Source organism: Phocaeicola massiliensis B84634 = Timone 84634 = DSM 17679 = JCM 13223 (genome assembly GCF_000382445.1).
Taxonomy (GTDB): domain Bacteria; phylum Bacteroidota; class Bacteroidia; order Bacteroidales; family Bacteroidaceae; genus Phocaeicola; species Phocaeicola massiliensis.
Window position 1 is genome coordinate 2,218,602 of sequence record NZ_KB905472.1, and the last position, 57,671, is coordinate 2,276,272.

Here is a 57,671-nt window from a genome sequence, read left to right on the forward strand (position 1 = left end):
AAGAGGGCGGGGAGTATGACGTTGACTTTGACCACCAGTTCATTGAGACGGAGAAGTACGATGCAAAGCCCACGTACAAGAAATTTCTTGGTTACAGGCCCGGTGTGGCCGTTATCGGCGACATGATTGTCGGCATAGAGAACAGCGACGGCAACACCAATGTACGCTTTCACCAGGGTGACACGCTAAAGAGGATTTTGGGGAGACTTGAAGAAAAGAAAATGGCAGTCAACCGCTTCAGGGCCGACTGCGGCTCATGCTCTGAAGACATTGTGGATGAGGTCAGGAAGCATTGCAGGACATTCTACATACGTGCCAACCGCTGCTGCTCGCTCTATGATGACATCTTCGCGCTCAGGGGGTGGAAGAGGGAAGAAATAAACGGCATTGTGTTTGAGTTGAACTCCATTCTCGTTGAGAAGTGGAAAGGCAAACCGTATCGCCTGATAATCCAGAGACAGAGACGCATGGGCAGTGGACTTGACCTGTGGGAGGGGGAATATACATACCGCTGCATCCTGACCAACGATTACGAATCATCCATGAGCGACATCGTGGAGTTCTATAACATGCGTGGAGGCAAGGAACGCATCTTTGATGACATGAACAATGGGTTTGGATGGGGCAGACTGCCTAAATCCTTCATGGCGGAAAATACCGTGTTCCTGCTCCTGACGGCACTGATACGCAATTTTTACAAGGCCATCATGCAAAGGATTGAAGTGAAGAAGTTCGGGCTCAAGGAAACCAGCCGTATCAAGACGTTTGTCTTCAAATTCATTTCAGTACCTGCCAAGTGGATTAAGACCGCAAGGCAATGTGTGCTGAACATCTACACCGACAACCATGCATATGCAGAAGCCTTCAAAACTTCTTCCGGATGATTTACGTCACTTGATGGCCACTGATTGCGTATTGCCTCAAGTCGCTTTATGGGGTAAGGGGATAGTATGCGCATTGAAACGGACGCGAGGACTTAATGGCTGTCTTACGAATCAAAAGTCCATTTCTCTTGTAGGTAGCACTTCGGGAATGGAGTTGCGGATTTAAGGTCTACCTCTTTTAGTTTTTGGTTTAAAGCTTCAAACTGTGCTTGCAATTTTTCATACTCTTGATGTTGTTCTTTTTCATTTTGCTCTTTTTCTTTTGTCAGTTTATCTATTGTGTTTTGTATTGCCGCATATTCTTCAGGTGACATAAGGACGTCTTTTTCTTGCTTACTTTTTAATGCGTTTATCTGGTCTTGAAGCTCTTTCTGAGTCTTATTGCAAGAAGTGCTCATTTTATCTAAGACCTCGACCAACTCGGCTATTTCTGCTCGCAATTTTTCATTTTCTTCTTTTCTTTTCTTCTTGTATTGAATAAATAGAAACCAAAGTATCCCACTAACAATGAATATTATGATTATAGAGGAATATATTATATTCGTTTGTCGGGATTTTTGGTATAACAATTGCATGTGGTCATATTTTCTCTGCACTTTCAAGACTTCTTGATGCAGGTGGCTATTGTAGATGGAATCCGAGGTGTCTATATACAGACGGGCATATTGGGCGATTTTCTTGTAATTTTCTGCTTTCCAAGCTTCATCATATAATTGATTATAAATATATGCGCGTAGTGATAAGTCTTTGGAAAGCAAAGCATTTTGAAACAGACTGTCTGCGCGTTCTTTTTGCCCTCTCTTTATATATAGTTGGGCTAGTCCTGACATTGTTTTGTAAGGGGGAGAAGCAGGTGATATATGCAAGGCGCATGAGAAAAAGCTTTCGGCTTCCTCATATTTTTCCTGATACATTTTACTGACCGCAATGTTATGGTAAATTTTAGACTGAAGAATACTGTCCTTTAGACTACTGCTAAATTGTAATAGCTTGGTTATACATTGGTTAACACTGTCAGTATCATGGAAAATATGATATAGTTGCAATAAGTTGAGCAAATTACTGGTCTGTGCAGCCGTGTCTTTTCCATCTATATTTGCTTGCACAGCTTTTTGGTAATATTCTTTGGCCAGCTCGAAATTGAAAGAACATTGATTGATATATCCCAAACTGCTATAAATGCGGGCAACATAGTGTTTGTCATTCATGCTGGGAATACATTTTTCTGCTTCTTTATAAGCTAGCAGAGCATTGGGAATGTCTTTGGAATATTCTTCCAATATGCATCCCTTCACATAAAAGGCTGCCCCTTTTTTATCTGCATCATTCTTATCTTTATAATATTCTACTGCAAGGTCAATCATTGACGAATCCGAAGATACAGGGATGTAGCAACGATATTGGGCTAACGAAAGCAGCAAAACATAATCCGCCTGCTCTTTTCCGATTAAGTGCCGGGAGGTAGGGATGGATTCCAGTATATGCAATGCCGAATCGGGGGCAGTCCATATAAGTTCCTCCGCTTGCGACAAGTTCTCTGTGACGTGACGAGTGGAACGGTCGCAAGCTGTACATGCCAATAATAATATAATGGTCAAGTTGAATAGGATGTTCTTTCTGCTTCTCATAGTCCGCTGTCTTTACTTTGCCTATTGATTGGTGCAAAGTAAATACAAAGATTCACAATATCAAAGCCTTGTTTCAAAAAAACTGCTACCTTGCTAAAAGGTCTCATGGGAATATTTGATTCCCCCTTCCTCCTTTCATTAGCCGTTGAAACGTCCTGTTGATGGGGGTTCCGGTTGTGAATGAACATCCTACATTGTCTGCACGTTTAGACTAAAATACAAGGATAAACGGAGAACAGGAATGACTGACTTGGTGAGGGGGGTGATGCAATCTGCCCTTACATGAAAACATGCCGAGCTTTTAAAAAAAGATACCGAGCTTTAAGATAAACATGCCGAGCTTTTTTTAAAACCTCACGGCCTTTTGGCAACGCAAATATACGCGTTAATTTTTTTATTTCTTAATCAGCTGGAAGGCTTTAGCCAAAGCACCTTCCTGTGGCACTGCATAATCAGGCAATGTACCATGTATCTCCTTTTCGTCCGCGCCATATTGCCAAAAACGTTTGAACGAAATAGTGCAACTCAATCCCGACACCGGCAACTTATAATAGATGATATCGCCGAAACTCACATTCATGCCACCGGATTCCTCGCCGATAACCGTCCCCATGCCAAACTCCTTGAAAGCCCAGGCAAACGAACCGGCAGAAGAGAATGTATGATGACTTATCAACAGATATACACTGCCTTCGTAATGACCTTCTTCTTTGGTGAGCGGAGGAATAAAATTTCCTTTTGATTCATCATTATAAAAAGACCATCCGGGAACCATTTGGGTTCTTCCCGTCAAGCGTATGGTGGTGGGCGTGACGCGTACCAGGGCCTTGCCCATTTGCTTAAAAGGCTTGGGAGAAATGTAGCGGAAAAGAACATCTCCTACCATCGAATTACCTCCGCCGTTGTTGCGCAAGTCAATGATTAAATTCTTAATGCCCTTTTCGCGCAGGGTTACAAACATGGAGTCGGCAAACATCTTCATCCGTTGCGGATTATTAAAGCTTCTAAAATCCATAACGGCTACCTTCTTCTTTTCATCCACTTTGAAAGAATAATCCAGCACCCGCGCCTGCTCTTTTTTCTTCGGCATACGGGGAAGAAGTTCCGCCCACGTAGTAGGATGCAAGGTGACTTCAAGTTTCTTTTTGCTATCTTTCATACGATAAACGACATCGTATTTATCTGCGGCATACATCATTTCAAACAATGCCGAAAAATCAGAATTAATACGTTCTATACGGAAGAAATCGCGTTCTCCGCTTGCATAGTCCATCATCGATTCTATCAGTTCCCTACTCTCCTTTCCGTTGATGGAAAGAACTTCCGCATCTTGGGGTATCAGGTTATCAATGCACCCTCTTACACGCAGTGTGTAGTCGGACTTTACATTGAGAAACAAGGGGAGCCGAATAGTAGATGAAGTAAAATAATCATTAAAAGGAAAACGAAGCATGGTGTGCCCGTCGCCTAACTTCGTGACCAACGGAGCCGCATACTTAAACAGCTCTACCGTGGTAACAGAATCGGGCAACTGCTGCTTCACCCTATTTACCGATTTAAACCATTCGCTTTGTCTGCACACGGAAAACATATCGGGATGGACTTCGCTGAGAGTATAGACCAAGGCGTCGATATCGAACTGCGCCTGCTTCTTTGAAAGCAATCCGCCGGCAGAGCGTTTCAACATATCCCGCGAGGGTTCTTCCAAAGGATTTGCCGATACCCATTTTATCCGGGTCATGGCGGAATCACCTTGATGAGTGACCACCACAAAATCATAACATCCTTCTTTGGCTACATTGAACCGGATGGTATCTATCTTGCTTCGGAATACAACTTCCTCTCCCGATGTCTCAAATACATCGGGACGAAGAGAGGGATTAATCACCCATGGAATTTGTTGTTCTTTACCATCGACCGTAATGCGCAGCACTTTACCATCGGTTTTAAGTACTTGCATTTGTTCTACTTTCTTTGCTTTTTCTCCAACACCCTGTGCAGCCAATGGGCTTGTCGCGCCGGAAAGACATAGCAGTAATGTCCATCTGAAAAATTTTGTTTGTGTCATGTTGTTTGTTAATTATTTAATAATCCCATACTCAATCCGTGAGTATAGTCTGTGCCAAAGTTATCTTTTTAAATCAATAAAACAAACGGATTGGCGTTTAAATATGGACATTCTGCAATCTTAATAGCGTTCGTGCATCAGTTATCTCCATCCGCAGCAGGAGCAGCATCTTCTTTTCGCATGCTAAACTCACAACCGCAATATCTTTGGTTGTAAAAATCATATTCCTTAATAATGGCAATACGACGCTCGCTCAAACCGCCTTTACGCCAGTTCTGTTCCCAATAAGTAACATCGGGATAGCGGGCAGTGGCATAACGTCCCGCCTCTTCTATCTGCTCCAGGCTTTTCCATCGGCTGGATGCCAGTGTGGTGGTTATCACGGAGAATCCATGCTCGTGGGCATAGCGCGCCGTTTCCAACAGACGCATCTTGAAACAGCGGAGGCAACGCCCTCCACGCTCAGGCTCCTGCTCCATCCCCGACATTTGGCAACGCCAAGCCTCATGGTCATAATCGGCATCTACAATCTCCAACCCCAAGGAACGGGCATAGCGGGTACATTCATCTTTCCTTATGTTATACTCTTCAAGCGGATAGATATTCGGATTACAATAATAGATGACAGGGGTAATGCTGTGTTGCATCAGACACTCAATGATGGCTGACGAACAGGGGGCGCAACAAGTATGGAGCAACACCTTGTCGGCTCCTCCCGGAACTTCAAGTTGGAATTTCTTTTTCATACGGCAAATTTAATAGATATTTGCCATACTGACCAGCGGTTCGTACAATTTTTCAATATCCTTGGCGTCCATTTCTATCTCCACTTGGTCGCCGGGAACAAGTGTCTCACCCGCAGCAGGCAGGGTTTTGTGGTCACGGCGGATGCTGAGAATGATACAGTTGTTGGGTAAAGTCAGTTTATCCACTTCTTTTCCATCCAAATAAGAGCCATCCATTATTTCCACATACAGATGATAACGTGCACCCTCGACTTCAGGAAACTCCGGGTTGTGGCTGCGAAACATCCTGTCATAAAGCAATACATTATAAGGTTTGATTTGAAGAAGTTCCGTAAAATAATAAGTCAGTCCGCCCACTACGATAGAAGGATAAAACACCTCAAAGTGACCTGTTATTTCTGTTATCAGCACAATGGCGGTCAGCGGAGTGCGCACCACTGCTACCAAGAAAGCTACCATCCCGACAAGCATCATATAACTGACATTTTCATACCCTATCACTCCGCGCTGTACCAATACGAGCCCGAATAATTGTCCCAACAAACCTCCTGTCACCAGAGTCGGAATAAAGCTTCCTCCCGGTAATCCTGAAGACAATGAAAGCAAAGTGAATACAAAATGAATCAAAATCATGACGCCGAGCCACCGGATGTCGTGCGTGCCGTCCATTCCCTGCATCATCAAAAACTGTTCTCCGCCTCCCGTCAAGTTGGTCTCGGTCAGAGAAATAGCGTATGCCGCAATCAGCAAATACAACATTTTAGTATAGACAGAGAGTTTCAACGTCGGCAACCATCGTTGAAAAAAGGGAACTATAAGCGAATAAAACTTTGCTATGGCGGCAATCACGGCAGCAAAAAGGATATAAAGCTCCGCCTGCCGCCAAAAAGACAAACCGGGAGAGACGGCATTTATCAGATGATAAGGAGTAGTGGGAAACATCCAACTCGCCACACCGCCCGCCACCACGCCTGCCAATAAAGTAGTAATGGCTGTTTTGGGAGCATCAAACCGTTCAATGGATTCGATGACCAACAGAGAAGAAGACAAGGGAGCTGCAAAAGCTGCTGAAAGTCCGGCACCGGCTCCTGCCGCCAGCAACTGTTTTCGTTCACCTTTCAGAATATGTCCCCATCGGGATACCAATGTTCCGATATATGAACCAATCTGAACGGAGGGCCCTTCACGACCCAACGACAGCCCTGTACTCAAAGCTAATATTCCCCCCAAAAACTTTGCTATCAGTTCCTTGAAAGGATGGTCGTAATGAATACGTCCGTTGATAGCCGCCCTTGTCTGGGGAATACCGCCTCCGGCTATCAAAGGCATCTTCTTTACCATCAGGGCAACCCCGATAAGGATGGCCCACAGAGAAAAGAACAAGACAACATGATAGTACCACGGATAATGGGCAGTGAAGAAGGCTTTTCGGATATCAAAGAATTCCCATAACAAATAATGATAGGGCACGGCAATCAGCCCCGTAAGCAAACCAACAAATATACTTACGAAGTAAAGGCGGGCATCAATCAGTTTTAATCTCCAGATACGCCATTTCCGCAGATTGCTCAACTGTTTCCATTTCTGTTTCCACTTGTTCGGTTCCATTGTGAGGAATAAACAAATGAAAAAGAAGAAGGTTTTGGTTTAAATTAATAAGTAAGATAGTTGATTTTCTATTTAAATAATGGTTTCAACATCTTAGGAACTTCTATTTCGTTCTCCTTCAACTGATTCAAACAAATCTTTCCCTTATCCGATAAAGTAAAATACATCTGCCGCTTGTCTTTATCGCCCAAACTGCGAACTATCAACTCTTTATCTTCTATCGAACGAATCACTTTCGATGTGTGTGAAGCCGATAAACCCGTATGCTCTGATATAGCGCTCGCCGTCAATCTGTCACCTCCGATACAGCAAAGTGCCATTGCTTCATTCAATGATACCCCATGTTGCTCTATCAAGTTTGCTTCCAGTTCAGAGAGAGCTTTAAAAAGCTCTCTCATGACACATATTGATTTTATTTTCTCCATACATTATTTTAAATAAACAAATTCACGTTTGCCTGCTCCGCACGATTCATATAAGTAGCTACACCGCCAATAGTCACATTATCCAACAGTTCCTCGCGCTTTACGCCCATCACGTCCATCGACATCTGACAAGCGATGAACTCGACACCGTTTTGAATGGCCTGTTCTCGCAACGATTCCAGTGAGTCAATGTTCTTCTTATTCATGATATACCGCATCATCCTACTACCCATCCCTCCCATATTCATCTTTGAAAGTTTCAGTTTTAATGAATTGGAAGGAAGCATCATGCCGAACATTTTACCAAAGAAATCTTTCTTCACAGCAGGCTTGTTCAGTTTCTTGATGGCATTCAGTCCCCAGAATGTGAAAAAGATAGTCACCTTCTCCCCGGTTGCCACCGCACCGTTTGCGAGTACAAAAGTAGCCAAAACTTTATCCAAATCATCGCTGAACAGAATAAAAGTTTTCCCTTTGTCCGCTTTACAAGTCTCTGTTGCACATACTTGAGGAATATTCTTTTCTACTACCACCCGGTATTTTCCGCCTTCCGAACGGGCAGAAACAAAACGGTTTCCTGTAGTCTGACACCATGCCTCGGCATCACGGGGGAAACCGGCATCCGTCGCCACAATTTCCAGACGCTCCCCATCTGCCAGTTCTTCCATACTTTTCTTCAGCTTCATGATAGGACCGGGACAAGATATGCCACAAGCATCCACTTTTATTGCTCTCATAGAAGGAATAACAGAAGAAGCAATAGTATAAGCTTCAGCAGAATCTTTACTATGTTCAGAATGATCAACTTTAGAAGAATCAGAACTTGAAGAGCCGTAATTTGAGAACTCCTTCGGTTCGGGCAAAGGAGTCGTTGCCGCTTTATACAATTTCAAACCACCTATCAGATTCTTTACTTCCTTATATCCGTTCTGCAACAATATATTGGAAGCCAGATAACCTCTCAACCCCACTCCGCAATACAGATAGACCGGCTTATCCCGGGGGATTTCTTTCATCCGATCGCGCATATCATCCAAAGGAATATTGACAGCCCCCTTCAAAGCACCGAGCGCAAACTCATCGGGAGTACGGACATCCACCAACGTGACCTTGCTCCAATCGGCAACCTGCAACTCACGCCAATAAAGAGGCTGCATCTTTCCGTTCAATATATTTCCGGCTACATATCCCGTCACTGCCACCGGGTCTTTGGCCGAAGAAAAAGGAGGAGCGTATGCCTGCTCCAAGGCCATCAAATCATATACAGTTCCGTTATGCTTTATCACTTGCGAAAATTCGTCAATGCGCTTGTCTACTCCGCTATAGCCCACAATCTGCGCTCCGAGCAGTTTGCCATCGGCAGGAGAGAATGTTATTTTAATGGACATCTGTAAAGCATCGGGATAATATCCTGCATGCGAACCGGAATGGATGGTTGCCGACAGGTAATCAATGCCTGCCTGTTTCAACCGTTTTGCCGGAAGACCCGAAGTAGCAACAGTCATATCAAAAACCTTGGCAATGGAAGTACCGATAGCTCCTTCGTAGGGTATCTTATTTCCAAAGACCATGTTATCCGCCACAATACGTGCCTGACGATTGGCCGGCCCCGCCAAGTAATTCAACCACGGCTTCCCGGTCAGCGGATGGCGGAATTCGATAGCATCGCCCACCGCATAAATATGTTCATCGGAAGTCTGCAAGTAATCGTTCACCTTGATGCCGCGCATCTCCCCTATCTCCAGTCCGGCATCTGTTGCCAACGAAGTGTTGGGACGCACACCGATAGATAATAACACCATATCGGCAGGCAGTCTTTCACCCGATTTGAAAATTACTTCCAATCCGCTGGCTGTGCGCTCAAAAGAAGCCACCGCTTTTTCCAGATAAAGGCGCACCCCTTTCTGCAACAAGTGCTCGTGCACCAACGATGCCATAGAGAAATCAATCGGTGCCATGACTTGATTTGCCATCTCTACAACCGCCACTTCCGCACCGGCTTCCTGCAAATTCTCCGCCATCTCCAGCCCGATGAAGCCTGCACCGATGATTACCGCGCGCTTCACCTCATGCCTCTGCAAATAGTTCTTGATGGCATCCGTGTCATTCACATTGCGAAGCGTGAAGATTCCTTCATTGTCAATGCCCGGCAAGGGAGGACGAACAGGCGACGCACCCGGAGAAAGCAATAGTTTATCATAACTCTCCGTATAGGTTTTCCCGTCTGAAGTACGAATATCCACTGTCTTCTTTGCAGGATGGATGGCCACGACCTCGGACCGGATACGCACATCGATATTGAACCGCTTACCGAAAGCCTCCGGGGTCTGCACAAACAGTTTTTCACGCTCAGCAATCACGCCACCTATATAATAAGGTAAGCCGCAATTGGCATACGAGATATATTCCCCTTTCTCAAACAAGATGATTTCGGCATCTTCTGTATTTCTCCTGATACGTGCAGCAGCGGTTGCACCTCCGGCTACACCTCCTACTATTATATACTTCATAAGTTCAACTATTTTAATTCAATTAATATTTTCCTTTGGAAACTTTATGCAAACATACATGATATTTCTTACAAACAAAAATTTCCAATGGAAAACATTATCAGGTTAACTCTTTTTAAGAAGAGGTGACTTACTTCCAAGGTCATGACAACCGGTTCGGGCAGGCAAACCCTGCCCCTACAGTTGACAATGTGATAGGTCGGTTTAGTTTTAACACATCCCTACACGATTCAAACCATGAATTCCTTTACTGCTTTTTCCAATCTGTCCAATCCCAATTCTCCGGTCTGCCGCCACAACTGCTCTCCTTTTCTTAAGAATATATAAGTAGGAATATGCACGATGGTATAAAATTCGGCAAGTGTTTTTTCTTCATCCACATTCACCTGCACTACTTCCACCTTCCCTCCCATCAGTTTCTTAAACTCGTCAATAACAGCATGCATACGACTGCTCTTCAATGAATGAATGGAATAAAATTCGGCCATCACCCAATCACCTGAAGTCAATTTCTCTTTATTCCGCTCTTCACGGACTACTTTCTTTTCTTTCATATTGATTCGTTTTAAAAGTTATGTTTGTCTATCAACAAGATTATCGGAAGAAAGTTTGCCACGACAGAAATCGCCAGCAAAGGCTTATACTCTAATTCTTCTACAAAGAAGCAGACATTCAAAAAAGTGTTTATTACCTTTGGGGCAAAATTTAAATAAAACAAGCACATATCATGTTATCCAAAGCAGACTTAACACAGGGAAGCATCACAGGTACCCTGCTACGTTTTACCTTACCTATGATTATAGGCTCACTGCTACAACAGTGTTACAATATAGCCGATACACTGATTGTGGGACAATGTATCGGTTCCGGCGCATTGGCTGCCGTCGGGTCTGCTTACACACTGATGGTTTTTCTTATTTCCATCCTGCTGGGATTGTCCATGGGAAGCGGTACAGTTTTTTCCCTGCAATATGGCGCAGGACGGATGAAGGCTTTACGACGAAGCATTTACGTATCGGCCGTACTCATCGGAACAGTGACAATCGTACTGAACATAGCAGCTCTGTCTTTCATTCATCCCATTCTCAAACTATTACAGATTCCCGATGATATTTATCAGATGATGTATGATTACCTGTGGATTATCTTTTGGGGAATCGGGTTTACTTTTATTTATAATTTCTATGCTGCACTGTTGCGTGCCATCGGCAATGCAGTCACTCCTCTTTATTTTTTAGCGATTTCCGTCGTGCTGAATATCGGACTGGATTTGTTCTTTATCCTGCTACTGGATTGGGGAATCAAGGGAGCTGCCATTGCTACAATTATCGCACAGGGAGTATCTGCACTGGGAATTATGGGATATACCTACGCAAAATGTCCCGAATTGAGACTGCATCGCAACGACCTGCATTTCGACCGCCACTGCCTGAAAGAAATCACTTCGTTCTCCACCCTGACCTGTATACAACAATCGGTAATGAATTTGGGAATTCTAATGGTACAAGGACTGGTCAATAGTTTTGGCTCTATGGTGATGGCGGCTTTTGCGGCAGCAATAAAAATTGACTCTTTTGCTTATATGCCGGTACAGGAGTTCGGAAATGCTTTTTCCACCTTTATCGCTCAAAACTTCGGAGCAAAAAAGTATGAACGAATCCGCAAAGGAGTAAAAAGTGCACTGATTACAACAATTGTCTTCTCCCTGTTCATTTCTGTTTTGGTCTTCTTATTCGCCAAACCATTCATGCTGATTTTTGTAGCTCCGCATGAAACGGAGATTCTGAATGTAGGTATCGGTTATCTGCGCATTGAAGGAGTATTTTATTGTGGTATTGGGATTTTATTCCTGCTATACGGATACTACCGGGCCATCCGTATGCCGGAAATGTCTGTAATACTGACCATTGCATCGCTAGGAACACGAGTTGCTCTTTCCTATTGGCTCGCTGCCATCCCCTCTATTGGAGTAACCGGCATTTGGTGGTCTATCCCCATCGGATGGTTTATAGCTGATATGATTGGTATTATTTATTATAAATATAGGAAAAAGCTGAGGAGTAACGACATACATTATTCGGATACAGCTTACACAGAAAGAACCTGAATCTATCCGTGTAAACCGTATAATCCCTAACCGGAAATCACGAGAAAAAACTTCGACAGTACTCCAAAGAATAAATATATAGCTTAAAAGAAAACAGCAATGAAAGTACCTGTCACATAAAGAATATCCTCTTTTCGGGGCACGATACTCGGTGCTGCCAATTTCTGCATTATCGTTTCCCAAAAACGATGTTATGATATATCATTTGCAAAATTAAAAATATATCTCAAAACAAAAGATGAAACGTTTTTGTTACTAAAAGACGTCCTTTCCAAGCTGTTTCATCCAAATTTTATGTATTTTTGTAGTCCTATAGAAAGAACAGACTTACAAATGAGAGAAGAAACAACCTGTAAACCTGATTATTCGAACTCAATGGCAGAACACTTGGGTATCCGATTCATGCCGTCTGCCACCGATGAGGTACGTGCCGAAATGCCTGTCGACCACCGTACTTCACAACCCTTTGGCATGCTGAATGGAGGTGCATCATTGGCACTTGCCGAAATTGCAGCCGGACACGGGTCTATGTCTTTATGTCGCGAAGGAGAATATGCATGCGGCATACAAGTAAGTGGAAATCATATATCATCGGTTCCTGTGGGCGGAAAAGTGATTGCCAACGGTCAATTAATTCATCGCGGCAATTCCTCACATATATGGAACATAGATATCACCACTCCCGAGGGGAAACTTGTTTCTACCATTCGTGTCGTTAACTTCATACTTAAAAAGAAATGAATCTACCTAACAGACATATACAGAATTTATTGGATTGCCTGACACGCAGCCGACTCAGTTTTGCTCTCTATCGGCTGCCCTGGACAGACGAATGCTACTTTGTGCTACAACAATCAGGCGATGTGGAACAGTTAGCGGATATTCGGGAATTAAATAAGAAGAAAGGGTTTGTCATGGCTCCCTTCCTTCAGTCCGACCATCATCCGCTGATAGTGATTCGTCCTGATATCACAGCATACGACTGGGATGAAATCAGCGAAGCCATTTCTTCTTTGGAATGTGCCGATGCCTTGTTGACTTGCAAGAACCAGACCGAAAAACTGTCTCCTTTCGTTTCGGAAGAAACGGACAAAGAGCGATATACCCAAGCTTTCGAGCGTTTCATCACTCCCCTTCAAAAGAAACATTTCCAAAAGCTTGTCTTGTCACGTTCTTCCACCAAGCATATCAATGACGATTTTTCGCCATTGGCTGCATTTGTCCGTGCCTGCAACAATTATCCACGCATGATGATTTATTTGTGTCATACTCCTGTTTCCGGTACGTGGGTGGGCAGTACACCTGAAATCTTATTGAGCGGACACGGCAAAGAATGGCACACCGTAGCCTTGGCAGGCACCATGCCGATGCAAAACGAAGTCATGCCAATGGACTGGGACAAGAAGAACCAAGACGAGCAAGGTTATGTGGCAGATTACATTCGTCGGATTATCAAGAAATTTGGCAATAAGATGGATGAGAAAGGCCCCTATACGGCCCGTGCCGGACAATTGGTGCACCTCAAAACCGACTTTTATTTTTTATTAAAGAACACAGATAATATAGGGAATCTACTTCAGGAACTTCATCCTACTCCCGCTGTCTGCGGATTGCCGAAAGAAGATGCTTTCCGATTTATCCTGGAAAATGAAGGATATGACCGTAGCTATTATTCCGGTTTTATAGGCTGGCTGGACACCGAAGGACATACAGATTTATATGTCAACCTACGTTGCATGGAAATAAAACCGGGTGAAACCACTTTATACGCAGGTGGAGGAATCCTTGCTTCCTCTGAAATAGAATCGGAATGGACAGAAACAGGAGACAAGATGAATACGATGAAAAGCATTCTTTATCCTGAGTTTATAAACAGATAGCCTGTCACCGTAGGGGCACATGATTGCGCCCGTCCAATAGCATAGCAACATGCATTCGGAAGAATTCAATTCCCTACGGAGCAAAGACGATAAAAGAGAAATATATTTATATTAAAGTAAAAGAATTATGTATTCAGACAAAAAGAACATACTTCAGTTGGCGGCACTTCTCAAGGCACACGGTGTGCGGAAAATAGTGCTTTGTCCCGGCAGTCGTAATGCTGCCATCGTGCATACACTGGCCAATATAGAGGACTTCACCTGTTACTCTGTAACCGACGAACGCAGTGCAGGATTCTTTGCTATCGGGTTATCGTTACAGGGGGGAGGTCCTGCTGCTGTATGTTGCACTTCCGGTTCGGCACTGCTGAATCTGCATCCTGCCGTAGCCGAAGCCTTTTACCAACAAGTTCCCTTAATTGTCATTTCTGCCGACCGCCCTGCTGCCTGGATAGGACAAATGGATGGACAAACTTTACCTCAGCCGGGGGTATTCGGTCCGTTGGTCAAGATGTCGGTCAACTTACCCGAAGTGCAAACCGACGAAGACGAATGGTTCTGCAACCGTCTGATTAACGAAGCCATACTGGAAACAACTCACCACGGTAAAGGTCCGGTTCATATCAACGTACCTATCTCCGAACCCATCTACCGTTTCACAGTCAAAGCGCTTCCTGAAGTACGCGTCATCACCCGCTACCAAGGATTGAGTGTATACGACCGCGACTATAAAATACTGATTGAACGTCTGAATAAATATAACAAACGCATGATAGTGGTCGGACAGATGAATCTGATTTATCTGTTCGAAAAGAAATATGTGAAACCCCTGTATAAACATTTCCTTTGGCTGACGGAACATTTGGGTAACCAGACCATTCCCGGCATTCCTATCAGGAACTTCGATGCAGCCATCTATTCCATGAGTTCCGAACGTCAGAACGATATGACTCCTGAGCTATTGATTACTTACGGCGGACATATTGTATCCAAGGAATTAAAGAAATACCTGCGGAAACATCCTCCGCGTGAGCACTGGCATATTTCCACCGATGGAAAGATAGCCGACTTATACGGTTGCCTGACGACCATCATTGAAATGGACCCATTTGAATTTCTAGAGAAAATTGCTTTTCTTTTGGACAACAAACCGACAAACTATCCATTGATGTGGGAGAATTACTGTAAGACCGTGCCGATGCCGGAACTGCCCTACTCGGAAATCTCAGCCATAGGAAAACTCATTCAGTCATTGCCGGAACCCTGTGCGTTGCATCTGGCAAACAGTTCTACGATACGTTATGCCCAATTATTTACAATACCGCCAAGAGTAGAAATTTGCTGTAACCGAGGTGTGAACGGGATAGAAGGTTCACTTTCCACCGCCATCGGATATGCCGTAGCATCCACTAAACTAAACTTCATCATCATAGGCGATTTGAGTTTCTTTTATGACATGAATGCACTGTGGAATCAGAATTATGGTGCAAATATCCGTATTCTGCTATTGAATAATGAAGGTGGAGAGATCTTCCACACTCTGCCGGGCATGGACAAATCAAGTCGCTCACGGGAGTTCATCACAGCCGAACATTACACCACTGCCAAAGGTTGGGCAGAAGAACGCGGCTTTATCTATATAAAAGTAACCGATGAAGAAGAACTGGAAGATGCCATGAAGCAATTCACCACCCCGGAAACGCTGATGCAACCCATGTTAATGGAAGTCTTTACAGACAAGGAAAAAGATACCACCCTGTTGAGAGAATATTACCACGGACTTAAAAATAAGCCAAATGAATAATTCTATCATGAGAGTGCGTCAAAATTGATTCATACGGGCATACCGCCCGTACGGTAAACTCACAAAAAAAATACATAAACAAACAAGAATAATGGAAACAAGAGAATGGAAAACCATCAAAGAGTATCAAGACATACTTTTCGATTTCTATAACGGAATAGCAAAAATCACCATCAACCGTCCGCGTTACCGCAACGCATTCACCCCGACTACAACCTCCGAAATCAGTGATGCCCTGTATTACTGCCGTGAGTGCCGGGATATCAACGTAGTGGTTCTGACCGGAGCAGGCGATAAAGCCTTCTGCAGCGGAGGCGATATGCACGTAAAAGGTCACGGCGGTTACATCGGAACAGACGGTGTTCCCCGCCTGAATGTGCTGGATGTACAAAAACAAATCCGTTCCCTGCCGAAACCTGTCATTGCCATGGTCAACGGTTACGCCATCGGCGGCGGGCACGTGCTCCATGTAGTTTGCGACTTAACCATCGCTTCCGACAATGCCATCTTCGGACAGACAGGTCCCAAAGTGGGCAGCTTTGACGCCGGCTTCGGTTCATCATATCTGGCACGAATCGTAGGACAAAAAAAGGCACGCGAAATATGGTTCCTTTGCCGTCAGTACTCTGCACAAGAAGCACTGGAAATGGGATTGGTCAATACGGTCGTTCCTTTTGAACGCCTGGAAGACGAGACAGTGGCATGGGCAGAGAAAATGATGGAACACAGTCCGTTAGCCCTTCGTATGATTAAAGCCGGACTCAATGCCGAGCTGGACGGACAAGCCGGAATCCAAGAGCTTGCCGGAGATGCTACCATGCTTTATTACATGACAGAGGAGGCACAGGAAGGAGGAAAAGCATTTCTGGAAAAACGTAAACCACGATTCCAGGATTATCCCAAATTTCCGTAAAAACGAATTGTAATTTCAAAGACATGAACATTGAAGTATTCAGGAAATACTGTCTTTCATTAGGCAATGTTTCAGAGAAGATGCCATTTGGCAAATTTGCAGCAAGATATGATTCAATCCTTGCCTTTTATGTTTGCGGACACATGTTCTGTTTTATAGACATTGACAATTTCACTTTTGTCAATGTCAAATCTACTCCAGATGAAATTGAAGATATAAAAGAGAGACATGTTTCAATCGGCACTCCCATCAACCAAAGTCTGAAGCATTGGCTCCAGCTTAATTTTAACGGCGATATTCCTGACACAGACATATACACATGGGTTCAACGCGCCTTTGAAATTGTCAGAGATAAATATACAAAACAAAACACATATAAAAAAGTATGTTCCAAACCCGCATTATAAAGAAACAATTACACTTCAAGCAACCGGCAGGTACATCGAGAGGAGTATATACCACCCGAAACGTATGGTATATACTCCTCACCGATACCGACAACCGTTATTATGGAGTAGGTGAATGCGCCCCTCTCCCTGCCCTGAGTTGTGACGATGTTCCCAACTATGATGAACTATTGGCCATCGCTTGCAAAAACTTTGAGAAGACCGGAGAAATAGATCGGGAAGCCCTGCTTCCCTATCCGTCTATTCTGTTCGGTCTGGAAACCGCCCTACTTCATTTCCGCGCATGCAGCCTACAATTTTGGCACACTCCATTCAGCAAAGGAAAAGCAGGTATCCCTATCAATGGACTTATCTGGATGGGAAGCTTTGATGAAATGTATCGGCGCATCGAAGAAAAAATGCAAAAAGGATTCCGCTGTATCAAACTCAAAATCGGGGCTATCGATTTTGAAAAAGAACTGGAATTACTGGCACATATCCGCCGGCACTTTACTCCCGAACAAATAGAGCTACGTGTGGATGCCAACGGTGCCTTCACTCCCACCGATGCTCTTGATAAATTACAGCGTCTTTCCGAGTTTCACCTTCACTCCATCGAACAGCCTATCCGCGCCGGACAGTGGAAAGAGATGAGCACACTCTGTGCTTCCGCCCCCTTCCCCATCGCCTTGGACGAAGAACTTATCGGCATTAACCAACGCAGCCGCAAGATAGAACTGCTTGAAACCATCCGACCGCAATATATCATTCTGAAACCCTCCCTTCACGGCGGAATCAGCGGGTCGGAAGAATGGATGGAACTGGCAGCGGAAAGGGGGATAGGTTCGTGGATTACCTCGGCCTTGGAATCAAATATCGGACTAAACGCTATCGCCCAATGGTGCGCTACCCTGCAACCTACGCTCCCACAAGGCCTTGGAACAGGGTTACTGTTTACAGACAACATAAATTATCCGCTACATATCGAAGGAGACTGCCTGTGGTTTCATCCCGAAGAGCAAGAACCTGATTTATTACAATGGCTGGCACAATGAATACTTACTACACAGACATAACCACCCAGCGTATCCAAATAGAAGGAATCTTTTATACCCATTGGGAAATAGCGATGATACGCATGAATATTCCTACCGACAAGCAAAGCTTCCGGCAAGAACTTTTTACTTTTCTCTCCGAATGGTTCAACCATCAACCCACCGTTCTTGTCCATACTTCCGGTTCGACAGGCAAGCCCAAACCAATGCGTGTAGAAAAAGAAAGCATGATGGAAAGCGCCTGCCTCACCTGTTCATTTCTCGGACTGAAAGAAAATGACACAGCACTGCTGTGCATGCCTCTGCAATATATTGCCGGAAAGATGGTGGTGATACGCTCACTGGTTGCCGGACTCAATCTCCTTCCGGTCACACCTTCGGGCCATCCCTTGAAAAATCTGAAGAAAGCACCCGTATTTGCTGCCATGATTCCGATGCAGGTATACAATTCCCTCCAAGTGCCCGAAGAAAAAGAATTATTGAAGCAAATAAAACATCTTATCATCGGTGGAGGTGCGATTGACAGCGCGCTGGCACAAGCTTTAAAAGATTTTCCCAATCAGGTATGGTCTACCTACGGAATGACAGAAACACTTTCGCACATCGCCTTACGCAAAGTAAACGGGACAGAAGCTTCCGAATGGTACACCCCTTTTGAAAGCGTCTCCATCCGGTTGAGTCAAGAGAATACACTGATTATCAATGCTCCCAAAGTGTGTGATAAAGTATTATACACTAATGACATTGCAGAACTGAATGCCCAAGGGCAATTCCGCATTTTAGGAAGAAAAGACAATATAATAAATAGTGGTGGTGTAAAGATACAAATAGAACAGGTGGAAGCCACACTGAAAAAACACTTCCATACTCCATTTATGATTACCTCTGCACCTGATGCAAAATTTGGTGAAATAGTAGTTCTGCTCATTGAAAACAATCCCGGAAGCAGAGATACTTATGAAAGAATTCAGAAGATTTGTGAGGATGTATTGCCTGCCTATTGGTGCCCCAAACGCGTTATACCGGTAGAGAATCTACCTCTTACAGAAACAGGCAAGCCCGATAGGGCAACAGCTAAATTATTAGCGCAAACATAATCAATAAAGAGAAAAATGCAGATAAATCACCAGAACTTATTGTTCTCTTGACTATATTCAAACCCTACGGAGTTCAATTTTCGTATCAAAGAATCCTTATCTACATTCATATCTTCACAAAGTTCATCAAGCGAAGAATAACAATCGCGAAGTTTCATATTCACCATGCTGAACAGCATCATCGGGTCTTCCGGTAGTTCCATACTTTACAATCTTTTATTCATTTTCTAAAATCGGATGCAAAGGTACAAAACTTTTGCTTTCCGGTTATAGTTATGACTGAAAAAAGATATAGGATCAAGTCAAAAAGTGTGTAGATGATAAGGGAGCAGTCATTATTCCTGGGGATTTAAATATCATATCACAAACAAAGGGAAGAATAAGCCGTTTCCCAAGGTCGGCCAAGGTCTTTTAAACGGAAGATTATTACAGTCTGCGGCAATGGACTGTACAGTCCACTGTAGCAGACTGTACGGTCCACTGCAACGGACTATACAGTCTGCCGCCGAAGACTGTAGTAATCCGACGGACAGGCAGGCATAATCGAAAGGACGAAAACGCTTGGTCCGGCTAATGAAACGGCTTAGGAAGCTCAAAAACAACACTGACCGGACTGGGTGTGAATGACTACATAAACCGATTACGTATAGAGAAATCAGTATACCTACTCACAAATACCAATCTCAATATCAATGAAATATCCTATGAAGTCGGGTTTACCTATCCCCGTTATTTCAGTACCTCTTTCAAGCAAATAAAAGGGATGACTCCCACACAGTTTAAGGAAGAAAAGAAAAAGAACAATGCCGACTCAAAATAAAAAAGAGCGATTTTCGGTCGCTCTTTTACACATATATTATATATACAATCGCTATTAACAAGCCTTGAAACTCATATCCAATCCTTTCACAGAATGGGTCAATGCTCCAAATGATATAAAGTCTACCCCTGCCTGTGCATAAGGTAACATCGTCTCATAAGTGATGCCGCCGGAAGACTCCGTTTCACAACGTCCACCTACAATCTCTACTGCCTTACGTGTGTCTTCAGGAGTAAAGTTATCAAACATAATACGGTCTACCCCTTCTGCCAATGCCTGATTCAGTTCATCAAAATTGCGAACTTCCAGTTCTATCTTCAAGTTTTTGCCTTTGGCCTTACAATATTCTTTAGCACGAGTAACCGCATTGTGTATGCCCCCTGCAAAGTCCACATGATTGTCTTTCAACAAAATCATGTCGAACAAACCGATACGGTGATTGCATCCTCCACCTATCTTTACAGCCATTTTCTCCATAATACGCATACCCGGAGTAGTCTTACGGGTATCAAGGACACGAGTTTTGGTACCTTCCAACTTTTTCACATATTTATGGGTCATAGTAGCAATGCCGCTCATACGTTGCATGATGTTCAGCATCAAGCGCTCTGTCTGAAGCAAGGACTGAACTTTACCTTCAACCACCATCGCCACATCACCCGGTTTCACGTGACTTCCGTCCTGAATGAATACCTCTACCTTCATGGTAGGATCAAAACGATGGAATACCTCCTTAGCTACATCAATACCAGCCAATATGCCTTCCTCCTTAATCAATAATTTTGATTTGCCCATAGCATCCGCAGGAATACATGACAAGGTAGTATGGTCTCCATCACCTATATCTTCGGCGAAAGACAGGTCTATCAGTCTGTCTATCAAATCTTTTACTACTAATTCATCCATTGTGTTATTGTTTTTTTGTAAATTGATAGGCAAAGGTATAGATTTTCCCTATTTTTGCAAAGTAAACCGAAGAAAGATATGAAACTTGAAAACGAAAAAGCACTTATAAGAACAATAGCCGAAGGAAACACCAAATCTTTTGAAGTGCTTTTCTATTCTTATTATCCTCGTTTGAAAGGTTTCATCTGCGACTTATTGCAATCACCGGAAGAAGCTGAAGACATTTCTCAAGATATTTTTACTACTTTATGGCAAAACAGAACATCCCTTGATAAAATAGACAATATAAGCGCTTATTTATTCCGCATCGCCAAGAATGCCGTATATCGGCACATCGAACGAAACATGCTATTCAAAAATTATCAGCAAAAACAAACCGAATCTACTCCAAATGTAATTGAAGATAATGAAATTTATAAATATATTGATGCTAAAGAGTTAGAGCTGCTGATAACAATTGCCGTGGAAAGAATGCCACCACAACGCCAAAGAATTTATAAAATGAGCCGCGAACAAGGAATGAGCAATGATGAAATAGCAGCATCTTTATGTATCAATAAACGAACAGTTGAAAACCATCTGACTCAAGCGTTAGCAGATATCCGAAAATTATTATCACTGATTTTAATTATATTTTTTTAAGTTACGACTGTGTGTTTGATTAGTCTCACGTATCTTATATACCAGAACCTATCAAAAACACGTATATGTCAAATGCATATAAAATAATACATTATTTCATTTCCGGCGCATCCAGCCGAGAAATAAAAGAAAAAGTATGGAAATGGCTTATTGATTCACACGGACAACCGGAGAAAGAAGCCGCATTAAAACAAGTGTGGGATGAATCCAGCTACAAAGCAGATCAAAGCACTGCTGAGTCTTATCGTAACTTCTGCCGCAAAGCTGCCTTAGTGCCTCCTTCCAAGATAACTCATAACCGTTTCTATAGAATTATACGGGCGGCTGTCGTCCTGCTTATTCCATTATTTTCCATGCTAGCTGCTTATCTATACACAGATACCTATACCAAGAACATAGAACAAGTAGAATATCTGGTACCTCAAGGCAAAAAACATGAAATTATATTGCCCGACGGTTCGCATGTTTACTTAAATGCCGGAACACTATTAGTTTACCCTAAGAAATTCATCGGCAAAATGCGTACAGTATATCTAATGGGAGAAGGGAATTTTCATGTGAAGAAAGACCAAAAACATCCTTTTATTGTAAAGACGTCCTCACTAAAGATTAAAGTACTTGGCACAAAATTCAATGTATGCGCTTACGGAAATGAAGACAAGACCGTAACGACTTTGGAATCAGGATCGGTCATGATTCAAAAACCTACAGAAGAACCAATCACTGTTCTCTCTCCCAACGAACAACTAGAATATCACAATACAACAGGAGAGTTTCAAAAGAGAAAAATTGATGCTTCCATTTATTCAGGATGGACCAAAGGAGAGTTGAATTTTGTATCCCAATCCTTAAAAGAAATCGTCAAATCATTAGAACGGACTTATAATGTCCACATATTACTTCCACCGACATTGAATACAACAGACCTATATACAATAAAATTCAAGCATCAAAGTAGTATCAATGATGTACTGAACATTATCACAAAAACCATAGGCAATCTGTCATACACAATAGAAGATGATAATATCATATTAGAATATTTACCTAAAAAGAAAGGAGGAAAATAAAAAGAAAAAGGAACCGGAAAATAGCGAGTAATCCGGTTCCCGAAATCAATCAAAATCACTTCATTTAAACATTTCAAGACACTTAAATTTAGTATTAATGATTAATTCACAAAATTATGAAATTTAGAAACTTATCGTGGCTAAACACACCCGTAAAAATTCATAAATTTTATGTATTGCTGTTGGCTTTATGTTTTTATAACATTGCATTCGGACAAAATCAACCTGTAACGGTATCAGTAAAAAACCAACCGCTACTAAAAGTTTTTGAAAGTATTGAAAAACAAACCAAACTCAGCATCGCATACAATCAAACAAAGTTGAATGTCAATCAAAAAGTAACGGTTGATTTCAAAAACGAAAGTACGGCAACTGTTTTGAATGCAGTTCTTAAAAATACCGGATTCTCTTATAGAACCGAGGGGGGACATATTATCATCATTCCCCAACCCGCTTCTGTTACAAACGGAAAACAGGAAAATTCCGCTCCTAAGAAAAAAATTCAAGGAATCATTACCGATACCAAAGGTGAAGCATTAATTGGAGCTAACGTTCAAGTAATCGGCAGCCAATTGGCCACCATAACCGATGTAAATGGAAATTTCTCTATGGAAGTGCCTGAAAACGGACAATTATCTGTTTCGTATATAGGTTATCAACCAATAGAAATCAGCCTTAAAAATAAGTCAACCTTCCATATCCAATTGAAAGAAGATACCCAATTAATGGACGAGGTAGTAGTTATCGGTTTCGGAACCCAGAAGAAAGTAAATATGACCGGTGCGGTGAGTGCCGTCAATATGAAAGAGTCTTTGGGAGACCGCCCTATATCCAATATAACCGCTGCCTTACAGGGGGTAGTCCCCGGCCTGAAAATTGAAGCAACAACAGGTACTCCGGGCGAAGACATGTCCTATAATATCCGCGGTACGACCTCTATCAACGGCGGTTCTCCACTCGTCTTGGTAAACAACGTTCCAATGGACATAAATATGATTGATCCTCAAGATATTGAGTCCGTTTCTATTTTGAAAGATGCAGCCTCTGCCGCTATCTACGGAGCCCGTGCTGCCTTTGGCGTCATATTGATTACCACTAAACAAGGAAAAAAAGACACCAGACCTCAATTCAATTACAATAACAATTTCTCTTTCTCTACCGCACTAGAGCTACCCCAAAAGGCCAGTCCGTTAGAATCGGTGTTGGCATATAAAAAGATGGGATGGGAAAACGATACATATGTGGACGGAAAGAATATCACCCAATGGGAAAAATACATCACGGACTATAATGCAAACCCTGCCAAATATCCGAACGGATATATCTATGATGAACAGGGAAATTTATTCCTGATGCGTGAAAATGATATGTTTGATGATATGATGGACAATTTTGGCTTCATGCAGAACCACAGTTTTTCTGTCTCCGGCGGCAGCGAAAGAACAAGTTACCGTATGGGACTCGGCTATACCGGTGAAGATGGCATACTTATCACAGACAAGGACAAATTCAACCGTGTCAATTTCTCCAGCTTTATCAGTGTGGATGTAAACAAATGGCTTACCACACAGCTTGACGTCCGTTATGCCAATTCCAATCAGTACAAAGTGGAACAAGGTGGTAGAAACGGTGTGTGGGGAAGCGCTATGGCATTGCCATCATATCAAAATATTTCGCCTTATGAAGTCGACGGTATCACCTATCCTGCCGAAACTTCAGCTACTTATGTACGGTATGGTGAACCGCGTAATATCAAAAAAACCGATATGCGTGTATTAGGACGTGTCATTATATCCCCTCTTAAAGGTCTAAAGATTACAGGTGAGTATACTTACAACCGGACTACGAAATACAATAAATTTTATGCAAACAAATATCAGTACGTAGGATTTAATTTCACCGGCATCTTGAACAGTGTAGAAAACACCAGATATGCACTGACTCAGGATTTTACAAACTATAATGCCATCAATATCTTTGCTAATTACGATTTCTCGATAGGGAAACACAATATAAGCGTAATGGGCGGATTCAATCAGGAAGAAAGCCATTATGAATCCCAATGGTCGGAAAAGACTGACGTGTTGCTGAGCAATCTGCCCTCTTTGTCAGGTGCCACCGGCACGGCCTCCACTACCGATAAGTTTGAGGAATATGCCATCCGAGGAATGTTTTACCGCATCAGTTATAATTATAATGACAGATATATGTTCGAAGCTAACGGACGCTATGACGGAACATCTCGTTTCCCGAAAAACAATCGTTTCGGATTCTTCCCATCTTTCTCAGCCGGCTGGCGTATCTCGGAAGAAAACTTCATGAAGGGCAGTAAAGGAATTATTTCCAACTTGAAATTACGAGCTTCTTATGGTTCCATTGGCAATCAGATTTTATTAGACGGCAATGGCAACCCCATCAATTATCCATATATCCCGGACATGGCTCCTTACCTGAGTAACTGGCTGGTGGATGGGAAAAAGACTACCACTCTGAAAGCACCGCTCATGGTCAGCAGTTCTTTCTCTTGGGAAAAGGTATACACTTTGGACTTCGGCATTGATTTCGGACTTTTCAATAATCGTCTGAATGGTACTTTTGACTGGTATCGACGCGACACAAAAGACATGCTTGCTCCCGGCATGGATTTACCCTGGGTAGTCGGAGCCAGTGCTGCCAAACAAAATGCAGCCAATCTGAGAACCTATGGTTGGGAGCTGGAACTCAGCTGGCGCGACAGAATCAAAGACTGGAGTTACCATATCGGATTCAATCTTTACGATTCGCAAAGCGAAATTACCAAATATAACAATGAAACCAACTTGATAGGTGACAAAATCTATCGAAAAGGTATGAAACTGGGTGAAATATGGGGATATGTAACCGACCGTTTTTATACAGAAAATGATTTTAATGCTGACGGAACGTTGAAACAAGGTATTCCTATCCCTCATGGAGTTGGAAAAGTATATCCGGGCGATGTGTTATACAAGAACTTTGATGACGACCCCACAGAGATATACAGTGGAGCCGGAACAGCAGACAATCCGGGTGACCAACGAATTATTGGCAATTCTACTCCACGTTACCATTACGGTATCACTGCCGGAGTAGGTTGGAAAGGCTTTGAACTTACTGTTTTCCTACGCGGAGTGGGCAAACGCGACTACTGGCGTAGAGACCAGATAGCATGGCCCACAGGAAGTTGGGGAAGCTTGTTCAAAGAAACACTGGATTTCTGGTCGCCGGAAAATACGAATGCTTTCTATCCGCGCGTATACGCCAATAATGGGGTAAACACGGATAAAAACCATTGGGTACAAAGCAAGTATCTGGCAGATGCATCCTATCTGAAATTACAGAATATCACCCTGTCTTATACGTTACCCAAAGCATGGTGTACAAAAGTACATTTTGACCAGATTAAAGTTTTTGCTACAGGAGAAAACCTCTATACATGGGATCACCTTCCCGAAGGACTTGAAACAGATATGTTAACCAAAGGCGCTTGGGAATATCCTTTTATGAGAAAATTCTCTTTCGGTATTAATGTAACATTCTAAATCCAGATAAATTATGAAAAATTATACACTTATACTATGTATGTTTCTACTCTCCGGCTGTCTGAACAATGATTTTATGGAGAGGTATCCGTTGGGAAATCCTACAGCAGAAACAGCTTTTGTCTCTTACGACAATTTCAAGGCATACGCATGGGGACTGTATGAAACATTTCCCGCATTAGGATATGGCTCTGAGAATGCCACAGATGACATTTCCTACAATCAAACCCGAGAAACCAGTGAAACCGGTTGGATTAGAGGTATCGTTACTGTTCCTGATAAAAAAGAAAATACTTCATGGGAATATTACAGTTTCATCCGCCGCGTTAATTTAATGCTCGACCACATAGACGGTTCACAAATGACCGAAGCAGAAAAGGCCCATTGGCGCAGTGTAGGATATTTCTTCCGCAGCTACCGTTATTTTTCATTGTTATGCGACTATGGTGGTGTACCTTGGATTGACCATGTATTGAGTGACAGTGAAACTGACCTGATACAAGGACCGCGAGCATCCAGAGATGACATAGCCAAACATATCCTGGAAGATTTGCAATATGCCGAACAAAACATCAATGTGAACGGTGACGGAGAAAACAGCATAACCAAAGCCGTGGTACAAACTTTCATGTCACGCTTCTGTCTGTTTGAAGGCACATGGCGGAAATATCACGGTCTGAATGATGCAGAAACCTATTTAAAGGAATGCAAACGCGTATCTGCCGAAGTGCTCCACTCCTATCCGAATGTATGCGATAATTATGATGACTTATTCTGTTCATTGGACTTAAGCGGTGTACCGGGAATTATTTTGTATAAACCTTATTCCAATGCAGAAAACGTGGTTCACGCAGTCAGTATCGGAGGAACCACTGCCACTTCTTTCTATAACCCCACCCGTGACTTAGTGGACAGTTACCTGTGTAGCGATGGAAAACCGCGCTGGAACAGTCCTTTGTTCTTGAGTGACAAAGATATATATGAAGAGTTCAGCAATCGCGACCACCGCTTGTGGTTGCACGTCACCCCGCCTTATAACATTGACCGTTCCGAATCAACAACAGCTTGGGACAACAAATGGAAATTCACTGACAATCCGAAAGACAGAAGTTTCATTGACAGTTTGAACATCAGATTAGGAATAGGATATGGCAGCAGCAAGGAAAGACAAAAAACATTGCCGTTCCGTCAGGGTTTCAGCGGAGGTATTTTAGGCGCTGTTCCTCATTATGATTTCTATTTGAATAACCAGCCTTGGTACAAATCGGCTTTCGGATACAATAACTGGAAATATTTCTGCACTTATCTGGAAGTGGGAAGCGCACGTAATGAAGAAACCGATATGCCTATCTTCAGAGTGGAAGAAGTGATGCTGAACTACGCCGAAGCAATGTGCGAACTGGGAGAATTCACCCAGTCAGTTGCAGATCAAACCATCAACAAGTTGCGTCCTCGTGCTAATGTTGCTCCGATGAAAGTGTCCGAAATCAATGAGTCTTTCGATCCGAAACGTGACCTTGGCAATCCGGCTTACAGTGGCGATTATGCCGTCAATCCTCTGCTATGGGAAATACGCCGTGAAAGACGTATTGAACTATTTTCCGAAGGATTCCGGTTCAACGATTTAAGAAGATGGAAGAAATGTCACTATGCCATGAAGAAAAAACTGGGACAATATGTGCGTAAGGCAGACTTCCCGGCCGGAACAAATGTGACCATCGACGGTGGCGGAAACGAAGGTTATTTGGAGTTCCATCCGCAACCCACCCAGCTTTGGCCGGAATATTATTACCTCTATCCGATACCACGTCAGGAACGTGTTCTGAATCCTCAACTCGAGCAGAACCCGGGCTGGAATGACGGAGTAGGTAAATAAACCGTAAATATCAATTCCAAGAAAGGATGTGTCAAGATTTCAATTTTACTTTTGACACATCCTTCTCCAACAAAAGCAACAACTCAATCAGACTATTTATACCTATATATCCATATTACCTAAACAAACCTGTTATGATAAACAAATCATCCATTATCTTTTTGATATTACTCTTCTGCCGTGCACTGACCTGCCAGGGACAGGTGATTATCCCTTCCCCTCAACAGATAACTCTGACAAAAGGTTGTTTCAGTATAAAAGACAAGGGGGTGACAGTGTATGCAGAAGATTCAACAGCGACTTACCTATCCCTGCTTATTGACGAGGTAGTTCCCCACATTCAAATGTGCGATGCAAAAGAAAAAGCCGACTTGTGCTTCGTTCGCAATCCCGCTTGCCCGCCCGAAGGCTACACCCTGCACATCACACCCGACAATATAAAAATAGAAGCCGCCGACAATGCCGGATTTACTTACTCCGTGCAAACGTTGCGCCAGTGGGTACAAACGGGTCCCGACGGAGAAATCTTATTCCAATGTGTCGACATCGTGGATGCGCCGCGCATCAAATGGCGCAGCTTCATGCTCGACTCCGGCCGTCAATACCAATCACCAGCCACCATCAAGAAATACATCGACATGGCCTCACTCCTCAAGATGAATTATTTCCACTGGCATCTGACCGAAGGACTTGGCTGGCGTGTCGAAATCAAACAATATCCGTTGCTGACTCAAAAAGGAGCATACGCCGCCGTTGGGGAAGAACAACAGGGATTCTACAGCCAAGAAGAAATCAAAGCCCTTGTGGACTATGCCGCCGCACGCAATATCACGATTGTCCCCGAAATAGACATGCCCGGACATGCCGAAGCCGCACTCCACTCTTACCCGGAATTGGGGTGCTTCAACCGCCCTGTCGAAATTCCCAAACTCGGCTTTACTCCAAACATTTTTTGTGCAGGGAAAGAAAATACATTGCAATTCCTCAAAAACGTATTAGACGAAATATGCACCTTGTTCCCCTCGTCTTACATCCATCTGGGAGGAGATGAAGCTCCCAAAGACAATTGGAACAAATGCCCGGACTGTCAAAAAAGAATCACCGACTTGGGTCTGAAAAACAGCCATGACCTGCAACTGTGGTTTTCGGCACAAATGGCGGAATACTTGAAAAGCAAAGGAAAAAAAGCTATTTTTTGGGGAGATGTGGTTTATAATGACGGCTATCCGTTGCCCAACAACATCGTGATACAATGGTGGAACTATCGCGGACACAAAGATTTGGCACTCCGCAATGCCCTCCGCCATCATTATCCCGTCATTTGCAGTACCAACTACTACACCTATCTCAATTTTCCACTCACTCCCTGGAAAGGATATGAGCAGGCCCGCACCTTCGATTTAAAGGATGTCTATATGAACAATCCCTCCTACAAAGCCACACAAGAAAGCAATCCGCTCATCCGGGGAATGGGATGTGCGCTTTGGACTGATGACGGCGTGAAAGAATACATGATAGACCGCCGGCTGTTTCCACGCATCTTGGCACTGGCGGAACAAATGTGGCACAATGGGCCGTTAATGGATTTTGATGCCTTTTACCAACGTATCCTCCATAAAAAAAAGTGGTTTGAAAACAGAGGTTACGGCTTCGGACCGGCACTGACCGAAGAGACAGACAACAATTATAAATGGGAATAAAAGCTTACTATATCATGAAAAAGGCCAACTTCATATTAGGCATTACCGCACTAAGCGCGATGCCCGCTTTGGGACAAACGGCAAGCAGCCGCCCAAACATAATTTACATCTTGATGGACGACTTAGGATTCGGTGACATAGGCTGCTATGGACAAGAAAAAATAGAGACCCCCCATATCGACCAACTCCGGCAGGAAGGAATGCGCTTCACCCAGCACTACACCGGTTCGCCGGTATCTGCCCCGGCGCGGTGTGTCTTGATGACCGGCATGCATTCGGGACACGCACAGATACGCTACAACAACGAAATGGCCTATCGCGGTGCCACCAATGACCACGATTCCATGTTTGTCCACAAAGAACTGGAAGGACAATATCCGCTCAAGGCAAACACCATGACCATCGGGCGGATGATGCAGAACGCCGGCTACACCACCGGATGCTTCGGCAAGTGGGGACTGGGATTTCCCGACTCGGAAGGTACTCCCAACAAACAGGGATTCAACCAATTCTATGGCTACAACTGCCAGCGCCAGGCACACACTTATTACCCCGCTTTCCTTTACAAAAACGAAGAGCGTGTATATCTGAAAAACAAAGTCATTAACCCTCACCTTGCCCGACTGGGAAAAGATGAAGACCCCTACGACCCCCAAAACTATAAAAGATTCGAGCAGGAAGAATATGCCAACGACTTAATATTCGACGAGTTAATGTCCTTCGTGGATGAGAACAAGCAAAAGCCTTTCTTCCTGATGTGGACCACTCCCCTGCCTCACGTCTCACTTCAGGCACCCGAAAGATGGGTTCAGCATTATGTCAAGAAGTTTGGCGATGAAGAACCTTATACGGGAAAAGCCGGATACGGGATATGCCGCTATCCCCATGCCACTTATGCGGCCATGATTAGCTACTTCGACGAGCAAGTGGGCAAACTAATCCAAAAGTTAAAAGCAGAAAACCTGTATGACAACACCTTGATTATTTTTACTTCCGACAACGGCCCCACCTTTAATGGCGGCAGCGACTCGCCGTGGTTCAACAGCGGCGGCTGGTTCAAGTCCGAATATGGTTGGGGCAAATGCTTCCTGCACGAAGGCGGCATCCGCGTCCCGGCCGTCATGGTGTGGAAAGACAAAATCAAGCCCGGTTCGGAAACCGACCATATCTGTTGTTTTCAAGACGTCATGCCGACACTTGCCGAAATAATATCCGTCACTTGTCCGCCCACCGATGGCATCAGTTTCCTGCCTACCCTGCTCGGCAACAAAGCCGGACAAAAGGAACATGAGTATCTTTACTGGGAATATCCCGACCCGAAAATCGGCAATAAAGCCATCCGAATGGGTAAATGGAAAGGAATCATAACCAACATCAGGCAAGGAAACACCGAAATGCAACTCTATGATTTGGATGCAGATCTGCGCGAAGAGCACGACGTGGCAGCACAACATCCCGACATTGTTGCCAAGTTCAGACAGTTGATGGAAGAGTCTTCCACCCCCGACCCCAACAGAGTAGGACTATAAATTTACGACCATGAATACAGCTTTTCACTACATACTGCCTTTGGCATGCTTCTCCGGCTTGGCCGCCCACGCCGGAGGGCCAAAGCAAAATACGTCCAAGCCCAATGTCATCCTGATTTATGCAGACGACTTAGGATATGGCGACTTGGAATGTTATGGAGCCAAAAACATAGAAACTCCCCACGTAAACCGCCTTGCCTCCGAAGGAATCCGGTTTACGAATGCACATGCCACTGCCGCAACCTGCACGCCGTCTCGTTACTCCCTGCTCACGGGTGAATATGCCTGGCGCAAACCGGGAACGGACATAGCAGCCGGAAACGCGGGAATGATTATCCGTCCCGAACAATACACGATGGCAGATATATTCAAAAGTTCAGGCTATGCCACCGGTGCTTTCGGCAAATGGCATCTGGGACTGGGTGACAAAACCGCACAACAAGACTGGAATGCTCCCCTGCCTACGGCTCTTGGCGATTTAGGATTCGATTATTCTTATATCATGGCTGCCACCGCCGACCGTGTGCCCTGTGTCTTCATCGAAAACGGGCAGGTTGCCAACTATGACCCTTCCGCCCCGATAGAAGTCAGCTATACGCACAACTTCCCCGGTGAACCCACCGGAAAGGATAACCCGGAATTGCTATACAACCTGAAACCGAGCAACGGACACAACATGTCCATTGTGAACGGCATCAGCCGCATCGGTTTTATGAAAGGAGGAGGCAAAGCCTTGTGGAAAGACGAAAACATAGCCGACTCCATCACCGCCCATGCCGTCAGCTTCATTGAGCAGCACAAGGATGAGCCTTTTTTCATGTACTTTGCCACCAACGATGTGCATGTCCCCCGCTTCCCACACGACCGTTTCCGAGGAAAGAACCCGATGGGACTGCGCGGAGACGCCATCGCGCAATTCGACTGGACCGTCGGCCAACTGCTGGAGGCACTCGAACGGACCGGATTGGCAGAGAACACACTGATTATCCTGTCGAGCGACAACGGACCGGTAGTGGACGACGGTTATGACGACCAGGCAGAAAAGTTGCTGAACGGACATAAGCCAAGCGGCAACCTTCGAGGCGGAAAATACAGTGCCTTCGAAGGCGGAACACGCGTACCCGTCATCGTTCGTTGGCCCAAGATCATCAGGCAACCGGAAGTTTCGGACGCACTTATTTCACAAATAGATTGGGCGGCCTCTTTAGCTTCGCTGGTCGGGGCACGCCTTCCCAAAGGAAGTGTTCCCGACAGCCAAAACCGAATGAACACGTTGCTCGGAAAGGACAAGACAGACCGCCCGTGGGTAATAGAGCAAGCCTCCAACCATGCACTGTCCGTTCGGACCAAAAACTGGAAATATATCGAGCCCAGCAGCGGAGTACCATTCATGTATTGGGGGCCCAAAATAGAAACCGGTTATTTGGAAACGCCACAGCTATATAATATGGAACAAGCAGGGGAAAAAGAAAATCTGGCAACGCAGCACCCCGAAAAGGTCTTCGAACTGGAACAAATCCTAAGAGAAGTACGCAAAGAAAACAGATAAGGAATCATAACTCCACTCACAAAAGTCTCCAAACACTTTCCCAAAGATGTCACCATTATTTAGGAAAGTGTTTTTTCATTGCTCAGCAAAGCTACCTTCATCAAAAAATGTCAATCATTCTTTTTTATCAATTGATAGATATAGTAAATATTTTCCTTATTTTTGCATGACAAATCAGAAGATAAACGCATGAAATTTACATTATTAGTCGTAGGACGCACAGTCGAGAAACACTATATCACTGCCATCAATGATTATGTGGAACGTACCAAACATTTTATTTCCTTTGATATGGAGGTTATCCCCGAACTGAAGAACACGAAGAGCCTGAGCATGGAACAGCAAAAAGAAAAAGAAGGCGAACTCATATCGAAAGCATTACAGCCGGGGGATGTAGTGGTACTCCTGGACGAGCATGGAAAAGAATTTCGTTCTGTCGAGTTTGCCGACTGGATGGCAAGAAAAATGCATACGGTAAATAAAAGACTGGTCTTTATCATTGGCGGTCCTTATGGGTTCGCTCCGAAAATATATGATATAGCAAAAGAAAAGATATCACTGTCCAAGATGACCTTCTCTCACCAAATGATACGGCTCATTTTTGTGGAACAACTCTATCGGGCCATGACAATCTTGAACAACGGACCTTATCACCACGAATAAAGAAGCAAATTTATCAAACCTTAAAAATAATATCTATGGCTGAAAACAACACTCCATTAAATATAGAAAAAGTGGTTTCTTTTATCAAAGAAGACATTTTCTCCAAAGAGTATCATTGCCCGTATACAGACGCAGCAATTGTTTTGGAAACTCTCAGAAAGTTACATGAAGAGCATGATTTAAAATGGATTGAACAAGCAGCCCGATATTATGCTTTATATAGCCACAATCTCCTTCAAGACGAAGAAGAGGATCCTCAATATCATCAAACAGCCTACCGGCTATACACTTGGATAAGCGAAGGATCACGCTATCTGCAAACAGTCTACCCTGAACAGTTAGCTGCCAAACGAGAGGAGATGGAGCAATATATAGAAAGTTTACGTGCCAGACGCAATGCGCTGAACCTCATTAAAGACAAGCAGGCAGACTCTTTTATCCGTACAATGCTTTATAAATTGCAAGCAAGTGATTATCTGCTATACGCCTCTCATAAAATAGAAATGTTTCTCTATTTTCTGGCCTATGACAAATCCTTATTGAGAAAGCAATTACCCATAATTGCCGAAACAATCTATCTGCTAAAAAAGAATGGGGTGATAAGCGACAATCACAATGCTACCCTGCAAAACATATTGAAACTGGAAATAGAACAATATGAAATTATTATTTCGGAACTTTGGTATACGAATGCACAATGTGTATTACAAACAAAGATAGAGGAAGCAATCCATCTCATTGTTTTATCATTGCTCAGCAATAAAGTACCTTTCGAAGAAACCGATAATACCAGAATCCTATCAGCACGCATATACAGATACCTGTCAAGACTGGACACTCCCTTTAGTTCTCAGCTGAAAAACAAAGCATACACGATGCTCACCGGTGAAAGCTCTTTGGAAAAAAGACTTGACTGGGAACACCTGTTAAACTTCGAGCTGAACCGATTTATAGCTCAAATGGTAAATATACGCATTGACGAGCTTAATATGCCTGCCGAACCGCAAGATAACAAATGGAAACAATATAGCAATGGACATAATACACTGACGCTCGACAAAGACGGATTTACACTCAGTACCCTGTTTCCACATAGCGCACATACATGGAAAGGCAGAAAAGAAAGAGCTGCGTTGATGGAAAACAGAGTTTTTATTGCCTTATTCAGTAAACCTACTTACCTATTCAATAATTGTAAAAGCATTGCCGAACTGCAACTTTACTGGCATCAACTGACGGAAGACTATCCTTTATATGAGTGTAACCAACCGGAGTCTCTTCAAAATAGTTCTATCTTGGAAACTTCTTTCACAGAAACCAAAGATAGCAATACAAAATATCCTTCTGCAAATGAAGAAATTACCATTGGAATTATCGGACCGGACCGCACCAGGCAATATCTGGAAGGAGTCATACTGGATGAACAATACCGAGGAGTGAAGGCTATTCTTCCATTAACACAAATCAATGCCTGTTACTTTTGTATTGAGAACTTTGAAAACTACTTCTCAAGTAATGATACTTATAAAGTAAAAGTATTAAGCAGCAGTAATGAAGGAGTCAGGGTTTCACTGGCATCGCGCTACAATGAATTTGTATATGCGGAAAATGTAAAAAGAAAAAAAATACCGGCTATGATTGCCGATTGTGAAGGGAATAAAATCAAATGGCTTCTTATTACAGGAGCTACTTCTACCACCCCTATCAATAGATGGATTAAACCCCGGGTAGGAGATATATACCAGGTAGAATTTCCGGATAACAACACTTTTCTAAACAATAATATCAATATAGGAAAAGTAAAAGCTGATATCTCTGCGGAAGCGTTCTACCAAGAAGTACACACTCACCTACAGGAGTTTTTCACCCATCTGAGAGAATATCAGAACAACACCCTTGAACGGCAAATTAAAGAACAGACACTGAAACTAAAGAATAACCCTTTTGTTAATGCTCTGCAAAAGATAGATATACAATCTGTTCTCAGCTCGGATGTAGCGGAAACTTACATAATGGAAGAGGAGCAAGAAACGGAAGAAAAAACAAAGAAGTCAGGAAAAGCAGAAAATAAGACATGGCCGATTAACGAAGAAGTTGCCAAAGAGTTGATTTTCTGTCTCGACCAACTATCCAAAGAGTTAAATGAGCCCAATGAGCAATTTAATGCTTATAACTTTCTGCGACTGTTGTGTCTCTTCTCCGGTGAAAAAGAAAAAGCCACTTATTATGGACTGTGTGCCGAATACATTTATAATATTAACCAAATAGCTATCCTGCCATCCGGCGAACGTTTTTCGCATGACAATATTCAGCGATTCAATATTCTATTGGCACGTATGGAACAATTAGGCATCAAACAATATGGAATTACGTTTGAATTCTGTCAAAAAATTGTCCATATTCTCTCTTTAATGGCAGATAATAACACCGACCGTCTGAAACAGCTTATGCAAAGTGAAGACCTGACTATTGCCGAACTGGCTCGCTATTTTTGCATGAGTACACTCCTTTCCAAAGAAGATACCGAACTGCAACATATCATCTACAAAAACATCAATTCCCTACTTGGTATCAAGGAACAGAAAAAAGAAGAAGCTCCTTCCATCCCTGTTTATTTCGGACACGAAGGAGTAGAGCGCGAATTTAAATCATCGGCATTTGGTCACGCCAAAAAAGATGCCCGCGAAGATCAAAGTATGGTGTTGGCTCGTGTTATCGCTTCATTTATGAATACCGATGGAGGTACTCTTTATATCGGTGTAAACGATAAAGGATATCTTACAGGAATCCAAGAAGACCTGAAGCTGGTACACAACGACTGCGATATCTATCTGCGCACAGTAAACCATAATATTATCTGCTTATTGGGTGAAGGGAAAGAAGATTATAACCGCTATCAGGAATACATACGTTGCAACTTTCAAGAATACGGCAAAGAACGCATTGTGCTGGCTTTCCGTGTAGCACCCATCAACGAGGTAGTAAAAGTCAGCGGTAAGATTTATACCCGTTCGGGAAGTTCGTGCATCTGCAAACCGGAACAAAATATCCATGAATTCATAGCAGCACGACGTAATCTGAAATTAGACTCTGTAGCTCGGAAACCGGAATTTCCAACCCTGTTCTCTGCCGAAAGAAACGAATATATCTTTGACGAGTCTGCTCCGGTAACAGCTACTCCGGATATCACTGAGAACAATTCCCATGAGAGCATTTCACTTTCTCTTTTTGACAATCCGCAAGAAGAGAGTATAAATGCGCCCGGCCCAGTCATTGCAGTCCCCACTCCAAAGAAGAAAAAGGCTACTTTCAATATTCAGACATCAGTCTTACGTCCCAACCCTCTACAAAAGAAAACGGAACTGGGCTATAACAGTAATTTCCAATTCATATCATTCTTCAATAATGGCAAAATAGCCGGTTCCACCAGTCCCAAAATCGGAATATGGGGAGAAGATAGTGGAAAAGTAATCTGTTCGTATGATACAGAAGGAGATGAAGAGCTATTGGTCAGTGTCTTTAAAACAGGAGAAATCGGCATTTCCAACTTAAAGAAAGGCTTTTCACAACTTAATTCTCCTATCGTCTTTGTCGATAATGTCAATGAATTGTTCTTTTGCAGCCCGGCATCAAAAGACAAATTCCTGCTTTTGATAGCCGAAAAAGACGGAGTCAAACGCTATCGCATTATCCGCCTAAGTGATTTTGACAAGCCTTTGGGAATACAACCCAAACTATATACCCTCTTGGTACCGGATAAAGGAAACTATATATTTGCTGAGATATTGGACAAAAATATAATGGGAAAAATAGAAGATGACAAGATAACGCTCAATAGTTTTGACCAATACAATGCCGGACACTACTGGGAACATACCTCTTATAAAAATGGTTTGGATACCATTAGCAAATTATGCAACCTTCCCTACTAAAAGGGAAAGGTTGCATAACCTTTATTTTTTTCCTATTTCAAAATCTACACATACCGGTAAGTGATCGCTAAAACCACCATGATATTTCCTCCCCCAATAAGTACGGAAAGGAATGTCACCGCCGTATTTTTCGTCTTCTTCCAATAAGAATGGGAATCTCACGATCTGTGCTTTGTCGTAAGAAGTCCGAATACCGGCATGTCCCTGCAACAGGAAACCGGACACAATCAATTGGTCAAGTATTCCCCACTCACCACGGTAACGGTAAGTTCCGTCTTTACGTCCATCCATCAGATTGTATAACTTCGTAGCCTGCACTTCTCCTTTCGGAGCTACGGCACCCAGTACTTTAGCTATCGAATTATTGGTAGGATAATCATTGAAATCACCCATAATCAAAATATTGGGATGCCGGCGGACGTTCATCAGGGAATCAACCGAAGCATGCAGTATCTGTGCGGTGAACAAACGATAAGGTTCACTCTTTTCCTCACCCCCGGAACGTGAGGGCATATGACATACAAATACATCCAATGTATCGCCCGACAACACCTGCCCTGTCACATGAAGAATGTCACGGGTAGGCGTCCTGTCAATCTCTTCGTTCGGAATACGAATGGAGTTTTTGCCAAGCAATTTAAAGCTTCCACGCTGATAAAGCAATGCCACATCAATGCCACGCTGATCGGGAGAGTCGGTCATGACATACCGATAACCGGCTTCACGCAAAGGCGAATATTCAGTAAGGTCTTTCATGCAATGGTCATTTTCCACCTCGCACAGACCAACCAAATCCGGCACATCCTTCACACCTGTCGCTACAATCACTTTGGCTATCTTTGCCAGTTTATCATTGTATCTTGCCCGAGTCCATCCTTTGGGAGCATCAGGTAAAAACTCATAATCGTTTTTTAATGTGTCATGCTGACAATCGAACAAGTTTTCCACATTGTAAAACATGACTCTGAAAGGTTCTTGAGCATAAGCAACCCCGACCAAACAGCATACGCATAGAAATAGGATGATTTTCCTCATGTCTTATTTATTAGAATTATTTTTCGGGTACATGTACCAACACATCCAGCAAATGACGCCAGAATTTGTCTACCGTCGGTATCAGCATACGTTCATCCGGTGAATGAACTCCACGCAAAGTCGGTCCGAAAGAAACCATATCCAACGAAGGATATTTCTCCAGGAACAAACCGCATTCCAGTCCGGCATGAATAGCTTTTACTTTCGGCTCCACACCAAACAATTTCTTATAGCTGTCTACAGCAACTTTCAGAATAGGTGAAGACGGATTAGGTTTCCAGCCCGGATATCCCTCACCTGTAGTCACTTCAGCACCACCCAGCATAAAAGCAGAACGAATCATTTCCGACATATCCTTGCGAGAGGACAAAATAGCACTTCGCTGGCTTGTCACAATCTTTATCTTTCTGTCTGCCTGCTTGACAGAAGCCAGATTAGAAGATGTCTCCACCAGTCCCGGAATATCCTGGCTCATCGCATACACGCCGTTATGAACAGCATAAACCGCTTTCAGCAGACGACCGGCGGTTACCATATCAATAGCCTCCTTACAGGGAGCTTCGGAAGACAGCTCGGTTTTCAGATTAGGTTCGGTCACTGCAAATTCATTCTCTATCTCAGCCGTATAAATATTTAAATCCACACGCACCGACTCTTTATCCTTCATCGGAACCGCACAAAGTGCCCGTGCTTCACGCGGAATGGCATTGTGAAGATTTCCTCCGTCTATTTCACACAAATACATCGGATATTTAGCAGCCAGCTGAGTCAGGAAGCGAACCAATAATTTATTGGCATTGGCTCTTCCCTTATTTATATCATCACCGGAATGGCCACCGGTCAAGCCCTTTACTGCTACACTAAAATAAAAATAATCTTGTGGTGCAGGAACCGGCTGATAAGCAAATTCAGCCGTCGTGTTAGCTCCTCCGGCACAACCGATAAACAATTCACCTTCGTCTTCCGAGTCAAGATTAATGAGAATATCTCCACTCATAAATCCTTCTTTCAACGCAAATGCACCCGTCAATCCGGTTTCTTCATCTACTGTAAAAAGACATTCCAACGGTCCGTGCTCAATATCGTCAGATGCCAATATAGCCAACTCGGTAGCTACCCCTATTCCATTGTCAGCACCTAAAGTCGTACCTTTTGCCTTCAACCATTCTCCGTCAATCACAGTTTCAATCGGATCGGTCAGGAAGTCGTGCTCCACATCGCTGTTCTTTTCACAAACCATATCTATATGTGATTGCAGAATCACCGTCTTCAGATTCTCTCTACCCGGAGTTGCCGGCTTCTTAATCAACACATTTCCGGCTTCATCCGTCTTGGTTTCCAAACCGTGTTTCTCACCAAATGCTTTTAAATAAGCAATTATTTTCTCTTCCCTTTTAGAGGGACGGGGTACCTGGCATATTTCTTCAAAATAATGAAAAACAGAGGCCGGTTTCAAATCCTTTTTATCCATATCTATAATTGGTATTAGTGCAAAATCTAATTGTAGTTTTGCAAAAATTAGTTAAATCAATATATTTAACCGACTCCTTCCTCTTTTTTAATGGAAAAAGAGAAAGCTAAGTCACTTCAAAAGTCTATATTTGCTCTGCAAATGTAGAGTTCTGTTCGGAAATGCTCAAATAAATTTGGCATTTCGCTCACCTTACACTAACTTTGCACCACAAAAATAATAGAAATGCTTGATACTCTCTTTATAACAGTGTTAATAGTTGCTATATGTATAGCATTATTATGTATAGGAATCTTCATAAAAGGAAAGTTCCCCAATACACATGTCAGTGGTAATAAAGCACTTCGGAAGAAAGGAATCGGATGTGTACAGTCACAAGACCGTGAAGCACAGAAAATAAATAAAAGAGCGATTCCCGAAGTAGAAAAACAAGGCAAAGAAGAAAAATAACTAATAAAAACATACGTAAAAAAAGATTATGAAAAGAACAAATTTCATCCTGAATGGATTTTTAGCGTTGGCCACCGTGCTGGTATTTGCACAATGTACCGACAAAAACAACAATGCTTCTACTACTTCTAATGTTGCTCCCGTTGCGGGTGTTGCCGGTTCTTCCAACATGAAGATTGCTTACGTAGAAATCGATTCACTGCTCACCAAATATAATTTTTGGAACGACTTGAATGAAGCCATGATAAGCAAGGAAGAAAACATCCGTACTACCTTGAATGAAAAAGGTAAAAAACTGGAAGCCGAAGCCAGAGAATTTGAACGTAAACTTCAAAACGGAGGTTTTGCAAGCCGTGAACGTGCAGAACAGGAACAGATGCGTTTAATGAAACAGCAGCAGGATTTGCAGGCTTTGCAACAGAAATTGAGTGCAGAACTTGCAGATGAGAACCAAAAGAACAGCTTACAATTGCGTGACTCTATCAACTCATTCCTGAAAATATATAACCAAAACAAAGGTTACGATTTGATTATCAGCAATACCGGCTTTGACAACTTGCTATATGCAAACCCTGCATACAACATTACTCAGGAAATCATTGACGGATTGAACGCACGTTATACTTCGTCTACAACAAAGAAATAAATCGGGAATATCCCAATCAAAAAAAATAAGAATCCGAAATGGTCAGGCTGTTTCGGATTCTTATTTTTTTAGCCTGTCATTCAACAAAAAGCTTTCTACAGGCGTTTATTATATAAAAGTATAATCGGCAAAACGAAATGCGAGCGGTATAAAAAACGAAATGCGATAATCAGGGTATAAAACGAAATGTGAAAAAATTATCGCACACGCACGATATAAAAAGGCTTTCAAACGTCATTTGAATGGTGTTTGAAAGCCTTTAAAATTATGCATTTTCACATAAAAAATACGTTCCAATATTTGTGCAATTCATTAGAAATGACTATCTTTATACAGTATTTAGGAGGCATCTGTTGCATCAACATCGCTGCTGTCTTTGTAATCAAACAAAGTTCGCTGCGGGTGTTCTTCATAATTGCATACCATCCATTCCTCCTGCTTTCTTCGGCTCGTCTTTGATGCGCTGATGGTTCTTTCTACCCGGTGGATTATCCATCCGTTTTTGTTTGCGTATTCCTCTATCATTGGCAGGGGAAACATTGTCAGCATGAACTTACCTTTCACCTGCTCCAAAAGCTGCAGGAGCTTCTCCATGCAATACTCATCAAATGTACCCTCGTAATGGCCGCAATCACTGTTTATATACGGCGGATCCACAAAATGAAACGTATCGGGCGAGTCATAAGTGGAGATGACATCCAGCGCATCCCGGTTCTCTATGGTCACGTTATCAAGCCGGGCGCATAGCCATTCCGTGAACTCATCCTTTGCGTTACGCAGTTTTTTCGGCATTCCACCACCAAAGTCATAGCCGAACGAACCGTCCATCATGCTGGCAAAGGACATTTTACACAACGCCCAAACAGCCCACGCCCGCTGTACCGGCTGAAAGAATTGAGGATACTGCAGGATATGTCCGGCATGGGCGTGCATATCCCGGCTGTGCAAAGTCTTTTCAATCTCCTGTTTCAGGTCACGATAATAGACTTTAGCCATCCAATAGAAGTTCGTTATATCCATGCTAATATCGTTTATAACCTCGCCATCAGCCGGACGCTTGGCAAACAATACTGCAGCACCGCCGCAGAAAGCCTCTGTATAAAGTTTATGACTTGGGATCAGAGGCAGAATATGTTTAAGGAGGGTTTGCTTGCCTCCGTAGTAAGAAATAGGCGTTTTCATTACTCTATTTTTTTAATTGTTACTATCTTTGTGGCCTCACCACGTATGAAAGCAAAAAAGCGACACGTCGCAGCCCAAGGCTATATTGCCCCCGGCTGTGCGGCGTGTCGCATTTTGTTAGTACGTGGTGAGATACTACTAACAGGCCGGGGGCTTTTTCTTGCCTGCCCCCGATAGGCATTTATCCGTTTATAAGCGCATCCGCTTGTTCCTTGCATTGTTCCCGGTAGGACTGAAAATCATCCCACTCGGAAATAAACTCGGCAGCACGCTCATGCTCCGGATTGACAAGAGCTATCATTCGATTTGATTGGATTGCTTCCACTCTGCTTGCCGAGTACCTCGTGCGGATCAGACCGGAAACGAATTCGTCATAAGTAGCCTCTTTTGCTTCAATCAGAGTACCTCCATCCACCATATCACCCGTATAGGCGTATCCCAATACAGGAGCGGACACCGGTTCGGTCACCTCACCCGAACGGGCATCCGACTCAGGAGAATACTCCTCACGCTGCTCGTTCAGATAGCACAAATAATGTTCGTTATCGAACTTTGAAAAAGTCTTTTTTTCTGCATAAATCCCTTTGTACATAATCACCGATATTTTAATCGGGATCGGTTATCTTATAAAAGCATTTACCCCGGTCACCGATTGGTTGTTTAATAATCTTTGCCGAACAGGGTTCATCCAATACTACATCCTTTAACTGTTTTATAAGAGCCTCCGAACCGGTAAAGGAGATATGTTCCACCCAATCCATTTTCGGAGTGCCGTCCTCGTTAGTGAGCAAAACTCCGGTTTTATCCTTTACCTGCTCGTAGATATCATACTGAATGATCAGGCATTCACCCTTATACTTGGATTCTTTTACCTCGAAACCTTTCAGGTGGATTTCCCTGTTCAAAATGTCATCAATGTGGTATTTATCTCCCGTGAGATTACCACCGCTGTTTGTTACTTCACTGAATGTTTTCATATTGAGAGTTTTTAATAAATAAATGCTATTGCAATGCTGCATGAACCCCAACCGGCTGGATGCCTGTATTCGGATCTCCTCATCACTCAGCCCACGTTTGCGTAATTTTGCCACCTCACGGCAGAGGTTTTTCTTGTTCTGCTTACGGGCGAGGCAATAATCATGAAACGTCACGTATCCCACGTAATTAACACCCCTGCTCTCTACCGGGAAAACCTGATAATTCGGCTTTATACTCAAAGCACGTTCATTATTCAGGTAGTGGTTGATAAACACAAGGGTTCCGTGGAGCTTTCCCTTATCCCCGTCCAGCAGGACAATATCATCAGCAAAACGGTAGTAATACCGGATGCCCATTTCTTCTTTCATGATATGATCCAGCTCTGAAAGGTACAAGTTTGCGAAAAATTGGGAGAGATAGTTCCCGATAGGCACTCCGCTCTCTGGCGAGTCCACGATGCCGTCAAGCAAGGCAAGCAGCCGGGCATCTTTCAACTTCCGGCGAATCACCTGTTTCATGATCTCGTGGTCTATACTCGGATAAAACTTGCGCACATCGATTTTCAGGCAGTACCGGGTTCCCTCCGGATCCGCTTTCAAGTCACGGCGGAGCTTGTATAAAAGAGGATGAATTCCACGCCCACGGATACAAGAATAGGTATCACGGGTGAAGTTCGAGAGCCATATCGGTTCAATCACCTGCATTATCGCCCAATGAACGACACGATCCCTGAAAGGAAGTTTAAAGATCTTCCTCTCTTTAGGTTCGTAAATGATGAAAGTTTTATATTCGGAGGTGCGGTAAGTACCGGTGATAAGTTCACGCTGGAGCTGTAATAGGTTCGCCTCCAAATGGGAGCCGTACTCTATTACTTCGCTTCGGCGAGTTTTGTGACGGGCGGCGTTGTGAAACGCCTGTTCGAGATTGCCATATTCGACAACTCGTTCAAACAAATTTCCATACCTTTTCATGGTCTGTTTCTGCGGTTCTGAGTGTCTGAGTGTCTGCTTTGCCTTACTCGGAAGCGTTCGAACCGTTACCGGCCTACCAGCGTCCTTTTGAGCGTTCGTCATCTTTTGCCAAGTGGCAAGGTCTTTCACCCCATCTAACCGTTTCCTAACTGCAAAGTATAGGGGAGCGGACACATTCGCATTCGAATTCGAGGCTGCATTGTTCGTATTCGTAGCAAACGCCCCTGCATTCGTGCCATTGTTAGCGTTAGCACCGGAGAGGCGGACACGAAGCCTGCGTCACACTAAGGGTAAAAACAACCTGTTAAACTTGGTTTAACGATGCAAAGATAAGCCTTTTAACTACATTTTCCCAAAACCGGCAAAAAAATCACAAAAATCGACTCGCCTAACGGCGAGTTCTGAAACCCGCCGAACAGCTTTCCAAAAACTCTCAATACAAAACTTCAAAGAACGTTCTTTTCCTGTTTCCGTTTTCCGTTTTCGTTTTAGGCCGACATCACCGGATCCGCATCGAAAAAGCAGAGGGGAGCGGACACAGACGCATACGAATACGAGGCTGCATTGCTCGTAGTCGTAGCAAACGCCCCCGCAGCCGTGCCATAGTTAGCGCCAGCACCGGAGAGGCGGACACGAAGCCCTTTGGATGATGCTGAACTCTCCCAAAAATAGTCACAAAAATAAGTCGAGGCGGTCGCTCCGATTTCGGTCGGCATGGCGCAAAGCAAGTAGTAACTTTTCTGTTTGATATAACCGCCGGTTCTCGGAACCTCGCAAACCTTGATTAGACCGGAAATCGAATTGTCATCATAACCGGCATAAAGGGACGGGGCAACATAAACCTCGGATTTCTCATCACCCACGTTATCGATAAGCCCCCGGACAATTTTCCATATATGGCCGAAAGGATGTTTCAGGCCAAAGAACACCGGAACCTTTGCCGCATAATGCAGCGAGCCGTCCTCCTTTAGCACGTTGAACGTGGTTTCACCGCAACCGTCACCCAACTCAATACCCGCAGAGGTCGGAACAACCGGATAATAACCCCACTGATCCCAATTCGGCATATTAGTGGTTCCGGCTCCGAGGCCACCCTGATACAGACCGTTGCTATCCTTTTCAGCAATCACGGTCTCCTGCATATTGCGGGTTCCGAATATAATCATGAAAAGGATTTCAACAACGGCCTGAGCCACGTACCAATTAGCATCCCAACCCTCGCCACGCTTACGGGCATAAGTTGAAAAACTACGGTACTGCAGAGCGGTTGCCACCATACCAAGCTGAGTGCGATAGGTTCCGTCACGGCTCGCATCATTGCCACCTCCACGATATTGGGCGGCATCACTCACAACCGAGCAAAGAATGGCGTTCGTTCTATCCATCACGCCACCACCGAGGGCGGAAAGGCCACCGGCGGGAATATACACGCACTGTTTGCCTTTGATAGGAGAAAGAGAAACCGCATAATATTTCAGATTCCCCACTTTCCACTCGGCAAAATAGAAACCGGTATTCCAACACCACATATACTGCCCCATCGTGCCATCCAGCTTGGCCGGTGTGCCGTCCTCGAAACGGTAGTGGTTCGTGGGATCCAGCTTGCGCCGGGTACGGTCATCCTGAACAAGGTAACAACCAAGCCCCAGCAGCTCAGGCAGCTTGCGGAGCATATCAAGGCTGCCGTGATAACCGGCGGCTCGGTACGTGGAATTCGATTCATTCCAATAACGTCCACAAACGGCATTGGCGGCGGAGGTAACAGCCTCCGACAAATTCATAACTTTGGACTCTCCATCCGTATCCAGCACCTCGATGCGCATATCGCTCACGCTGCCGGAGGCAGTATCGAGTTCGCTGATCTTCTTTCCGGCTTCAAAAGCCGAAAGCATCGCTAATACACGAGTTTCCTGATCGCTTGTCATATTTATCAAGTTTTTAAGTTAAACGTATTCTGCCTTTACTGTCAACCCGGATTTTACCGCCTCCGGTAAGGCGGACGGACGGAGCCTGAACCGTCACGTTTATGGTCTTGTACAAGTGGGTGGCCTGTGTCGGGATCACGTGGATCCGGCTCGTTCCGTTCTTGAGTGGAGTAACGACACCGGCGGGATCCACGCTCACGGCCACGTCATCACCCAAGAACAAAACATTCTGCAGGGAGTACGAGGGGAACATCTTGGCCACGATACGCTGAACGTAAGGATTACGCTGGGTGATGCGTTTCGTGTAGGTCAGTTCCATTCTCGTGGGAGCCAATGAAGCAGCACCTGATATGGACTCCTGCAGCTGCTTCATTTTCTCGATTTCGGCCTCTGCAGCGGTGGCCGTACTGCTCGCACGGGCGGCAGCGGCAAGAGCTTCCGATTTGGCCGCATTTACAGAGCTGGCCTCCTTATTCGCCGTATCAGCTGCGGAGGACGCTTTCGTGGCGGCATTCGTGGCATTGGAGGCGGCTCCGTTGGCTGCGTCCGTGGCTTTCTTTGCCGCTTCGGTAGCTGCTCCGGCAGTACCGGCGGCATCATTGGCACTTTTGGCAGCGTTATTGGCCGCTGTGGTTGCCTTATCTGCATTACCTGCAGACGTGTTGGCTTTTACTGCGGCTTCATTGGCGGCTTTCGTTGCCCCGCTGACCGCATCCAATGCCACGTCCTGCAATTTGGAGATAGGAGCCTCTACTACTTCCGGCACGCCACCGTTAAAGCGCAAAGCCGGAAGCGAGAGAAGCCCGTCCAACGAGGTGGCCACCGGTAGATCACCCACGCCTTTGGATTCGGCTCGGATGATCGCACGCACACGTTTAGCGATTTCCTGCAATTGAGCTTCTGTCAGTACCATAACTTATCCGTCTATCAATTTGACAATTTGTGCGTAACCGCCGGGGCTCAAAACCAATGCGGCTTCTTTTATCATTAGAGCCTCCTCCGCTGAGATTTCGATATCTCCGGTGGATTGATAGATCTTAAGGCTCAAGCTATAAGCACGGATTTTTTCATCACCACTCAAAGCATTCACCCTCTCATCTCTCCACTCCCCACTGAATAGGATCGGAGCAATGACATCTTTCATCAGCTGCTCCTGTTCCACATCCGTACCCTCTACCTTTTTCGTGATCACCAACCCCTTATAATTCATAAAGGGAACATTCAAATTCACTTTCATAAATACCTCCTTTTTATTATTACCAGTTATTATCATTCATTGCGCCCACTATCCATCCTCTGCCTAATAAGTTAGAAGCCGGTGAAGGACTCATGAAATCCGCTATATTCCTACAATCAGCGATAGTACCGCCCGGCCATTTTACCTTATTGCCATTCGAGTAGATATAAATTTCACTATTTTGATTATTCGCATTCATGACCGTTACCCGCTGGCTTTTCATCCCGCTCAATAAATACCGGTACGTCCCTGAAACCTTTATGATCACCAAGTCAACAGGGAAACCGGAAGCATCCCCAGTGGTTCCGTATAACGGAATGGTATAATAGGTCTCGTTATTGGATGACGTGGCCGAGGGTAGGGAGACATATACCTTACCGGTTTCCGTATCCAAACCATTTACGTAATAGTAACCATAACTGCCATATACCACCAGTGTATTGCGTTGCCTTGCCCCGAAATTACCACGACACCAAACATCGGAGGTATGGAAACGGAAAGAACGTTTTTTGTCATAGTCATAGCCCTGATGATACAGGTCACCGTTAAACCACATCTTTCCATCACTGCCAAAGGAGATGCCTCCGACAATATCCCCGCTATTATTCACGCAGTTTAAGGATTTGAAGGAACCCGACACACCGACAACCGTTCCGCTGAACTCGCCGTTCTTGGCGATTATCTTTCCATCCGTGGTGAATTGTACGTTACCATTCGCAGTTACAAGCCCCTCCAGCTTGATATGCTTGGCGTTTATTGTCACGGAGTCCGCCGCTTGGTTGATATAGGAAACAATCGTATCACCATTCTCAAGCGTCTTGCTCGCCCATAACTTATTGCCGTCTGCAGTAGTAATCCACCCAGCCTTGCTGATGGTTCCGTCTATCGTATCCACCCGGCTAACAATGGCATTGATTTGTTGTGCCGTCACGTGAAAGCTGCTCTCGTGCGTGGTGACACGATTGCCAAGACTGTCCACCTCGGTAATGGTAGCCCACAGCTTGTTGCCGTCTGTCGTGGTGATCCAACCGGCGGTCTTGATGGTATGGTCTATGATTCCCAAATCATCCTCCGCCTTATCGATACGGCTCACGATAGCATTGATCTGCTGCGCCGTCACGTGAAAGCTGCTCTCGTGCGTGGTGACACGATTGCCAAGACTGTCCACCTCGGTAATGGTAGCCCACAGCTTGTTACCGTCTGCCGTGGTGATCCAACCGGCGGTCTTGATGGTATGGTCTATCTTATTCACCTCCTCGGCCACGGCAAGAATATGCTCGGCGGTCTGCTCGAACTTGGTACTGACCTCTTTTTTATAATCCTCTAACGGATGATTGGTCAGGGTTAGCTGCTCGATATACAAGTCACCGGTAAATTTCAGGAGAAAATCACCGGTTCCGTTCCATACTCCTGATATCTCCAGTATATCAAAGCCCTCACCAGCCGGAATAACCTGCTCCACATAGGGAGCGGATCCACTGAAACCGGCAGTCAGGCTCCCCTCCTCGGCGCAATGATATTTCAAGGTTAGAAATATGACGCTGCCATCTTCCGGCTTGGTGATATCCGCATTCAGCTGGCGAATGTGACTCCGTTTGATCCGGAGCATGAAACGGCCATCGAAAGAGTCAATATCGGCCACCTTGTTTTTCTCGGAATAGAAATTCACGCCTAAATCAAGCAGCTGCCCTCCGATATCAAATAAAGCCATATCACTCTCACGCTCCCAATAAGCCATGTCATCCTGAAAGCTGGCGTTTTTCAAAAAGTTATCCTCCTCGGTCATCGTGTTGACAACGCTCTGCATGGCACTTTGCAGCATACCCTCCATTATCTCGAATTTCGTCCGGACATCCTCACCGGTACGCAGACGGAAATCACCCAGCAGATAGGCGTTGTTGGAATACAGACCATATCCCTGCAGCTGCCCCCACCAATAGGTAATAATACCGGCCAGACGTCCAAGCCGGAGACGCACGGCGTTGTCAGGATCCGTTTTCATCCCGTACAGGACATCAAGATACGGACTGCCCTCCTCAACGCTGGTTTGTTTGATAACCCCTTTGCGGTCTGAATTGGTGGCGGAGTCCACACGGGTAAGCACGTCACGAAAAACAACACTACCCTCATCGCCTACAAAATTCTTATAGGTGATGCTATCGAGCCGTTCCTCTCCTTTGGAGGTATCACCGACTTTGGCAGTGACCACCTGCAGTTCGTACTGCTTGATGATACCATCCACGGAAAAACGCTGAACCATCAGGATATCACCCGGACGGAAAGGGTTGTAAAGGACTCCTTTCTCCGTATCGAGATAGATTGTCTTTGTGCCCGCATCGATGTGATCGACACGCATCATGTCAGTTGTCAGACGGGTTCCGTTCTCACCCATCAGTTGTGAGATGACAAATTCATACACTCGCATAACCCCACGGACGGTCATCTCGTCCAGCTCCATGACGGCTTTCTTTTCCTTTACTCCTGCGGCATTAAGCACCTCTTTCCAAAACAATGCCCATCCGGTTCCGCCGGGGAAACCCGAAGTAAAGACCTCGGAGGAAAGCAGACCTTTGAAAGTGGAGTCTTTCTCTACCGTAAGGCTTTCAACAAGAGCCTCGCCGATAACCTTTATCCCCTTCAAAAAGGTTTCAAGCTCTTTCGCCGTGTCGGGTATGTCCTTTCTGAGGTATTTGTCTGCCGTTTCTTTTTCCAGCTTGCTCAAGGAATTTGCGATCGTGCGTATTGTCCGGACGGCGGAAAGGACGTTATACTCGGTGGGATCAATACTGTCCCAGCTTTTCAATACGGTCAGCACGTCCTTATTCAGCTGTTCCTTATAGGCTGCCTGAATATCCACGATATTACTCTCGATCTGATTGATACGCCCGTAATCAACCGCATACGTGCATTCAATATCCATATCTGTGGTATTATTCACCCGGCGGGAGATCTTGGTCACACGGCTCTCGTGAGTGCCGGTGGGGAAATAAATCTCATTCTCCAAAAGGACACGCCGCCCCAATTTCAAATCGATATGGTTCTCATCCAAATAGATGTAATCGGTTGGAGCCTTATAGACTGACGTATCAATGCTTATCGACTCGATATGCTTCTGAACGGCCTCCTCAAATTCTTTTTCCGCCAGCGGATAATACTCTTTAGGCATCCGTATGTTCCAAAGGATATACTCGTCACCCGGCTTCGGGATCAGCAGGCCGCCCGGTAGCTGCTGGTTCTCATACGGGAATTGCGTGATAATCTCGAACTCCTTTGTCTCGGAGTTGAAATTCACCTCAAAATCACGCCCGTTCAACTCCCCGCCTTGAAACGACACCTGTTTAACAAGCCCCTCGATCTCATACGTGTTCGGATCGAAATTCAACCCCTCATCAGTAAAATAATATATAGTGAACGCATTGCCGTCCTCACCTGTGGCCTCTTCCGTCCTGACACCGGTAACAGTACCGATTCGTTTCGGGAATATGTACGCAAAGGCCTCCTCCTCCGCCTGCTCCACGATTCCAAGATGGATATTCCTTTCCACGTAACGGACACCACCCGGAAGCTGCAGGCGGCGGTGACCGTAATCAGAGGCCACGATATTACGGGTACTGCCAAGAGGATACAACCGGGTAAAGAAAGGAACCGTATCATTCTCCACACGGGAAAGCCTGAGCAGCCCCTTTCCGTACCCCAAAGATACGGGAGTGCCGTGTTCACAACGGCTCAGATTGATAGTGGTTCCCTCGATCCACCATTCGGTATTGAAATTCTTGGCTATTTCCGAAAGGGCATCGAAACAAAATATCTTATCATACTCTATGTTTACATTAGCGGAGGACACCACCTCGCCGATAACCCAATTTTTCGTCCCCTTGATACGGTTTATATTGTCACATATCAGCTGCAGGTGTTCGGCAGCCGTGGCATCATAGGAAAAGGAAAGCTCATCGTCACCGTCCACCATCTTGAGGACTTTGGCCTTTTTAAGCTCACTCTCTATACCGTAGAACTTGCAGCTGTAGGCATACTCAACGGTGGATTTCTGCTCCGGCTTGTAATCCTCCAGCAGCGTGAAGCGTTCACCCTCAAAATCCACGTAATCATTCACGCCCAGTTCCACGTACTCGTAAAGGGTAAACGACAAATTCAGGATATTGTCATTCATCACTTCCTTTACGTGGCGGTCGGAGTCTGACGGCGATACCGCAGTCTTGAACACCCCTTGCTGGTTGTATATTTTAAGCTCCATTTTGAACGCTGTTTGAATAATGTTTGAATACTATAACGAGGGAACCGGTTCCCGAAATTTCACGCTGAATTTTGCGATGACCTCACCCCCGAAATCGGTCAGCTGGGTGTAATCCGTGCAATCCTTGTAGTACATCCGGTAACTCCTGCCAAGCTCCGGAGGGTTGATGGTCAACCATCCCTTATTACCGGCCTTGAGAAATTTCAGGAATGACGAATAACGGGACAGGAATTGCGCCCGGTCTGCCGCTATGATCGCAAATTGCAGGGTGACATCACGAGCCTCCCATGCGGGTAAAAGCGCATCAGGCAGTTTCTCCCCGTCTTTTTCCCGGAATGACACAGCCGTGTGCGGCTTTGCCGATGGCGGTTTCAGCAGGGCGGAGTAATTCTTGGTATCACCCGCTTTCTCCTCTGCGAGGAATGCCCCATAATCCACAAAGACATCAACCCCGTTTATCAGTAACAAGCCTTTTAAAATATCCATTGTCATTTCATCTTTAAACCGTTTTGTTTGATATCCCTTATCTCATCGTATATCTTTGGCAAGGCATCGGTGTTCGTCTTTATCTTATCGATCGTTTCCAATGCTCCGCCTATGCCCTCTGATATATTCTCCACGTTCTCATCGATGGAGGCATCGTGCATCTGCAGGGAGGTCATCAATCCCTCCAGCTTTGTACCCTGATCCTGTGTGAGGGTTTGGAAAGCACCGGCACGCCCGCTTTGGGTGGTAGTCTTTTCCTCATCGTTTTTCCAAAGATCATACCCCATAGCGGCGGCCTTGTCTTTCCACGCTTCCATCCACGATTGAGCCGCATCAACGTTATTCCCGATATTGTCATAAAAGCTATCAATCAGGTGCATGGCATCACCCGCAATCTGTTCCTCACTTTTACCGCTTCCATATACCGCCTTTAACTTTTTCTGCAGGTCATCGAACTTATCGGCAAAGAACAGGGAATATGCGATCTGCTCTCCGAGGTTCTCCAGCACGGAAGCGGCCTGATCCGCAAAATTCTCCAATGCCGTGCCGCTTCCCTTGATGGCGGAAGTGATGGAGTCGAGCATTCCCTGACCGAGGCTCCCGAACGTTTCCTGCAGATAATCCTCCAAAGCCTGTTCCGCCTCGTCCATCGCATCTTTCAGGTCGATCAGGTTCTCAAGATAGTTCCGGGTTTCATCGCTCATCTTACGGGTATCGAGAATGACTTGGAGCATCTCCGTATCCAGCTCGCCGTTGGCCTTTATCAGTTCAGGGTAAACATCAAGGATCCCGCTATAAACATCCTTTCCTTTTCCCCAGCCGAACAATCCCGTTTTTTTATGTCCCGTAACGATCTGCGCATCGTTCAACCCGCCAAAACCTTTCTGATAGTTCTCCAGCCGTTTGCGGTAGGTTCCGGCAAAATCACCCGTCATGCGCTCTATCCAGTTCATGGTGGGAGCGTCACCGGCCAGTTCTTCCTTGAATTGCGAGAGGGCATCACGATAGACCTCTATCGCATTAGCGGCCTTTGCTACCTGACGCTCCCCGAATATGTTCTCCGCCTTTTCGAGCAAAAGGTTCTGCTCCAGCAGTAAGAGGTTGTATTGCCGCTGGAAATCGAGCTTTGCCTTTTCAATCTCTTTTAGAGCCTCCTTGTGGCGGGCTTCCGCAGCAAAGGCCGAGGTCAGGAAATTTGCGGCCTCACCGATAGCCGCACCGATGCCACCGATCAAGCCACCCTTGGCGAAACCTTGTCCGATATTGGAAACCGCCCCCATCACCTGCTGCATACCGTTCAGGGCATCGGCAACCTCGTTGTCACCCATCTGGTCAAACATATTGGCAAGTTCACCAGCCGCCTCGGACGCTGCCCCGCTGATCGTACCGATTGCGCCGGACACCTCTTTGGCTCCTTTCGCACCTTTGAGTTCGGCAAAGCCTTTCTCAAATGTCTTGAAGATGTTCTCCCACTTATTATTGCCTCCCTTGCCGGTATCGAGCAATTTATCAAGGGCTTTTTTCAGCTTTTCAAGTTCTGCCGGACTTTTCTCTATGTTTTTCAGTTGATCCGGAGAGATGAACGTGATACCTTTCGCATCTCCCTTGCCGGATAAATATGCACGCAACTGCTTCGCCTGTGAGATAAGTTTCTGCAGTGAGTCGAAAGACATGGAAGAATAATCCCCAAAGAGCTTTTTAAAGAAATCATTGTCCTTTGAGATACTGTCAGCCTCCGCATCATTCACTGATTGGATGCCTTGTTTTACCTTTTCTCTTGCGACGGCTATCGCCCGGTCAATCTCCGCCGAGTTTGCCTCAGTCCGCTCCGCCTCCAATTTAGCGATATCATCATCACCTTGTTTCTTTATAGCCGCACGCTGTGCCTCATAGTCACGATATTTAGTCAGAAGTTCCTGCAGGGTTTCCTGCTGTTTCTTCTTTTTCTCCTCGTTATCCTTTTTCTCCTTACCGTCAATCTCTGCAACGGTGGCATCATATATCTGTGCAACCTGTATACGCTGGGTTGCGGCCTGTGCCGAGATATTGGCAAGCTGCTCAGGAGTAACTTTTTCCCCGGCGGCTTTCAGCTTGTTATAAAGTTCAATGCGCTGTTGCTCCTCACGGTTGATACGCTCTTTCTCCCGCTCAAAGTTCAACGATGCCTCCTCACGCTCCTTGTCATATCCCTCTTTCAGGATGGCGATACGCTGATCCTCTATCTTTTGCCGGGCTTTCAGTTCCAGCTCGGCGAGGTTGTTGGCCGGTTTCGCTTTATCCTTGTTGTTCTCAGGAGCCACGAACCCGCCGATACCGGATTTCTTTCCCAGCTCGGCATATTCCTCCTGCAGTTTCCTTGCCTCCTCCAGATAAGCGTCCCGCTGTTCCTCGGCGGCTTTTACGGCTGCATCCTTGGCCTCCTTATTATGTTTCTCGATCAACGTCTGAGCGTCAATCTGACCGTAAGACTCGCTTTGAGCCATATAAAGTCCCATTTTAGAGAACCAGCCCATCGAACCCTCGACATCGGATTCGGGAGTAGCCTTTACCTCGTTCACCTTTTCGTCCGCTTCCACCGCCTTGTTCACAAGGCTTTGGGCTTTCGCTTGCAGGAAAAGCATTTGGATATAGTCATCACTCTTTTGGATCAGCACATCGTACCACTCGGCAACGGTATTGTAATACCCGAAGCTCTCGCCGTATTTCCGGTTCAACTCCTCGACTTTAGCCTTTTCCTGTTCCTTACTGCCGGTAAAGTCTTTCAGGCTCTTTGTCGTATTTTCTATCTCGAAACGGGTTTTAATCATTTGGGCACGCCCGTCACTCTCTATTTTTACCCGTTCTTTCGCCTTTTCCGCCGCTTTCTCCTGCGCATCGCTGTATTTATCCCAAAGAACGATAAGCCCCGTTATTACGGCGGAAAGCCCTAATGTCAGAGTGGCCATCAAAGCGGTGGCCGCCGCATTGGAGATACCCAACGAAACGGCCAGCTTTGTATTGGCCGCCGTCAGCAGCTTTTTCATCTTGACAACGGTAACCAGCCGAAAAGCGGAATCCTTGTTCAGGGTATTCATGACTTGCTGCAGCCCCATAGTGACGGCCATGACGCTCTGCACACGGGTTTGTATCTTTATCAGATCCTCGTTTTCCGAGGCAAAAATCCCCATGACACCGGTGGCGGTCGTGAATAGACCGGACAAGCCGTTCACACCGCTCATCACTCCCTGCAAGGCAGCATCATCATTGGCGAGAATATTCGTTTGGGTACGCAGATCACCGATGGTATCGGCTAATACAGCGGCTTTATCGGCCATCTCCGCATACTCTTTGGTGTTCTGTTTGCCCTCCAAATGTAGGCGAGCCATCGCATCCTGCATCTCCCGGAGCTGCATGGAAAGCCGTTTGGTGGAAACGGATGCCTTGTCATGCTCCGCCTCAAGGGAGGAGAGAATGTTCTTGTCCTCCTGCAGGGCTTTGGTACAGGCATCTATCTCCGCACGCATCTCCAGCTGCGCCTTTCCGGGTGCAAGGTTGTCGTATTGCTTCTTTAAATCCTTGAGACAGGATTCAACATACTTGATCTGCTCTTTTTGGGCGGCAATACGGTCTGTGATGCTTTTAGACACCTGCTCGGCCTTATCTCCCAGCGTTTCGGCGGACTTGCCCGCCTTGTCAATGCCGGGAGAGAGCTTGTCTCTCATTATGAATTCTATCTCAACGGGTTTCATTGTTCTTTCAATCGTGATTGGAAAAATCCGGAAAGGCTTTTAGGTTTCCCTTTACCGCCTTTGCTTCCGGTTCGGTTGTTATCATTCTCTTTCTCGTAATGTGGCGCATCGGCAAGCATCATCCGGAGGGTTTGGTAATTGACACCCCAAAGAATGTATTTTACACTCCAGCCGGTGGCCGCAGCTATCTGCCACACTATACCAAAGGGGCTATGGGATCCGACATATTTCGTTCTTAACTCCCCTTTCTTTTTTGGCTCTCTCTCGGTTTCAGTGGATTGGATATCTGAACCGATTCGATAATACGCATAAAAGACTTTGTACCAAGCAAAGTGACAAAACGCTGGTTAGCACCCTGCAGGTACTTGTCAGGAACAAACCATCTCAAGAGCCATGCGACAATACCGGAAAACAATAGACCGGAAACCGCCCCACGGCAGATGGTCAGGGATACCATCTTGGAAACACGTTTGCCATGAATGGCAAGGAACGCCATCTCCTCATGCTTGTTGAACTGCTCCATCTCCTCGTATGTGATACCCAACTGCAGGTATAGCCTTGCGATCCGGATCTGACTCCCCAAGCAGGGACGTTTCATGGTTACCCTGATCGATACCGGTTTCTTTCTGAATGGCATCTTAAACTGCAAAAAAGGCAGGGAAACCCCTACATCAAGCAAAGCCTCCGCTGCCTCTATTTCCACGTTCTTTTTCATGGGTTACGCATTACCAGCCGCCTGACTCAACGTGAGGGTGGCCTTTTTGGTATTATCAGCCGCAAGGATAAACTCTACCGATCCGTTTCTCGCAGCCCCGGTATTGGCATCCGCCGTGATGGTAATCCTGCCGTTTACAATCTCAAGGCTGAAACCGGCGGGAACCTTTCCAACGGAAAACGCTCCGGAGGCTTCAATATCCACCGTCTTGCTTTCTCCACCTTTGGCGAATGACAAAGAGGTGGGCGTTATGGAAATAAATGGAACCGTGTCATCAAAGCTGAAAGGAGAACCTCCATCCAGCGGGTTCAACATTTCCATTTCACATTCGATACCCAGCGGATCATCACCGCCAATCTTGCCACGTACCACACCGTCCAGCGTCATGCGTTTCACCTCGATAGTCTGACCGGTTCCGCAGAGGATTTTCAATGTACCCTCCAATGAAACGGATTCCGAGGGAGCCTCCCATTTTGTACCGTCCACCGTTCCGCCCATCACGTCCTTACAGTTCTGAGGAACAAGTTCAATCAGGGTAAACTTTAGCAGATTGGTAGCATCCTTTTTCTTTATTTTCTTGACCGGGGCATTACGAACCTGTGCGGCAAAGAGCTTGATATATTCAGCGGCATCACCGCCCCAATCGATACCGTCATCAGAAACATTGCCGATCTTTTTACCATTGAAATAAATGGCATCAAGGAGCATCATGTATCCATCATTCACATATACTTTTGACATCGTTCTCTATTTTAAAAAGGTTAATATTCTATTCTTTAGTTTCTTTAGTGGAGAGGTAAGCAGCAAACTGCCCACGAATCCGGCTAAAAGCCATTTATACCATGTAGCGGGAGGTTTTTCCTTGATACTTTCAGCGGCATCGCTCTCCGCCTTGTAGGTTTCATCACTCCGGCTGCTCGTCTGTTCCATCCGGGAAATAACCCGTTTTAAGCTATCCACCTCGTTGCGCTGTCGGAACACCTCACGCTCGTAAAAAAGGCATTGCCGGGCGATAGAGTCACATTTACCCTTAACCGTGATATTATCGCCATGCCTTTGCACGCTTACCGATGCCTGACCGTCTTTGGTCGTGTAGCCAGCACCATCCGGCAGGTTAAGGAGGTTCTGTATCGGAACATCCACTTTCGCCTCCGACTCCGGAATCCCCTCCCGTGTCAGGGCGGTTATCGTCTGTCCCTGCAGTAGTTCCCCCGTCCTCTGAGCCGTCACGTCTGAC

Annotated in this window: 45 protein-coding genes and 1 pseudogene (1 of these 46 only partly in view); 22 read left to right on the plus strand and 24 right to left on the minus strand. The window is 44.9% G+C overall.

Annotated features, from left to right (window positions below; translation table 11 throughout):
• The coding region (locus tag HMPREF1534_RS20970; RefSeq protein ID WP_005940216.1) for an IS1380 family transposase at positions 1–884 on the plus strand (884 nt) is incomplete at its 5' end.
• 104 nt (positions 885–988) lie between these two features.
• Here the strand turns inward: HMPREF1534_RS20970 and HMPREF1534_RS09695 are convergent.
• From HMPREF1534_RS09695 to HMPREF1534_RS09665, 7 genes are all read right to left on the minus strand, one after another.
• Positions 989–2,248: a tetratricopeptide repeat protein gene (locus HMPREF1534_RS09695; protein WP_154653391.1), complete on the minus strand. Its 1,260-nt coding sequence runs from the start codon at positions 2,246–2,248 to the stop codon at positions 989–991.
• A 658-nt stretch (positions 2,249–2,906) separates the two neighbouring features.
• Complete coding sequence (locus HMPREF1534_RS09690) at positions 2,907–4,580, minus strand: S41 family peptidase (protein WP_005940220.1); 1,674 nt, start codon at positions 4,578–4,580, stop codon at positions 2,907–2,909.
• 137 nt (positions 4,581–4,717) lie between these two features.
• Entirely contained in the window at positions 4,718–5,326 is a 609-nt protein-coding gene (locus HMPREF1534_RS09685; RefSeq protein WP_005940223.1) for an epoxyqueuosine reductase QueH, read from the minus strand.
• Between the two features lie 9 nt (positions 5,327–5,335).
• Entirely contained in the window at positions 5,336–6,934 is a 1,599-nt protein-coding gene (locus HMPREF1534_RS09680; RefSeq protein WP_005940226.1) for a ClC family H(+)/Cl(-) exchange transporter, read from the minus strand.
• Between the two features lie 68 nt (positions 6,935–7,002).
• On the minus strand, positions 7,003–7,332 hold the full coding sequence (locus HMPREF1534_RS09675; protein WP_005940229.1) for a MarR family winged helix-turn-helix transcriptional regulator: 330 nt from the start codon (positions 7,330–7,332) through the stop codon (positions 7,003–7,005).
• Between the two features lie 35 nt (positions 7,333–7,367).
• Positions 7,368–9,869, minus strand: a complete 2,502-nt coding sequence (locus tag HMPREF1534_RS09670; protein ID WP_005940232.1) for an FAD-dependent oxidoreductase — start codon at positions 9,867–9,869, stop codon at positions 7,368–7,370.
• A gap of 230 nt (positions 9,870–10,099) precedes the next feature.
• Positions 10,100–10,423, minus strand: coding sequence for a thioredoxin family protein (locus HMPREF1534_RS09665; protein ID WP_005940235.1), 324 nt, complete (start codon positions 10,421–10,423; stop codon positions 10,100–10,102).
• A gap of 173 nt (positions 10,424–10,596) precedes the next feature.
• On the opposite strand from HMPREF1534_RS09665, the gene HMPREF1534_RS09660 reads away from it, so the two are divergent.
• The 8 genes from HMPREF1534_RS09660 (at position 10,597) to HMPREF1534_RS09625 (ending at position 19,111) form a co-directional block, all read left to right on the plus strand.
• Entirely contained in the window at positions 10,597–11,976 is a 1,380-nt protein-coding gene (locus tag HMPREF1534_RS09660; RefSeq protein ID WP_005940238.1) for an MATE family efflux transporter, read from the plus strand.
• A gap of 333 nt (positions 11,977–12,309) precedes the next feature.
• Entirely contained in the window at positions 12,310–12,717 is a 408-nt protein-coding gene (locus tag HMPREF1534_RS09655; protein WP_018452419.1) for a PaaI family thioesterase, read from the plus strand.
• Positions 12,714–13,856 carry an isochorismate synthase gene (locus HMPREF1534_RS09650; protein WP_005940244.1) on the plus strand — a complete coding sequence of 381 codons (1,143 nt, stop codon included), beginning with the start codon at positions 12,714–12,716 and terminating at the stop codon, positions 13,854–13,856. Before HMPREF1534_RS09655 ends, HMPREF1534_RS09650 begins: the two co-directional genes overlap by 4 nt.
• A gap of 127 nt (positions 13,857–13,983) precedes the next feature.
• Positions 13,984–15,660 (plus strand): 2-succinyl-5-enolpyruvyl-6-hydroxy-3-cyclohexene-1-carboxylic-acid synthase, encoded by a 1,677-nt coding sequence (gene menD / locus HMPREF1534_RS09645; protein WP_005940247.1) that lies wholly within the window; start codon positions 13,984–13,986, stop codon positions 15,658–15,660.
• A gap of 91 nt (positions 15,661–15,751) precedes the next feature.
• A complete protein-coding gene (gene menB / locus HMPREF1534_RS09640) occupies positions 15,752–16,573 on the plus strand; it encodes a 1,4-dihydroxy-2-naphthoyl-CoA synthase (RefSeq protein WP_005940253.1) in 822 nt (273 codons plus the stop codon).
• Positions 16,574–16,596: 23 nt separating this feature from the next.
• On the plus strand, positions 16,597–16,980 hold the full coding sequence (locus HMPREF1534_RS09635; protein WP_005940256.1) for an MmcQ/YjbR family DNA-binding protein: 384 nt from the start codon (positions 16,597–16,599) through the stop codon (positions 16,978–16,980).
• On the plus strand, positions 16,959–18,014 hold the full coding sequence (locus HMPREF1534_RS09630; RefSeq protein ID WP_005940259.1) for an o-succinylbenzoate synthase: 1,056 nt from the start codon (positions 16,959–16,961) through the stop codon (positions 18,012–18,014). The genes HMPREF1534_RS09635 and HMPREF1534_RS09630 overlap by 22 nt, the downstream gene beginning before the upstream one ends.
• Complete coding sequence (locus HMPREF1534_RS09625) at positions 18,011–19,111, plus strand: AMP-binding protein (RefSeq protein WP_005940262.1); 1,101 nt, start codon at positions 18,011–18,013, stop codon at positions 19,109–19,111. Before HMPREF1534_RS09630 ends, HMPREF1534_RS09625 begins: the two co-directional genes overlap by 4 nt.
• 26 nt (positions 19,112–19,137) lie before the next feature.
• On the opposite strand, the gene HMPREF1534_RS09620 is transcribed toward HMPREF1534_RS09625, so the two are convergent.
• Positions 19,138–19,314: a DUF4250 domain-containing protein gene (locus HMPREF1534_RS09620; protein ID WP_005940265.1), complete on the minus strand. Its 177-nt coding sequence runs from the start codon at positions 19,312–19,314 to the stop codon at positions 19,138–19,140.
• 401 nt (positions 19,315–19,715) lie between these two features.
• Between HMPREF1534_RS09620 and HMPREF1534_RS0119005 the strand changes: the two are divergent.
• Positions 19,716–19,931: pseudogene (locus HMPREF1534_RS0119005) on the plus strand (helix-turn-helix domain-containing protein); the annotation flags it as partial.
• A gap of 54 nt (positions 19,932–19,985) precedes the next feature.
• On the opposite strand, the gene nadC reads toward HMPREF1534_RS0119005, so the two are convergent.
• Positions 19,986–20,837 (minus strand): carboxylating nicotinate-nucleotide diphosphorylase, encoded by an 852-nt coding sequence (nadC, locus tag HMPREF1534_RS09615; RefSeq protein ID WP_005940268.1) that lies wholly within the window; start codon positions 20,835–20,837, stop codon positions 19,986–19,988.
• 78 nt (positions 20,838–20,915) lie between these two features.
• Here nadC and HMPREF1534_RS09610 point away from each other — a divergent pair, with 78 nt between their 5' ends.
• The 9 genes from HMPREF1534_RS09610 (at position 20,916) to HMPREF1534_RS09570 (ending at position 37,358) form a co-directional block, all read left to right on the plus strand.
• Positions 20,916–21,479, plus strand: a complete 564-nt coding sequence (locus tag HMPREF1534_RS09610; RefSeq protein WP_005940271.1) for an RNA polymerase sigma-70 factor — start codon at positions 20,916–20,918, stop codon at positions 21,477–21,479.
• Positions 21,480–21,544: 65 nt separating this feature from the next.
• Positions 21,545–22,549: a FecR family protein gene (locus tag HMPREF1534_RS09605; RefSeq protein WP_005940274.1), complete on the plus strand. Its 1,005-nt coding sequence runs from the start codon at positions 21,545–21,547 to the stop codon at positions 22,547–22,549.
• Positions 22,550–22,665: 116 nt separating this feature from the next.
• Positions 22,666–26,109, plus strand: a complete 3,444-nt coding sequence (locus HMPREF1534_RS09600; RefSeq protein WP_005940277.1) for a TonB-dependent receptor — start codon at positions 22,666–22,668, stop codon at positions 26,107–26,109.
• Between the two features lie 13 nt (positions 26,110–26,122).
• The gene (locus HMPREF1534_RS09595; protein ID WP_005940280.1) at positions 26,123–27,985 is read left to right on the plus strand and encodes a RagB/SusD family nutrient uptake outer membrane protein; all 1,863 of its coding nucleotides are present in this window, start codon (positions 26,123–26,125) and stop codon (positions 27,983–27,985) included.
• Between the two features lie 134 nt (positions 27,986–28,119).
• Complete coding sequence (locus HMPREF1534_RS09590) at positions 28,120–29,685, plus strand: beta-N-acetylhexosaminidase (protein WP_005940283.1); 1,566 nt, start codon at positions 28,120–28,122, stop codon at positions 29,683–29,685.
• Between the two features lie 59 nt (positions 29,686–29,744).
• Positions 29,745–31,214, plus strand: coding sequence for an arylsulfatase (locus HMPREF1534_RS09585; RefSeq protein ID WP_372588035.1), 1,470 nt, complete (start codon positions 29,745–29,747; stop codon positions 31,212–31,214).
• 10 nt (positions 31,215–31,224) lie between these two features.
• Entirely contained in the window at positions 31,225–32,763 is a 1,539-nt protein-coding gene (locus tag HMPREF1534_RS09580; protein WP_005940288.1) for a sulfatase family protein, read from the plus strand.
• A 189-nt stretch (positions 32,764–32,952) separates the two neighbouring features.
• Positions 32,953–33,426, plus strand: a complete 474-nt coding sequence (gene rlmH / locus HMPREF1534_RS09575) for a 23S rRNA (pseudouridine(1915)-N(3))-methyltransferase RlmH (RefSeq protein ID WP_018452414.1) — start codon at positions 32,953–32,955, stop codon at positions 33,424–33,426.
• Between the two features lie 35 nt (positions 33,427–33,461).
• Positions 33,462–37,358 (plus strand): AlbA family DNA-binding domain-containing protein, encoded by a 3,897-nt coding sequence (locus tag HMPREF1534_RS09570; RefSeq protein WP_005940295.1) that lies wholly within the window; start codon positions 33,462–33,464, stop codon positions 37,356–37,358.
• A gap of 21 nt (positions 37,359–37,379) precedes the next feature.
• Here the strand turns inward: HMPREF1534_RS09570 and HMPREF1534_RS09565 are convergent, their stop codons facing one another.
• Entirely contained in the window at positions 37,380–38,393 is a 1,014-nt protein-coding gene (locus tag HMPREF1534_RS09565) for an endonuclease/exonuclease/phosphatase family protein (RefSeq protein WP_005940297.1), read from the minus strand.
• Between the two features lie 16 nt (positions 38,394–38,409).
• Positions 38,410–39,864, minus strand: a complete 1,455-nt coding sequence (locus tag HMPREF1534_RS09560) for an aminoacyl-histidine dipeptidase (protein WP_005940300.1) — start codon at positions 39,862–39,864, stop codon at positions 38,410–38,412.
• 225 nt (positions 39,865–40,089) lie between these two features.
• On the opposite strand from HMPREF1534_RS09560, the gene HMPREF1534_RS09555 reads away from it, so the two are divergent.
• Both HMPREF1534_RS09555 and HMPREF1534_RS09550 read left to right on the plus strand, forming a co-directional pair.
• Positions 40,090–40,314 carry a hypothetical protein gene (locus tag HMPREF1534_RS09555; protein ID WP_005940303.1) on the plus strand — a complete coding sequence of 75 codons (225 nt, stop codon included), beginning with the start codon at positions 40,090–40,092 and terminating at the stop codon, positions 40,312–40,314.
• Positions 40,315–40,342: 28 nt separating this feature from the next.
• Complete coding sequence (locus HMPREF1534_RS09550) at positions 40,343–40,960, plus strand: OmpH/Skp family outer membrane protein (RefSeq protein ID WP_005940306.1); 618 nt, start codon at positions 40,343–40,345, stop codon at positions 40,958–40,960.
• A 339-nt stretch (positions 40,961–41,299) separates the two neighbouring features.
• On the opposite strand, the gene HMPREF1534_RS09545 is transcribed toward HMPREF1534_RS09550, so the two are convergent.
• From HMPREF1534_RS09545 to HMPREF1534_RS20975, 5 genes are all read right to left on the minus strand, one after another.
• Positions 41,300–42,142: a DNA adenine methylase gene (locus HMPREF1534_RS09545; protein ID WP_005940309.1), complete on the minus strand. Its 843-nt coding sequence runs from the start codon at positions 42,140–42,142 to the stop codon at positions 41,300–41,302.
• A 181-nt stretch (positions 42,143–42,323) separates the two neighbouring features.
• The gene (locus HMPREF1534_RS09540; RefSeq protein WP_005940311.1) at positions 42,324–42,734 is read right to left on the minus strand and encodes a hypothetical protein; all 411 of its coding nucleotides are present in this window, start codon (positions 42,732–42,734) and stop codon (positions 42,324–42,326) included.
• 13 nt (positions 42,735–42,747) lie between these two features.
• Positions 42,748–44,091, minus strand: coding sequence for an RNA-dependent DNA polymerase (locus HMPREF1534_RS09535; protein ID WP_005940314.1), 1,344 nt, complete (start codon positions 44,089–44,091; stop codon positions 42,748–42,750).
• A 488-nt stretch (positions 44,092–44,579) separates the two neighbouring features.
• Positions 44,580–46,016: a hypothetical protein gene (locus HMPREF1534_RS09530; RefSeq protein WP_005940317.1), complete on the minus strand. Its 1,437-nt coding sequence runs from the start codon at positions 46,014–46,016 to the stop codon at positions 44,580–44,582.
• A gap of 13 nt (positions 46,017–46,029) precedes the next feature.
• Entirely contained in the window at positions 46,030–46,335 is a 306-nt protein-coding gene (locus HMPREF1534_RS20975; RefSeq protein ID WP_258462135.1) for a hypothetical protein, read from the minus strand.
• Positions 46,336–46,366: 31 nt separating this feature from the next.
• On the opposite strand from HMPREF1534_RS20975, the gene HMPREF1534_RS20980 reads away from it, so the two are divergent.
• On the plus strand, positions 46,367–46,912 hold the full coding sequence (locus HMPREF1534_RS20980; protein ID WP_187327029.1) for a hypothetical protein: 546 nt from the start codon (positions 46,367–46,369) through the stop codon (positions 46,910–46,912).
• Between the two features lie 20 nt (positions 46,913–46,932).
• Here HMPREF1534_RS20980 and HMPREF1534_RS09520 read toward each other — a convergent pair whose 3' ends face one another.
• The 8 genes in view from HMPREF1534_RS09520 to HMPREF1534_RS20985 are tightly spaced (at most 38 nt apart) and all read right to left on the minus strand, a layout consistent with a single transcriptional unit that may run on beyond the window.
• Positions 46,933–47,253: a hypothetical protein gene (locus tag HMPREF1534_RS09520; RefSeq protein WP_005940325.1), complete on the minus strand. Its 321-nt coding sequence runs from the start codon at positions 47,251–47,253 to the stop codon at positions 46,933–46,935.
• A gap of 19 nt (positions 47,254–47,272) precedes the next feature.
• The gene (locus HMPREF1534_RS09515) at positions 47,273–51,505 is read right to left on the minus strand and encodes a hypothetical protein (RefSeq protein ID WP_005940328.1); all 4,233 of its coding nucleotides are present in this window, start codon (positions 51,503–51,505) and stop codon (positions 47,273–47,275) included.
• Positions 51,506–51,535: 30 nt separating this feature from the next.
• Entirely contained in the window at positions 51,536–51,997 is a 462-nt protein-coding gene (locus tag HMPREF1534_RS09510; protein WP_005779424.1) for a hypothetical protein, read from the minus strand.
• The gene (locus HMPREF1534_RS09505) at positions 51,994–55,719 is read right to left on the minus strand and encodes a hypothetical protein (protein WP_018452409.1); all 3,726 of its coding nucleotides are present in this window, start codon (positions 55,717–55,719) and stop codon (positions 51,994–51,996) included. The genes HMPREF1534_RS09510 and HMPREF1534_RS09505 overlap by 4 nt, the downstream gene beginning before the upstream one ends.
• On the minus strand, positions 55,716–55,916 hold the full coding sequence (locus HMPREF1534_RS0119010) for a hypothetical protein (RefSeq protein WP_005779428.1): 201 nt from the start codon (positions 55,914–55,916) through the stop codon (positions 55,716–55,718). The genes HMPREF1534_RS09505 and HMPREF1534_RS0119010 overlap by 4 nt, the downstream gene beginning before the upstream one ends.
• Before the next feature lie 38 nt (positions 55,917–55,954).
• Positions 55,955–56,434, minus strand: coding sequence for a hypothetical protein (locus HMPREF1534_RS09500; protein ID WP_005940336.1), 480 nt, complete (start codon positions 56,432–56,434; stop codon positions 55,955–55,957).
• Between the two features lie 3 nt (positions 56,435–56,437).
• Positions 56,438–57,175, minus strand: a complete 738-nt coding sequence (locus HMPREF1534_RS09495) for a BACON domain-containing protein (protein ID WP_005940338.1) — start codon at positions 57,173–57,175, stop codon at positions 56,438–56,440.
• A gap of 6 nt (positions 57,176–57,181) precedes the next feature.
• Positions 57,182–57,671, minus strand: the 3' portion of a protein-coding gene (locus tag HMPREF1534_RS20985) for a hypothetical protein (protein ID WP_258462133.1). 158 nt of this gene lie beyond the right edge of the window; only the last 490 of its 648 coding nucleotides appear in the window; its start codon lies off the right edge, out of view — the gene reads right to left on this strand; the stop codon is at positions 57,182–57,184.

Bases quoted from the DNA above. Each gene is read 5' to 3' on its own strand.
- HMPREF1534_RS09695 (WP_154653391.1), bottom strand. From the start codon at position 2,248: ATGATTGACCTTGCAGTAGAATATTATAAAGATAAGAATGATGCAGAT.
- HMPREF1534_RS09690 (WP_005940220.1), bottom strand. From the start codon at position 4,580: ATGACACAAACAAAATTTTTCAGATGGACATTACTGCTATGTCTTTCC.
- HMPREF1534_RS09685 (WP_005940223.1), bottom strand. From the start codon at position 5,326: ATGAAAAAGAAATTCCAACTTGAAGTTCCGGGAGGAGCCGACAAGGTG.
- HMPREF1534_RS09680 (WP_005940226.1), bottom strand. From the start codon at position 6,934: ATGGAACCGAACAAGTGGAAACAGAAATGGAAACAGTTGAGCAATCTG.
- HMPREF1534_RS09675 (WP_005940229.1), bottom strand. From the start codon at position 7,332: ATGAGAGAGCTTTTTAAAGCTCTCTCTGAACTGGAAGCAAACTTGATA.
- HMPREF1534_RS09670 (WP_005940232.1), bottom strand. From the start codon at position 9,869: ATGAAGTATATAATAGTAGGAGGTGTAGCCGGAGGTGCAACCGCTGCT.
- HMPREF1534_RS09665 (WP_005940235.1), bottom strand. From the start codon at position 10,423: ATGAAAGAAAAGAAAGTAGTCCGTGAAGAGCGGAATAAAGAGAAATTG.
- HMPREF1534_RS09660 (WP_005940238.1), top strand. From the start codon at position 10,597: ATGTTATCCAAAGCAGACTTAACACAGGGAAGCATCACAGGTACCCTG.
- HMPREF1534_RS09655 (WP_018452419.1), top strand. From the start codon at position 12,310: ATGAGAGAAGAAACAACCTGTAAACCTGATTATTCGAACTCAATGGCA.
- HMPREF1534_RS09650 (WP_005940244.1), top strand. From the start codon at position 12,714: ATGAATCTACCTAACAGACATATACAGAATTTATTGGATTGCCTGACA.
- menD (WP_005940247.1), top strand. From the start codon at position 13,984: ATGTATTCAGACAAAAAGAACATACTTCAGTTGGCGGCACTTCTCAAG.
- menB (WP_005940253.1), top strand. From the start codon at position 15,752: ATGGAAACAAGAGAATGGAAAACCATCAAAGAGTATCAAGACATACTT.
- HMPREF1534_RS09635 (WP_005940256.1), top strand. From the start codon at position 16,597: ATGAACATTGAAGTATTCAGGAAATACTGTCTTTCATTAGGCAATGTT.
- HMPREF1534_RS09630 (WP_005940259.1), top strand. From the start codon at position 16,959: ATGTTCCAAACCCGCATTATAAAGAAACAATTACACTTCAAGCAACCG.
- HMPREF1534_RS09625 (WP_005940262.1), top strand. From the start codon at position 18,011: ATGAATACTTACTACACAGACATAACCACCCAGCGTATCCAAATAGAA.
- HMPREF1534_RS09620 (WP_005940265.1), bottom strand. From the start codon at position 19,314: ATGGAACTACCGGAAGACCCGATGATGCTGTTCAGCATGGTGAATATG.
- nadC (WP_005940268.1), bottom strand. From the start codon at position 20,837: ATGGATGAATTAGTAGTAAAAGATTTGATAGACAGACTGATAGACCTG.
- HMPREF1534_RS09610 (WP_005940271.1), top strand. From the start codon at position 20,916: ATGAAACTTGAAAACGAAAAAGCACTTATAAGAACAATAGCCGAAGGA.
- HMPREF1534_RS09605 (WP_005940274.1), top strand. From the start codon at position 21,545: ATGTCAAATGCATATAAAATAATACATTATTTCATTTCCGGCGCATCC.
- HMPREF1534_RS09600 (WP_005940277.1), top strand. From the start codon at position 22,666: ATGAAATTTAGAAACTTATCGTGGCTAAACACACCCGTAAAAATTCAT.
- HMPREF1534_RS09595 (WP_005940280.1), top strand. From the start codon at position 26,123: ATGAAAAATTATACACTTATACTATGTATGTTTCTACTCTCCGGCTGT.
- HMPREF1534_RS09590 (WP_005940283.1), top strand. From the start codon at position 28,120: ATGATAAACAAATCATCCATTATCTTTTTGATATTACTCTTCTGCCGT.
- HMPREF1534_RS09585 (WP_372588035.1), top strand. From the start codon at position 29,745: ATGCCCGCTTTGGGACAAACGGCAAGCAGCCGCCCAAACATAATTTAC.
- HMPREF1534_RS09580 (WP_005940288.1), top strand. From the start codon at position 31,225: ATGAATACAGCTTTTCACTACATACTGCCTTTGGCATGCTTCTCCGGC.
- rlmH (WP_018452414.1), top strand. From the start codon at position 32,953: ATGAAATTTACATTATTAGTCGTAGGACGCACAGTCGAGAAACACTAT.
- HMPREF1534_RS09570 (WP_005940295.1), top strand. From the start codon at position 33,462: ATGGCTGAAAACAACACTCCATTAAATATAGAAAAAGTGGTTTCTTTT.
- HMPREF1534_RS09565 (WP_005940297.1), bottom strand. From the start codon at position 38,393: ATGAGGAAAATCATCCTATTTCTATGCGTATGCTGTTTGGTCGGGGTT.
- HMPREF1534_RS09560 (WP_005940300.1), bottom strand. From the start codon at position 39,864: ATGGATAAAAAGGATTTGAAACCGGCCTCTGTTTTTCATTATTTTGAA.
- HMPREF1534_RS09555 (WP_005940303.1), top strand. From the start codon at position 40,090: ATGCTTGATACTCTCTTTATAACAGTGTTAATAGTTGCTATATGTATA.
- HMPREF1534_RS09550 (WP_005940306.1), top strand. From the start codon at position 40,343: ATGAAAAGAACAAATTTCATCCTGAATGGATTTTTAGCGTTGGCCACC.
- HMPREF1534_RS09545 (WP_005940309.1), bottom strand. From the start codon at position 42,142: ATGAAAACGCCTATTTCTTACTACGGAGGCAAGCAAACCCTCCTTAAA.
- HMPREF1534_RS09540 (WP_005940311.1), bottom strand. From the start codon at position 42,734: ATGTACAAAGGGATTTATGCAGAAAAAAAGACTTTTTCAAAGTTCGAT.
- HMPREF1534_RS09535 (WP_005940314.1), bottom strand. From the start codon at position 44,091: ATGAAAAGGTATGGAAATTTGTTTGAACGAGTTGTCGAATATGGCAAT.
- HMPREF1534_RS09530 (WP_005940317.1), bottom strand. From the start codon at position 46,016: ATGACAAGCGATCAGGAAACTCGTGTATTAGCGATGCTTTCGGCTTTT.
- HMPREF1534_RS20975 (WP_258462135.1), bottom strand. From the start codon at position 46,335: ATGGAACTGACCTACACGAAACGCATCACCCAGCGTAATCCTTACGTT.
- HMPREF1534_RS20980 (WP_187327029.1), top strand. From the start codon at position 46,367: ATGGACTCCTGCAGCTGCTTCATTTTCTCGATTTCGGCCTCTGCAGCG.
- HMPREF1534_RS09520 (WP_005940325.1), bottom strand. From the start codon at position 47,253: ATGAAAGTGAATTTGAATGTTCCCTTTATGAATTATAAGGGGTTGGTG.
- HMPREF1534_RS09515 (WP_005940328.1), bottom strand. From the start codon at position 51,505: ATGGAGCTTAAAATATACAACCAGCAAGGGGTGTTCAAGACTGCGGTA.
- HMPREF1534_RS09510 (WP_005779424.1), bottom strand. From the start codon at position 51,997: ATGACAATGGATATTTTAAAAGGCTTGTTACTGATAAACGGGGTTGAT.
- HMPREF1534_RS09505 (WP_018452409.1), bottom strand. From the start codon at position 55,719: ATGAAACCCGTTGAGATAGAATTCATAATGAGAGACAAGCTCTCTCCC.
- HMPREF1534_RS09500 (WP_005940336.1), bottom strand. From the start codon at position 56,434: ATGAAAAAGAACGTGGAAATAGAGGCAGCGGAGGCTTTGCTTGATGTA.
- HMPREF1534_RS09495 (WP_005940338.1), bottom strand. From the start codon at position 57,175: ATGTCAAAAGTATATGTGAATGATGGATACATGATGCTCCTTGATGCC.